General features: G+C 72.8%; 42 protein-coding genes and 2 tRNA genes (1 of these 44 running past the window's edge). 20 read left to right on the top strand and 24 right to left on the bottom strand.

Features of this window, described 5'->3' with window-relative positions:
* Positions 1-554, bottom strand: a 554-nt coding sequence (locus HS99_RS44795; protein WP_063737837.1) for a hypothetical protein, incomplete at its 3' end; no start/stop codon positions are given.
* Positions 551-1,405 (bottom strand): ATP-binding cassette domain-containing protein, encoded by an 855-nt coding sequence (locus HS99_RS12800; protein ID WP_037830243.1) that lies wholly within the window; start codon positions 1,403-1,405, stop codon positions 551-553. The genes HS99_RS44795 and HS99_RS12800, both read right to left, overlap by 4 nt.
* Before the next feature lie 175 nt (positions 1,406-1,580).
* Here HS99_RS12800 and HS99_RS12795 point away from each other — a divergent pair, with 175 nt between their 5' ends.
* The 3 genes from HS99_RS12795 to HS99_RS12785 all read left to right on the top strand — a co-directional run bounded on the left by HS99_RS12795 (position 1,581) and on the right by HS99_RS12785 (position 4,309).
* Positions 1,581-2,909, top strand: coding sequence for a VWA domain-containing protein (locus HS99_RS12795; RefSeq protein WP_030286446.1), 1,329 nt, complete (start codon positions 1,581-1,583; stop codon positions 2,907-2,909).
* A 2-nt stretch (positions 2,910-2,911) separates the two neighbouring features.
* A complete protein-coding gene (locus HS99_RS12790; RefSeq protein ID WP_046386537.1) occupies positions 2,912-3,778 on the top strand; it encodes a hypothetical protein in 867 nt (288 codons plus the stop codon).
* Positions 3,779-3,865: 87 nt separating this feature from the next.
* Positions 3,866-4,309 (top strand): universal stress protein, encoded by a 444-nt coding sequence (locus HS99_RS12785; protein WP_030286450.1) that lies wholly within the window; start codon positions 3,866-3,868, stop codon positions 4,307-4,309.
* A 1-nt stretch (position 4,310) separates the two neighbouring features.
* Here HS99_RS12785 and HS99_RS12780 read toward each other — a convergent pair whose 3' ends face one another.
* From HS99_RS12780 to HS99_RS12735, 10 genes are all read right to left on the bottom strand, one after another.
* On the bottom strand, positions 4,311-5,930 hold the full coding sequence (locus HS99_RS12780; protein ID WP_223885991.1) for a DUF2079 domain-containing protein: 1,620 nt from the start codon (positions 5,928-5,930) through the stop codon (positions 4,311-4,313).
* A 26-nt stretch (positions 5,931-5,956) separates the two neighbouring features.
* On the bottom strand, positions 5,957-7,351 hold the full coding sequence (locus HS99_RS12775) for a glycosyltransferase 87 family protein (protein WP_050366613.1): 1,395 nt from the start codon (positions 7,349-7,351) through the stop codon (positions 5,957-5,959).
* 245 nt (positions 7,352-7,596) lie between these two features.
* A tRNA-Ala gene (locus HS99_RS12770) sits at positions 7,597-7,670 on the bottom strand.
* A 71-nt stretch (positions 7,671-7,741) separates the two neighbouring features.
* The gene (gene sepX, locus HS99_RS12765; protein ID WP_030286454.1) at positions 7,742-8,746 is read right to left on the bottom strand and encodes a divisome protein SepX/GlpR; all 1,005 of its coding nucleotides are present in this window, start codon (positions 8,744-8,746) and stop codon (positions 7,742-7,744) included.
* A gap of 150 nt (positions 8,747-8,896) precedes the next feature.
* The gene (locus HS99_RS12760) at positions 8,897-9,481 is read right to left on the bottom strand and encodes a GNAT family N-acetyltransferase (RefSeq protein ID WP_370863250.1); all 585 of its coding nucleotides are present in this window, start codon (positions 9,479-9,481) and stop codon (positions 8,897-8,899) included.
* A gap of 38 nt (positions 9,482-9,519) precedes the next feature.
* On the bottom strand, positions 9,520-10,035 hold the full coding sequence (locus HS99_RS12755) for a MogA/MoaB family molybdenum cofactor biosynthesis protein (protein WP_030286455.1): 516 nt from the start codon (positions 10,033-10,035) through the stop codon (positions 9,520-9,522).
* On the bottom strand, positions 10,032-10,532 hold the full coding sequence (gene moaC / locus HS99_RS12750; protein ID WP_030286457.1) for a cyclic pyranopterin monophosphate synthase MoaC: 501 nt from the start codon (positions 10,530-10,532) through the stop codon (positions 10,032-10,034). The genes HS99_RS12755 and moaC overlap by 4 nt, the downstream gene beginning before the upstream one ends.
* Positions 10,533-10,735: 203 nt before the next feature.
* A complete protein-coding gene (glp, locus tag HS99_RS12745) occupies positions 10,736-12,073 on the bottom strand; it encodes a molybdotransferase-like divisome protein Glp (RefSeq protein ID WP_030552341.1) in 1,338 nt (445 codons plus the stop codon).
* A 26-nt stretch (positions 12,074-12,099) separates the two neighbouring features.
* Positions 12,100-13,020: a UTP--glucose-1-phosphate uridylyltransferase GalU gene (gene galU, locus HS99_RS12740; protein ID WP_030286461.1), complete on the bottom strand. Its 921-nt coding sequence runs from the start codon at positions 13,018-13,020 to the stop codon at positions 12,100-12,102.
* Between the two features lie 51 nt (positions 13,021-13,071).
* On the bottom strand, positions 13,072-13,977 hold the full coding sequence (locus tag HS99_RS12735) for a GGDEF domain-containing protein (RefSeq protein ID WP_050366614.1): 906 nt from the start codon (positions 13,975-13,977) through the stop codon (positions 13,072-13,074).
* Between the two features lie 61 nt (positions 13,978-14,038).
* On the opposite strand from HS99_RS12735, the gene HS99_RS12730 reads away from it, so the two are divergent.
* Positions 14,039-14,614, top strand: a complete 576-nt coding sequence (locus HS99_RS12730; protein WP_030552343.1) for a 5-formyltetrahydrofolate cyclo-ligase — start codon at positions 14,039-14,041, stop codon at positions 14,612-14,614.
* 63 nt (positions 14,615-14,677) lie between these two features.
* Here HS99_RS12730 and HS99_RS12725 read toward each other — a convergent pair whose 3' ends face one another.
* The gene (locus HS99_RS12725; protein ID WP_030552345.1) at positions 14,678-17,401 is read right to left on the bottom strand and encodes a penicillin acylase family protein; all 2,724 of its coding nucleotides are present in this window, start codon (positions 17,399-17,401) and stop codon (positions 14,678-14,680) included.
* Between the two features lie 308 nt (positions 17,402-17,709).
* Here HS99_RS12725 and HS99_RS12720 point away from each other — a divergent pair, with 308 nt between their 5' ends.
* The 5 genes from HS99_RS12720 (at position 17,710) to mscL (ending at position 22,427) form a co-directional block, all read left to right on the top strand.
* A complete protein-coding gene (locus HS99_RS12720) occupies positions 17,710-19,194 on the top strand; it encodes a potassium/proton antiporter (RefSeq protein ID WP_030286474.1) in 1,485 nt (494 codons plus the stop codon).
* Positions 19,195-19,534: 340 nt separating this feature from the next.
* Positions 19,535-20,911, top strand: a complete 1,377-nt coding sequence (locus HS99_RS12715; protein WP_232543142.1) for an MFS transporter — start codon at positions 19,535-19,537, stop codon at positions 20,909-20,911.
* A 125-nt stretch (positions 20,912-21,036) separates the two neighbouring features.
* Positions 21,037-21,360 (top strand): FmdB family zinc ribbon protein, encoded by a 324-nt coding sequence (locus HS99_RS41025; RefSeq protein ID WP_078938982.1) that lies wholly within the window; start codon positions 21,037-21,039, stop codon positions 21,358-21,360.
* A 347-nt stretch (positions 21,361-21,707) separates the two neighbouring features.
* A complete protein-coding gene (locus HS99_RS44000) occupies positions 21,708-21,980 on the top strand; it encodes a hypothetical protein (protein WP_141763705.1) in 273 nt (90 codons plus the stop codon).
* Between the two features lie 30 nt (positions 21,981-22,010).
* Positions 22,011-22,427 carry a large conductance mechanosensitive channel protein MscL gene (mscL, locus tag HS99_RS12710; protein WP_030286478.1) on the top strand — a complete coding sequence of 139 codons (417 nt, stop codon included), beginning with the start codon at positions 22,011-22,013 and terminating at the stop codon, positions 22,425-22,427.
* Between the two features lie 26 nt (positions 22,428-22,453).
* On the opposite strand, the gene HS99_RS12705 is transcribed toward mscL, so the two are convergent.
* Complete coding sequence (locus tag HS99_RS12705; RefSeq protein ID WP_141763704.1) at positions 22,454-22,753, bottom strand: hypothetical protein; 300 nt, start codon at positions 22,751-22,753, stop codon at positions 22,454-22,456.
* 145 nt (positions 22,754-22,898) lie between these two features.
* Positions 22,899-23,870, bottom strand: coding sequence for a sigma-70 family RNA polymerase sigma factor (locus tag HS99_RS12700; RefSeq protein ID WP_030286482.1), 972 nt, complete (start codon positions 23,868-23,870; stop codon positions 22,899-22,901).
* A gap of 423 nt (positions 23,871-24,293) precedes the next feature.
* On the opposite strand from HS99_RS12700, the gene HS99_RS12695 reads away from it, so the two are divergent.
* Positions 24,294-25,268, top strand: coding sequence for a phosphatase PAP2 family protein (locus HS99_RS12695; protein ID WP_050366615.1), 975 nt, complete (start codon positions 24,294-24,296; stop codon positions 25,266-25,268).
* Positions 25,269-25,357: 89 nt separating this feature from the next.
* On the opposite strand, the gene HS99_RS12690 is transcribed toward HS99_RS12695, so the two are convergent.
* Together HS99_RS12690 and HS99_RS12685 are read right to left on the bottom strand one after the other, a co-directional pair.
* A tRNA-Arg gene (locus tag HS99_RS12690) sits at positions 25,358-25,430 on the bottom strand.
* 120 nt (positions 25,431-25,550) lie between these two features.
* On the bottom strand, positions 25,551-27,950 hold the full coding sequence (locus HS99_RS12685; protein ID WP_051835517.1) for a hypothetical protein: 2,400 nt from the start codon (positions 27,948-27,950) through the stop codon (positions 25,551-25,553).
* A 299-nt stretch (positions 27,951-28,249) separates the two neighbouring features.
* Between HS99_RS12685 and HS99_RS12680 the strand changes: the two genes are divergently transcribed.
* From HS99_RS12680 to HS99_RS12670, 3 genes are all read left to right on the top strand, one after another.
* Positions 28,250-28,990: a GOLPH3/VPS74 family protein gene (locus HS99_RS12680; protein WP_030286487.1), complete on the top strand. Its 741-nt coding sequence runs from the start codon at positions 28,250-28,252 to the stop codon at positions 28,988-28,990.
* A 454-nt stretch (positions 28,991-29,444) separates the two neighbouring features.
* A complete protein-coding gene (locus HS99_RS12675; RefSeq protein ID WP_050366617.1) occupies positions 29,445-30,308 on the top strand; it encodes a helix-turn-helix domain-containing protein in 864 nt (287 codons plus the stop codon).
* Positions 30,305-30,514 carry a DUF397 domain-containing protein gene (locus HS99_RS12670; protein WP_030286489.1) on the top strand — a complete coding sequence of 70 codons (210 nt, stop codon included), beginning with the start codon at positions 30,305-30,307 and terminating at the stop codon, positions 30,512-30,514. The genes HS99_RS12675 and HS99_RS12670 overlap by 4 nt, the downstream gene beginning before the upstream one ends.
* Positions 30,515-30,720: 206 nt before the next feature.
* Here the strand turns inward: HS99_RS12670 and HS99_RS12665 are convergent, their stop codons facing one another.
* A complete protein-coding gene (locus HS99_RS12665; RefSeq protein ID WP_030286490.1) occupies positions 30,721-31,836 on the bottom strand; it encodes an ADP-ribosylglycohydrolase family protein in 1,116 nt (371 codons plus the stop codon).
* A gap of 173 nt (positions 31,837-32,009) precedes the next feature.
* Complete coding sequence (locus HS99_RS12660) at positions 32,010-34,598, bottom strand: bifunctional FO biosynthesis protein CofGH (RefSeq protein WP_030286492.1); 2,589 nt, start codon at positions 34,596-34,598, stop codon at positions 32,010-32,012.
* A gap of 181 nt (positions 34,599-34,779) precedes the next feature.
* Here HS99_RS12660 and HS99_RS12655 point away from each other — a divergent pair, with 181 nt between their 5' ends.
* Genes HS99_RS12655 through HS99_RS12645 form a run of 3 tightly spaced genes read left to right on the top strand, consistent with a single transcriptional unit; the run spans position 34,780 to position 37,996 of the window.
* Positions 34,780-36,045: a LolA family protein gene (locus tag HS99_RS12655; protein ID WP_046386814.1), complete on the top strand. Its 1,266-nt coding sequence runs from the start codon at positions 34,780-34,782 to the stop codon at positions 36,043-36,045.
* Between the two features lie 3 nt (positions 36,046-36,048).
* On the top strand, positions 36,049-37,134 hold the full coding sequence (locus tag HS99_RS12650) for an ABC transporter ATP-binding protein (protein WP_030286496.1): 1,086 nt from the start codon (positions 36,049-36,051) through the stop codon (positions 37,132-37,134).
* On the top strand, positions 37,121-37,996 hold the full coding sequence (locus HS99_RS12645) for an ABC transporter permease (protein WP_030286498.1): 876 nt from the start codon (positions 37,121-37,123) through the stop codon (positions 37,994-37,996). The genes HS99_RS12650 and HS99_RS12645 overlap by 14 nt, the downstream gene beginning before the upstream one ends.
* A gap of 40 nt (positions 37,997-38,036) precedes the next feature.
* Here the strand turns inward: HS99_RS12645 and rarD are convergent, their stop codons facing one another.
* Both rarD and HS99_RS12635 read right to left on the bottom strand, forming a co-directional pair.
* Positions 38,037-39,041, bottom strand: a complete 1,005-nt coding sequence (gene rarD / locus HS99_RS12640) for an EamA family transporter RarD (RefSeq protein WP_030552355.1) — start codon at positions 39,039-39,041, stop codon at positions 38,037-38,039.
* Between the two features lie 144 nt (positions 39,042-39,185).
* Positions 39,186-40,034 (bottom strand): SDR family oxidoreductase, encoded by an 849-nt coding sequence (locus tag HS99_RS12635; protein ID WP_030552357.1) that lies wholly within the window; start codon positions 40,032-40,034, stop codon positions 39,186-39,188.
* A 98-nt stretch (positions 40,035-40,132) separates the two neighbouring features.
* Between HS99_RS12635 and HS99_RS12630 the strand changes: the two genes are divergently transcribed.
* Positions 40,133-40,534, top strand: a complete 402-nt coding sequence (locus HS99_RS12630) for a winged helix-turn-helix transcriptional regulator (protein ID WP_030552358.1) — start codon at positions 40,133-40,135, stop codon at positions 40,532-40,534.
* On the opposite strand, the gene HS99_RS12625 is transcribed toward HS99_RS12630, so the two are convergent.
* On the bottom strand, positions 40,521-41,288 hold the full coding sequence (locus HS99_RS12625) for a TetR/AcrR family transcriptional regulator (RefSeq protein ID WP_030286506.1): 768 nt from the start codon (positions 41,286-41,288) through the stop codon (positions 40,521-40,523). The genes HS99_RS12630 and HS99_RS12625 overlap by 14 nt on opposite strands.
* Before the next feature lie 56 nt (positions 41,289-41,344).
* Here HS99_RS12625 and HS99_RS12620 point away from each other — a divergent pair, with 56 nt between their 5' ends.
* Entirely contained in the window at positions 41,345-41,542 is a 198-nt protein-coding gene (locus tag HS99_RS12620) for a DUF6011 domain-containing protein (RefSeq protein WP_030286508.1), read from the top strand.
* A gap of 35 nt (positions 41,543-41,577) precedes the next feature.
* Here HS99_RS12620 and HS99_RS12615 read toward each other — a convergent pair whose 3' ends face one another.
* Positions 41,578-43,494, bottom strand: coding sequence for a tetratricopeptide repeat protein (locus tag HS99_RS12615; RefSeq protein ID WP_050366619.1), 1,917 nt, complete (start codon positions 43,492-43,494; stop codon positions 41,578-41,580).
* A 231-nt stretch (positions 43,495-43,725) separates the two neighbouring features.
* On the opposite strand from HS99_RS12615, the gene HS99_RS12610 reads away from it, so the two are divergent.
* Entirely contained in the window at positions 43,726-44,445 is a 720-nt protein-coding gene (locus tag HS99_RS12610) for a chitinase (RefSeq protein ID WP_094742912.1), read from the top strand.
* Between the two features lie 57 nt (positions 44,446-44,502).
* Entirely contained in the window at positions 44,503-44,667 is a 165-nt protein-coding gene (locus tag HS99_RS44790) for a hypothetical protein (protein ID WP_157846533.1), read from the top strand.
* Positions 44,668-44,680: 13 nt separating this feature from the next.
* Here HS99_RS44790 and HS99_RS12605 read toward each other — a convergent pair whose 3' ends face one another.
* Positions 44,681-45,718 carry the 3' portion of an alpha/beta hydrolase gene (locus tag HS99_RS12605; RefSeq protein ID WP_030552363.1) on the bottom strand. Its footprint extends 78 nt past the window's final position, so 1,038 of the gene's 1,116 nt are visible here — the last part of the coding sequence; the start codon falls outside the window, past its right edge; its stop codon occupies positions 44,681-44,683.

The following is a 45,718-nucleotide window of genomic DNA, read 5'->3' as shown; positions in this document are numbered from 1 at the left end:
GTCCGTGGCGACACCCTCCGCCGTGACGAGATCCGCCGCCCGGCCGAACCGGCCGGTGCCGCCAGGACGCCGTACGGCGCGCGGACCAGCACCGGGCGGTTGCCCAGTGCCCCGGCCAGCACCCCCAGCAGCACGCAGACCACCGAGGTGACCAGCCCGGCCAGCAGCGCCGGGCCGACCCCCGGCTCCCGCTGCGCCCCCGGACCGGCCACCGGCCCGCTGACCCACCACAGCGCCGCCACCTCGCCCACCGCCAGCAGCAGGCCCGCCGACAGCGCCGCCAGCAGCGCGCCCAGGTGCACCCGTGCCGGGCCCGCCACCGCGACCAGGCAGGCCCGCGAGGCCGGCGGCTCGGCGGTCAGCGCGCCGCGCACATACCAGGCGCTCACCGGCACCAGGAGCCCCGCGCCGTAGCCGAGTCCGCCCAGCAGCGGGTCCCCGGCCGTCACCCCGACCACCAGCAGCAGCGCGAACGCCAGGAACGGCGGCAGCCAGGCGTGCGAGCGCACCAGCAGCTCCAGGTGGTACCGGGTCAGTGCCCCGACCTGCCTCACCCCTGCCCCTCCCGTCGACGCACCGCCAGCACCCGTACGGCCGGGCGGCCGAGCAGCAGGCTGCGCAGCAGCGCGTCCGAGTGCGCGGCCGCCACCGTCAACCGCACCGCCGTCCCACCCAGCGCGGTCGGCTCCGGCCCCCCGGGCAGGCGCTCCGGCAGCGGGGCGCCGTCCGGGACGTCCACCTCGATCTCCATCACCGGGCCGCCCCCGCCCACCGCCCGCGGTGGCGGCTCCTCCTCCGCCGGGCACAGTCCACCGTCCGCACCGACCCGGTAGGCGGCGCTGGTCCGCCCGGCCAGCCGGGCCGGGTCGTGGTCCACGAACAGCACCGCGGCGCCCGCCGCCGCCCGTTCGGCGGCCGCCTCGTCCAGCACCGCCCTGGCGCCGGGGTCCAGCCCGGTCCAGGCCTCGTCCAGCAGCAGCACCCGGGCCTCGGCGATCAGCGCCTGCGCCACCGCGACCTTCTGGCAGGTGCCCTTGGACAGCCGGCTCAGCGGGGTACCCGCCCGGTCCGCGATGCCGAACCGGTCCAGCCACTCCCCGGACCGCCGCCGTGCCACCGCCTCCGACAGCCCGTGCACCCGGCCGACCCGCAGCAGGTACGAGGCGGCGTCGAACGGCAGCGCCGGCGGGAAGCGCTCCGGCACGTACGCCGCCGCCCCGGGCCGAACCACCCGGCCGGTGCTCGGCCGCTCGATCCCGGCCACCAGCCGCAGCAGGGTCGACTTGCCGCTGCCGTTCGCCCCGGTGATCCGCACCAGCTCCCCCGACCCGACGGCCAGCCGGACACCGCGCAGGATCCACCGGCCGCCCCGTCCGTACCGCTTGCCGACCGCGGTCAGCTCCATCCGCACGCCCGCCTCCCTCCGAACCGTACGAAGGCTATCCGCCGCGGATAAGCCCGGCGTGAGCACGACGGCCCGCAAACGCCCCTCGGCGCGCCGGAGTTCACACCGGGGCAGGTGGGTGCACCGTCCGGTCCCGTTTGGCCCTGACGAACTGATGATCCCTAGGATCTGCCGGGTGAATACCGGACGACGACCGAAGACCAGGCTCGGCAGCCTGCTGGCCGCCCTGGCGATAACGGGCGCCTCGCTGCTCCTCGGCCTGCCCGCCCACGCCGACGAACCCTCAGCCGGCGCCTCCGCCGCACCCAAGGAGAACCCCAGGGTCGACCTGATCCTGGACGTCAGCGGCTCCATGAACATCGCCGACATCCAGGGCAAGAGCCGCATCTCGGTGGCCCAGAACTCGCTGAACGAGGTGATCGACGCCCTGCCCGGGGAGACCGATTTCGGCATCCGTACCCTCGGCGCCACCTACCCCGGCAACGACAAGACCGCCGGCTGCCAGGACACCAAGCAGCTCTTCCCGGTCGGCAAGACCAACAAGGTCGAGGCCAAGACCGCGGTCGCCACCCTGCGCCCCACCGGCTGGACCCCGATCGGCCTGGCCCTGCGCGGCGCGGCCCAGGACCTCGGCAAGGGCGACGCCACCCGCCGGATCGTGCTGATCACCGACGGCGAGGACGACTGCGCCCCGCCCGACCCGTGCGACGTGGCCCGCGAACTCGCCGCCCAGGGCATCCACCTGGTGGTCGACACCCTCGGCCTGGCCCACGACGACAAGACCACCCAGCAGCTGATCTGCATCGCCAACGCGACCGGCGGGAGCTTCACCGACGTCCGCACCCCGCAGCAGCTCACCGACAAGGTGAAGCAGCTGGTCGACCAGAGCAACGACACCTACACCATCAACCCGGTCAGGACCACCGGCACCGACAAGTGCGAGAGCGCCCCGGTGCTCACCCCCGGCGTCTACAGCGACCGGGAGAAGTTCTCCGAGCACCGCGTCTACAAGGTCCCGGTCAAGTCCGGCCAGGAGCTGCGCGCCTCGGTCAGCGTGGGCCTCGACCGCGCGATGGCGCGGGACTACGGCGTCCTGCTCCAGGCCACCAGCGCCACCGGCCAGGAACTGGTCCGCGGCACCGACGCCGGCAGCACCCGCACCGACGTGATCTCCACCGGCCTGCGCTGGTCCACCGACGACTCCAAGGGCTACGTCACCGCGAGCCCGACCACCTCGGCCAAGGACAAGGACAAGCCGGACACCACCGTCTGCCTGGTCGTCAGCAACTCGCTGGCCCCGCAGGCCGGTGTCCACACCGATCCCGGCATGCCGCTGGAGCTGACCGTGGACCTCGCCTCCGCCTCGCCCGCCCCCGAGGGCGCCGCGATGGGCCTCGGCCGCGGCTGGATCCTGCTCCTCACCCTCACCCTGGCCGGCCTGTTCTCCGGCCTGGTCGCCGGCTGGATCGCGCGCTGGCGGATCGCCGTCTGGCGGGAGAACTGATCATGCGTACGACGATCCGCGGCGTCCTCGCCGCCCTCGCCCTGCTGCCCGCCCTCGCGCTGGGTGCCCCGGCCGCCTCCGCCGCCCCGCCGTCCCCGACGGCGACCGCGAGCGGCACCGCGGCCCCGGCCACCAAGGCCGGCACCTCCTTCCTGACCGCCGTCAACCTCTCTCCCGGCCAGGACGCCGACGTCGCCGTCTCCACCGGCGACTACCTGTACTGGGCGTTCGGCGCCTCCGAGGGCCAGACCCCGACGGTCAACCTGTCCGTCAACCTGGCCCCGGCGGGCGACCGGCACGGCCCGCAGACCTGGACCGTCGAGGTCTTCGACGGGCTGCGCCGCCGCCAGTCCTGCACCGCCGGCACCCAGAACGCCACCGGCGACCAGAGCGCCACCAGCCTGACGCTGAGCTGCACCCTGCGCGAGGTCCGCACCTGGGCCGAGCCGTGGTCCGGCGACCCGCTGCCCGGCACGTACTACGTCCGGCTCTCGGTCACCGACGCCCCGCAGCCCGACCTCGGCCTGGCCGCCACGGCCCACCTGCACGTCGCCGCCAAGGGCAACGCCGACAACGCCCAGCCCGAGGGCGGCACGCTCAAGGCCCCGCTGGTCCCGCCGGTCGGCGGCGGTGCGAGCACCGCCAAGGCCGCGGCCCCGGTCGCGGAGAAGGAGCACTGGTACACCGGCTGGTTCTCCGGCTGGAACAGCCGCTGGTACTGGACCATCGGCGGCGGCTTCCTGGCCGCCCTGGCCGGCGTCCTCGGCTACCACCTGACCCGGCACCCGCGCGGCCGCCGGCCCGGCCACTACGGCGCCGTCCCGCCCCAGGGCTCGCACCAGCACGGCTCCTACGCCGAGCGCCCCTGACGAACCCACTCCCACGGGGGCCGGCCGGACACCTTCCGGCCGGCCCTCCGGCGTGTCCGCCCCGACGGCGGTGTCTACGCTCGAACCATGCAGCCGCACGGCCTGATCGTGGTCGGTGTGGACGGCTCCGCGCCCGCCCGCGCCGCCGTCCGCTGGGCGGCCCGCCTGGCCGGCCTCACCGGCGGCCCGCTGGAGGCGGTGGCCGTCTGGGACTTCCCCTGCCTGCTCGGCGAGCACGGCCTCGTGCCGCCCGCCCTGGACGGCTTCGAGAGCGAGCGCCGCGCCGCGGAGATCCTCGCCGAGACGGCCGGCGCCTGCACCGTCCCGGTCCGCCGCAGGCTCAGGACCGGTCCACCCGGCCCCGCCCTGGTCGCCGCCGCGACCGGCGCCGCCCTGCTCGTGCTCGGCAACCGCGGCCACGGCACCCCGCCGGACGCCCCACTGGGCACCGTCGCCCAGTACTGCCTGCACCACGCGCCCTGCCCGGTGGTGATCGTCCGGCGGGACCAGAGCCGTGAAGACAGGCCCTGACTCACCCCTTGAACAGGTTGTGCCCCACGTCGGACGGCACCTCGTCCTGCACCGGCTTGCTGCCCGGCCCCGGCACGTGCTCACCGGGCACCGGCTCGGTGCTCTCCCGGTGCAGCAGCACCACGCCGTCCTCGGCCCAGAGCTGCCGGTAGCCGTGCGCCAGCAGCAGTTCGATCCGGTCGGCCTGCTCCTTGTCCGTCTTGAACGGGAAGGACCGCTTGTCGGACCGGGTCAGCACGTACTCGCGTCCGCGCGGCGTCCCGTCCACCAGCACCACGTCGGTCCGGGCGGTCAGCCGCGGGGCGATCTGGTTGTCCGCCTCCACCGGGGCGCCGTCCGGGATCAGCCGGGCCGCCCGGACCAGCGCGGCCTCGCTCGCCCTGGGCTCCCAGGAGGACGGCACCGCCAGCTGCAGCAGTCCGATCGGCACCGCCGCGACCAGCGCGACCCCGACCGTGCCCAGGCCCAGCAGCCGGGCCCGCCGACGGGTCCGCTCGGGCCGTTCGACGCTGCTCATCCGCCCCAGCACCTCGACGGTGGCGGTCAGCAGGACCGGCCAGAGCATCGAGTCGTAGTGCCGGGCGATCGACCAGTGATTGGGGTTGCTGGACAGGATGCGCTCGGCCAGCAGCGGCAGCATGCACAGCACGGTGGCCGAGCGCAGCGGCAGCAGGAACAGGGTGCCGAACAGCCAGAGCAGCAGCAGCGGCTTCAGCGGCTGGTCGAAGGCCGCCTGCACCAGCAGGAACGGGTCGTGCAGCAGGTTCCGCAGCGCGTCGCCGCCGTCGTCGCCGAGCGCCTTGTAGTTCCAGTAGTAGCCCGGCTCGCCGCCCATCGCGGGGATCAGCCACTTGATCGCCACCGCCGAGGCGATCGGGCCGCCCAGCAGCAGTCCGATCCCGGTGAACCGCCCGGCCCGGTCCGCGGTGCGGCGGGTGCGCAGCAGCAGCACCAGCCCGTACGCGCCGACCAGCAGGCCCAGGTCCTCCTTGGTGCAGCAGAGCAGCACCGCGGCGAGCACCACCGTGCCGTAGCGGCGGGCCTGGCCGCGCTCCAGCATCAGCAGGGTCAGCGGGACGGCGAAGGCGACCTCGTGGAAGCCGACCCGGGAGGCGACCAGCAGCGGCCAGCCGAGCGCGTAGGCCAGCCCGGCGAGGTCGGCGGCCCGGCGGGCGGTGCGCTGCTCGGCGGCGGCGAAGGCGTGCGCGGCGATCCGCCGGATCAGCGGCACCCCGAGCGCGAACAGCAGCGCCTGCCCGATGATCAGCGAGCGCGGGTCGTCCCAGATCCAGTACAGCGGGGCGAGCAGCGCCAGCACCGGGGAGAAGTGGTCGCCCAGCAGCGAGAACCCGGGCGGGAACTCGTGGTGGTAGTACTTCAGCGTGGAGACCGGCAGGTGGAAGTGGGCGTAGCCGCGCACGCCCTGGTCGAAGATGCCCAGGTCGAATCCGCCGAGCGAGACGGAGGACCAGCCCTGCATGCCGATGGCGCACATCACCGCGAAGCACAGCACGCTGAGCAGCACGGTGCGCCGGACGGGCGGGGCCAGGACGGCCGCGGCCCTGCGGGCGGCGGGCGCGGCGGCCAGGGGCGGCGACGGGGTCGCGGTCTGGGTGGTCACGTCGGCTCCGGTCCGTCTCTGGTCCGTCAGGTCCGATTGGTCAGGGCGCGGTCACGGGCGGGGTCGTGCTCGGTGTCGTGCTCGGGACCGCGGTCGCGGTCGCGGTCGAGGGCGAGGTCGAGGTCACGGTCGGCGTCGGGGTCGAGCCTGGCGCCGAGCAGCGCCCAGGCCCCGGCCGAGGCGTCGGCCTCCTGCCGCCGGGCGCGGTACAGCCGCAGGCCGATGACGACCAGGACGGCGATGCCCAGCGGCGGGTAGATCGCGCCGGGCAGCTGCCAGTACCAGGCGACCCCTCGGCCCCAGCGGTGCGGCACGGCCCACATCACGTGGGAGAGGAACACCAGCAGCGTCGCACCGAGCAGCACCCTGCGCCCGGTGCTCCTGGCCTCCGCGGCCAGCAGGGCGATCAGCGGGATGCACCAGACCCAGTGGTGGGTCCAGCTGATCGGGGAGACCAGCAGCGCGGTGAGCGCGGTGCAGACGCCGCCCCAGGCGTCGGCCCGGCGCAGCACCCGGACGGAGCGCCCGGCGAGCACGGCCACCCCGAGCCCGAGCGCGGCGACCAGCCCGGTGGCGATCAGCCCTACCGTGCCGGGGTCGTTGGCGTCGAGCAGCCGGCAGACGGCCCCGCGCAGCGACTGGTTGTCCACCAGCACGGTGACGCCGACCCGGCTCGGGTCCCACAGGTACTTGGTCCAGAAGCCGTACGAGCCGTCCGGCAGGGCGACCCAGCCGATCAGGCCGGCCGCCAGGAAGGTGCCGATGGAGACCAGCGCGGCCCGGATCCGGCCGGTGAGGATCAGGTAGACGGTGAACAGGCCGGGGGTGATCTTGATCGCGGTGGCCAGGCCGATGCCCACGCCCTTGAACCGGCTGCGGTCCGGCCGGGTCAGGTCCCACAGGACCAGGCAGAGGATGGCGAGGTTGACCTGGCCGTACTGGAAGGTGGTGTACACCGGCTCCAGCCAGACCCCGAGGCCGGTCGCGAGGACGGTGGCGGCCGGGCGGTACCGGCGGGCGGGCCAGCCGGCCAGCTTGAGCGACAGGTGCACGGCCAGGCCGAGCAGCGCGTAGTTGCCGAGCATCACCAGGATGCGCAGCGGGCTCACGTCGAACCAGGTGCTCGGCACGAACAGCATCGCGGCGAACGGCGGGTAGGTGGCCGGCAGGTCCCAGCCGGGCAGCCGCATCGCGTACAGGTCGTCGCCGTTGACGACGGCTTGGCCCTCGGCCCGGTAGACGAGCATGTCGACCATGTTCGCCCCGTGCAGGTGCCGCTGGACGACGAAGGCCGTCAACGACAGCACCGCGACGCAGACCGCCGCGACGGTCCAGGAATTCGGTCTTCCGTTCGCCGGGCCGCTCTCGGGCCCCGCCGGGTTCGCCTGCCGCGTCCACCGTTTCAGACCGAACTCGCGCACCGCGATGGCACCCCGTTGAGATAGACCAGATCGTTCCCTCGTCAGCGTCTGGGCCCACCCACCATAACCGACCCCTCTGAGACTCCCCTGAGTCCCAAAGTGCGTCAGATTCCGCCTGCTGAAGGCGGTGTGAGCTCCGTCACGAGGCGAGTGCCCACCCCCGATGAGGGCCGCAAAGCACGAAATCCCGCCGGGAGTTGACTCCCGGCGGGATTTGCTGGGCCGGTCGGAACCGGTCCGTTGGGTGGAGCTGAGGGGATTCGAACCCCTGACCCCCTCGATGCGAACGAGGTGCGCTACCGGACTGCGCCACAGCCCCAACGAGAAGAAACTCTAGCACCTTTCGGAGGGGGGTCGTGACCACCCCCTGGTCGGGGGCGGTCACGGCGGTCACTCGTTGGCCGCGCGGGGGCGGGGCTCCGGAGCCGGGGCCTCGGCGTACTGGTCGAAGAGCGGGGTGCTGCGGGTCTCGGCCGGGCGCCCGGCGGTCCAGGTGCCGGGGGCCGACAGGTCGAGGCCGCGGGACACCCGGGGGGCGACCGGTGCGGTGACGTAGGTCGGCAGCGGGACGGGCACCGGCTCCCAGGAGTCCGGGCCGGCCGCACCGCGCTCGCGCATGCCGTCGACCCACTCCTCGTGCTCGGTCGCCTCGGCCACCGCGGAGGCGGAGGCCATCTGGACGGTGGCCTCTCCGGCCTCGGCGGCCAGCCGCAGGTGCGGACGGCGGCCGGCCCCCTGCTCGGCGGGCGGGTCCCGGTCCGGCTCCACCGCGACGGGCGTCTCGACCGTCGGCCGGTCGTCCGTCGGGGCCTCGGCGCGCTGCCGCTCGCGCTGGCGCAGCCGCTCGGCCGCCTGGGCGGCCCGGGTGCGGTCGAGCTTCACCTCGTACCGCTGGCGCTCCAGCTTGCGCAGGTGCCCGATGTAGAGGGTGAGGAGGAGCGCCGGGACGGCCGGGACCCAGAGGAAGGCGAGGCCGGCCACCGCGGCGACCACCGCGCCGAGGGCGAAGGCGAGGAAGAGGACGGTGACCATCCGGCGCCGGCGGGCCAGCAGCCGAGCCCGGCGCTCGCCGCCGACCGCCCGCAGCGGGGCCGGCCGTTCGGCCGGGCGCTCCGGGGCGGGTTCGGGCTCCCGGGTGGCGGGGTCGCCGGAGGCGGCCTCGTCCCCTTCGGGAGGGCCGTCGTTGCTCTGCTCGCCGTCACGCGGTTCGTCGCCCAGGGCCCGGGCTGCCCGCCGCTCCAGCGCCGAACGCCCGGCCAGCAGGCGGATGGCGGTGCTGAAGCGTTCCGTCGGGCGCGCCTCGTTGAGTTCGTCCTGCCTGCGGAGCCACATCGGCACCAGATAGGCGGCCCAGGCCCCTACGATGACGGCGTAGATAAGGCCGCTACTGCTCACGATTCACACCGTACGGGCGCCGGGGAAGGCCTGGCAGCAATTTGGCGCGGCGTGTCGTGTGTTCAAGCTGATTCTCCGACTATTTTGCCGGCATTTGTGACGGTCCGCCACCGCGTCGATGCCATATCGATATTTTTTTCGAACAAATATTCAATTGCCTGGCCCGCGGCCGGAACTGAGCGCCCGCCAGCGCTCCAGCATCCCCTCCGGGACCTCCTCGGCGGTCAGGGCGTAGACCAAGTGGTCCCGCCAGTCCCCGTCGATGTGGAGATAGCGCGGGCGGATTCCCTCCGAACGGAAGCCGAGCTTTTCCACCACCCGGCGGCTGGGGCCGTTCTCCGGGCGGATGCAAACCTCGATCCGGTGCAGCCCGAGGGTGTGGAAGCAGTAGTTCACCGAAAGCGCCACTGCCGTCGGCATGATGCCCCGCCCGGCCACCGCCTCGTCGATCCAGTAACCAATGTTGGCCGAGCACATCGAGCCCCAGGTGATCCCGCCGACGGTCAGCTGACCGACCAGCTGGCCCTTGTGGATCACCACGAAGGGCAGCATCCGGCCGGCCGAGGCCTCGCCGCGCAGGAAGCGGACCATCTGCCGGTACGTCGGGCGGGGGCCGACGGCCTGACCCGCCGGGCCGGGCGGCACGGTGGCCTCCCAACGGCGCAGCCAGTCCCGGTTGCGGCGGCTCACCTCCTGCCACTCGCGCTGGTCGCGGGCCCGGATCGGGCGCAGCACGACCTCCCCCTCCTGGAGCTCTACCGGCCAGCCGGCGTTCAGTGCGCTCTCCCGGAAGCTGGTGCGTCGGGCCGGGGGTGGTCCCCGCCGCCGAGCTGGTCGACGGCGTGGGCGAGCAGCGGCTCCAGGACGGCCAGGCCGTCCTTGACGCCGCCGGTCGAACCCGGCAGGTTGACGATCAGGGTACGTCCGGCGAGCCCGGCGAGCCCGCGGGAGAGCGCCGCGGTCGGCACCTTGTCGCGGCCGTGGGCGCGGATCGCCTCGGCGATGCCGGGGATCTGCCGGTCGATGACCCGGGCGGTCATCTCGGGGGTGAGGTCCATCGGCGAGATGCCGGTGCCGCCGGTGGTCAGCACCACGTCGTACCCGGCGGCGACGGCCTCGCGCAGCGCGATCTCGACCGGCTCGCCGTCCGGAACGATCCGGGGGCCGTCCACGGTGAAGCCCATCGCGGTCAGCCCGGCGACCAGCAGCGGGCCGCCCCTGTCCTCGTACACCCCGGCCGAGGCCCGGTTGGAGACGGTCACGGCGAGTGCCCTCGTGCGCCCGCTCACTCCGCCACCTCCGGCGCGAACCAGTCGCCGCTCTTGCCACCGGTCTTGCTGAGCACCCGGACGGACTCGATGGCGGCACCCTTGTCCACCGCCTTGACCATGTCGATCACGGTCAGCGCGGCGACCGTCACCGAGGTCAGCGCCTCCATCTCGACGCCGGTGCGGTCGGCGGTCTTCACGGTGGCGGTGATCTCGACCGCGTCGTCCGCGACGGCGAGGTCGACCTTGACGCCGGAGACCGCGATCGGGTGGCAGAGCGGGATCAGGTCCGGGGTCCGCTTGGCGCCCATGATCCCGGCGATCCGGGCCACCGCGAGGGCGTCCCCCTTGGGCACGCCCTCGCCGCGCAGCAGCTCCACCACCTTCGGGGAGACCCGGACCCGCCCGGCGGCGACGGCGGTGCGCGCGGTGGTGGCCTTCCCGGACACGTCGACCATCCGGGCGGCGCCCTGCTCGTCGACGTGGGTGAGTCGGTCGCCGGGGTTCGGTGTCGTCACGGGTACTCCAGGGGCGCGCAGGTCGAATACCGCGCTACCGTACCGCTCCCCGACTCGCCCGCTCGCCTCCGGGCGCTCTTGACCCGGCGCCGACGGTCGGCGCTCCGTCGCTCCCTCGCGCTCTCACTTTCGACGCCGGCGCACCCTGCGGCTCGGGGCGGAACCCGCACGCCGAGCGCGGCAACCACTCCCCTCCGGGGTCCTCAGGAGTCCAGCAGCACCACGTCGACCTCGCTGCCGGCCGGCAGCTCGGTGGTGTCCTCGGGGACGGTGATCAGGCAGTTCGCCCGGGCCAGTGCGCCGACCAGGTGCGAGTCGGCGCCGCCCACCGGTTCGACGGTGCCGTCGGCCGCCGAGTACCGGCCGCGCAGGAACTGCCGACGGCCGGCCGGGGAGCGCAGCGCGGACGGGCAGAGCGCGCGCACCACCGGGCGGTGGACGTCGGCCGCGCCCAGCATGGTGCGGATGGCCGGGCGGACGAAGAGCTCGAAGGAGATGTAGGCGCTCACCGGGTTGCCCGGCAGGGCGAGCAGCGGCACCCCGGCCGCGCCGCCGATCCGGCCGAAGCCCTGCGGTTTGCCGGGCTGCATCCGGAGCCTGCGGAAGTCGATGCCCCCGTAGGACTCGAAGACCTCCTTGACCACGTCGTACGCACCGACGCTGACCCCGCCGCTGGTGACGATCAGGTCGGCCCGGCCGAGCTGGTCCTCCAGGACGGCGCGCAGCAGGTCCGCGTCGTCGGGGACGCCGCCGACCCGGTAGGCGATGGCGCCGGCCTCCTGAGCGGCCGCGGTGAGGGTGAAGCTGTTGGAGTCGGCGATCTGCCCGGGCCCGACCGGCTCGCCGGGCTGGACCAGCTCGCTGCCGGTGGAGAGCACCACCACCCGGGGCCGCGGCCGGACCTTCACGGTGGCCCGGCCGACCGCCGCGAGCAGGCCGAGCTGAGTGGGGCCGAGCCGGGTGCCGGCCTCCAGCACGGTGGTGCCAGCCGCGACGTCGCTGCCGCGGCGGCGGATGTGGGCGCCCTCGGCGACCGGGCGCAGCACCCGGACCTCCTCGTCGGCGACCGGCGCGGTCATCGCGGCGGCGGCCGTCCCGGTGCCGGTGCCGCCGTCGGTCCACTCGACCGGGGCGACGGCCTGGGCGCCGGGCGGCAGGGGCGCGCCGGTCATGATCCGGGCGGCCTGGCCGGGGCCGACCTTGGGGAGTTCGCCCGCGCCGGCGGCGATGTCGCCGACCACGGTGAGCACCGAGGGGTAGATGTCGGTGGCGCCGTCGGTGTCGGCGGTGCGCAGCGCGTAGCCGTCCATCGAGCTGTTGTCGAAGGGCGGCAGGTCGCCGTCGGCGACCACGTCCTCCTCCAGTCGGCAGCCCTGGGCGTCGAGCAGCTGGAGCTCGATCGCGGGCAGCGGGCCGATCGCGGCCAGGATGTCGGCGCGGTGCTCGTCCACCGTCCAGAAGCGAGGAGCCGCCGGTGCCCGGTCCGCGGACCCGTCGCAGCAGGCTGCGGGGGTGGTGCTGTGTTCCGTGGACCCGGTCATCGGCGGCTCGCTCTCTGTGTGGGGGATCAGTCCTGCAGCTCGGAGCCGACGAACTCCCGGAGCCAGGAGCGGAACTCCGGGCCCAGGTCCTCGCGCTCGGCGGCCAGTCGGACGATAGCGCGCAGGTAGTCGGCGCGGTCGCCGGTGTCGTAGCGGCGGCCCTTGAAGAGCACGCCGTGCACCTGGCCGCCGGCCTCGGGGTCACGGGTGGTCAGCTCGCGCAGCGCGTCGGTGAGCTGGATCTCGCCGCCTCGGCCGGGCGGGGTCTCGCGCAGCACGTCGAAGACCAGCGGGTCGAGGACGTAGCGGCCGATGACGGCGTAGTTGGACGGGGCCTCGCCGGGCTCGGGCTTCTCGACCAGGTCGGTCACCTGGAAGACGTCCTCGCCGAAGCCGTTGGCCTTGACGGCGGCGCAGCCGTAGAGGTGGATCTGGGAGGGGTCGACCTCCATGAGGGCAACGACCGAGCCGCCGAGCTCCTGCTGCACCTCGATCATGCGGGCGAGCAGCGGGTCGCGCGGGTCGATCAGGTCATCACCGAGCAGGACGGCGAAGGGCTGGCCGGCTACGTGCTGCTCCGCGACGGAGACGGCGTGGCCGAGGCCCTTCGGGTCGCCCTGGCGGACGTAGTGCATGTTGGCCAGCTCGACGGACTCGCGGACCCGGCGCAGGCGGTCCTCGTCGCCCTTGCGGACGAGCAGCTCCTCCAGCTCGTAGGCCCGGTCGAAGTGGTCCTCCAGCGCGCGCTTGTTGCGGCCGGTGACCATCAGTATGTCGGACAGGCCCGCCGCGGAGGCCTCCTCGACGACGTACTGGATGGCCGGCTTGTCGACGACGGGCAGCATCTCCTTCGGGGTGGCCTTGGTCGCCGGAAGGAAGCGGGTGCCCAGTCCGGCCGCGGGTACCACGGCCTTGGTTACCGGAATACGGGAGGTGGTCGTCGTCATGCGTTTACCTTACTCAGGCACGTTTTCGCCCGGCCGAGCACGGTCGGACGGCTAGGACAGCACGTTCCGGGGCACGGCCACAGTGGCAGGCGTATGGGAAGCGACCGGCTGGGCCAGGGGGTCCCCTCCGGTACAGGCCGACAGACTACCCGGCTTTCCCGAACGGTCACGTTCGGCAGTCGACGGCCGCTCCGGGGCCGAAGCCGGCCGCTCACGGGGGCCGCCGGAGGGCTGTCCGGGGCGCGGTGCGATCCGCCAGCAGTCGCCGCCGGCGGCCCGTGCCGCGGCCAGCGCGGTGTCCGCGGCGCGCACCAGGACGGCCGCGTGGGTGCCGTCCTCCGGCAGCACGGCGATGCCGGCGGCGGCGGTCAGGCCGTTGCCCGCCGGGCGGGGCGCCCGGGTGCCGGAGGACCAGTCGAGCAGCAGGTGCCGACGGACCGACCAGACCAGCCGCTCGGCGACCTGCACCGCGCCCTCGGCGCCGGTGTCCGGGAGCACCACCAGGAACTCCTCGCCGCTGTACCGGCCCAGGGTGTCGGCCCGGCGGATCTCCATCGCGAGCCGCTGGGCGAGGTCGCGCAGTACGGCGTTGGCGCGGGCGCGGCCGTGCTTGGCGATGACCGCGTCGAAGCCGGCGATCTCCAGCAGCAGCACGGCCAGCGGGCGGGGGCCGTCGGCCTGGTCGGTGTGCTCGGCGCGGCGGGCCCGTTCGATCTCCCGGTCCAGGGTGAGCTGCAGGTGGCGGTAGTTCCAGACGCCGGTGAGCGAGTCGCAGGAGGCGGTGCGCTCCAGCTCGGCGCAGCGCTCCTCCAGTTCGGCGATCCGGCCGTTCAGCCGCTCCCGGTCCTCGGCGGCCTCGGTCCGCTCCCGGCGCACGCGCAGTCCCAGCACGGTGGCGCCGGCCAGCGCGGGGGCGCTCAGCGCGGCCAGGGCGTGGACCAGCAACGGGGTGGACAATCGGGGCACCCTTTCGCGTGTCAGGCTCTGCGCGTCACGGTTTTCGGACGTGGAGGATCCGGTGCACAACGAGAAGAGCGACCTGAGGACACGGCTGTTGACGCGGCGCCGCGCCCTCACCGCCGAGGGGCGCGCCGAGGCGGCCGACGCGCTGGCCGGACACGCCTGGGAGCTGGCCGCCCCGGGCTCCACGGTGGCCGCCTACGTCTCGGTGGGCGCGGAACCCGGGACCAGGCCGCTGCTGGACGCGCTGCGGGAGAGCGGGGTGCGGGTGCTGCTGCCGGTGCTGCTGCCCGACAACGACCTGGACTGGGCCGAGTACGCGGGGCCGCAGACGCTGGTCCCGGCCGGGCGCGGGCTGCTGGAGCCGGTCGGGCCGCGGCTCGGGCCGGAGGCCGTCACCGGTGCCTCGGTGGTGCTGCTGCCGGGCCTGGCCGTGGACCGGGGCGGGCTGCGGCTGGGCCGGGGCGGTGGCAGCTACGACCGGGTGCTGGCCCGGCTGGGGCGGGCGGGGGTGCGGCCGGTGCTGGCCGTGCTGCTGTACGAGCACGAGCTGCTGGAGCGGGTCCCGGCCGAGCCGCACGACCTGCCGGTGGACCTGGCGATCACCCCCTCCGGGGTGCGGACGCTCGGCTGAGACGGCGGCGGCCCCGCTCCCCCGGGTGGGGAGCGGGGCCGCCGTGCGCGTGCCGTACGGGCGTCAACCGGTGGTGAGCACCAGCTTGTGCTTGGTGGCCTTCTCCACCGCGTCGGGGGTGAAGGCCCAGGTCAGCAGCTTGCCCTTGAGCCAGAGGTCGGTCTGGTCGTTGTAGTTCGCGTGGAAGGCGTGGCCGGACTCGCCGCCGACGTTGATCCAGCGCGAGGAGTCCAGGTCGTTCAGGTCGACCACCATCCGCATCGACGGGATCCAGTCCACCTGGTAGCCGGCCGCCGCGTTCCAGCCCGCCGCGTCGACCGCCGCCGAGCCGCCGGAGAGGCGGTACGGGCCGCGGTTGAGCAGCTTGTGGACGGCGCCGGAGGCGATCGAGGAGTTGTCGGTGCCGAGGGTCTGCTCGCGCAGCTCCAGCTTGTGCAGGCGGCCCCAGCTCCAGGTGGAGATGTCCTTGCCGAGCAGCGAGGTCAGGTCCTGCCGGGCGTTCTTCATCGCCTCCTTGAGCAGGTTGTCCAGGCCCTTCTGCTCCTTGTGCTGGGAGTCGATGTACGTCCACCACGAGCTGTCGGGCTTGTCCAGCTGGGCCCGGACGACCTCGGTCCAGCGGTCGCCGCCGTCCGGCTGGGCCTTGCCCGGGTCGCGGGTGCCGCACTGGGTGACGATCTTGCTGGAGCTGTCCGGCTTGGTCGGGTCGTCCTGCTGGCGAACCAGCAGGCAGTTGTCCTTGGCCCGGATGTCGGCCGGGAACTTCTGGCCGAAGGCGAGGCTGAGCAGGTTGCGCCAGACGCCGTTGTAGTAGGCGGCGGCGGCCGAGTCGGCGTCCTGGTGGTAGTTCCAGTCCTTCAGCAGGTCCTGGGCCCGGCGCACGTACGGGTCGTCGATCTGCTGCTTGAGCAGCAGCGGGACGAGCGTCTTGGCCATGATGCTGGTGTTGTCCAGCTGGAGGGTCTGCATGTCGTCCGGCGAGATCTTGCCGTTGTTCTTGAGCAGGCCCTCGATCTGGTCGGTGATCTCCTTGGCCCGGGTGCCGTACTCCCAGTCCTTGGTCAGGTTGTACTTGTAGTTGGGGTCGACCACGGCCTGGTTGGCGGTGACGATGTAGCCGACGGCCGGGTTGAAGCTGTACGGCAGGGCGGTGAAGGGGACCGGGTCCGGCTTCCACTGGTAGGAGGAGTCCCAGCCCGGGGCGGGCATCGAGCCGTCGCCCTTGCCGCCGCGCACCGGGATGACGCCCGGGGCCTGGTAGCCGATGTTCTTGGCGTCGGCGTAGATCAGGTTCTGCGCGGGGACGGCGAAGTCCTTGGCGGCGTTGCGGAAGTCGTCCCAGTTCTTCGCCTTGTCCAGCTCGAACACGGCTTCCATGGTCTTGCCGGGGCTGAGTGCCGTCCACTGCAGGGCGACACCGTAGCCGCCGGTGCCGCGGTCGGGGGCGGAGCTGCCGTTGGGGGCGTACTTGCCGACGTTCTGCTGCTCGGTGCTCGTGTCGGAGATGAGCGGCGCGCCGGTCCTGGTGGTGCGGACGGTGATGGTGTGGTCCTCGCCGCCGGCGACCTTGATGGTCTCCTTGCGGAGGTCGAACTTCTCGTCCTTGCCGTCCACCTGGTAGGTGTCCGGGCCGGTGACCTTCTCCAGGTAGAGGTCGGTGACGTCGGCGCCCAGGTTGGTGAAGCCCCAGGCGATGTCCTTGTTGTGGCCGATCACCACGCCGGGCATGCCGGCGAAGGTGAACCCGGAGACGTCGAACTGGCAGGCCGGGGAGAGGGTCCGGCAGTGCAGGCCCATCTGGTACCAGACCGAGGGCAGGCCGGGGCCGAGGTGCGGGTCGTTGGCCAGCAGCGGCTTGCCGGTGGTGGTGTGGGAGCCGGCGACCACCCAGGAGTTGGAGCCGATGCCCTGGCCGGGGCGGCCGAGCAGCTGCGGCATCCCGTCGATCCGGTCGGTGAGGCCCTGCATCAGCGCCTTGGTGGTGGTGGCGCCCTGGGCGGTGCTGCCGCCGGGGGCCGCGCCGGGCTGGGTGGAGCCGTCGGCCGGGCGGTAGGTGTCGCCGCTGACGGTGCCGGTCTTCACGATCGTGCCGTTGCGGGAGTACGGGTACTCCGGGTACAGCTCGGCGATCTTGTCCGGGCCGAAGTCCTGGGCGAGCAGCGAGCGGTCGATCTCCTCCTGGAGGTTCCCGGAGAGGTTCCAGGCCATCGCCTTGAGCCAGGCCACCGAGTCCACCGGGGTCCACTGCTCGGGCTTGTAGCCGCTGTTGACGGCGCCGAGCATGGCGTACTCCAGCGAGGCCTTCTCCCCGCCGGGGTGCTCGGCGAGCCAGGCGTTCACGCCGTCCGCGTAGGCCTGGAGGTACTTCTTGGTCTCCGGCGAGAGCTTGGTGTCGTACTCCTTCTGCGCCACCTGGCGCCAGCCCATGGTGCGGATGAAGGAGTCGGTGTCGACCTGGCTGTCGCCGAACATCTCGGAGAGCCGGCCCGCGGTGATGTGCCGGCGGACGTCCATCTCCCAGAAGCGGTCCTGGGCCTGGACGTAGCCCTGGGCGCGGAACAGGTCCTCGGAGGTGTCCGCGTACAGCTGCGGGATGCCGTTGGCGTCGCGTTTGACGTCGACCGGCGCGCTCAGGCCCGCCACCTTGACCGTGCCGTCCACCTCCGGGAAGGACGCACGGACCGCGGTGACCCCGCGGTAGCCGCCGTAGCCGACGCCGGCCACCAGCAGCACGACCAGCACGATCACGATCAGACGGGCGCGCCGGAACTTCTTCGAGCGGGGCATCTGGGTCCTTGCGGTCCTGACTTCGGGGCGGGCGGGCGTGTCCAGGGCCTGGGGCCGTGACAGGGAACCACATTAGGCCGAGTCGGCGGAGGGCTGTGAACGGGGGACCAAACTAAAGATATGGCAAAATGTTAGACTGAGTAACGATCCGCAACAGGAGCATTGACGACTTCTTAGCGGGTCCGTGCTCGACAGCACTCCTCTCTGTACGCACGGAACACTCCCGCACTACAGACACTGCCGCACCACCTGCCACTTCTGCACCACCTGACACCCCGCCCGCCCATGCCTGCCCGAGGTGCCACTGCGTGAACGTCGCCCATCTGAACCAGCTCCTGCTCGAAGCCTCCGTGATCCTGCTCTTCGCGGTGGTCGCCGTCCGGTTCTCGACCCGATCAGGACTGCCCAGTCTGCTGATCTACCTCGGGATCGGCGTGGCACTGGGCCAGAACGGGATCGGCGTCACCTTCAACAACGCCGAACTGACCCAGGTGCTCGGCTACGCGGCACTCGTGGTGATCCTGGCCGAAGGCGGCCTCAAGACCAACTGGCGCGACGTCAGACCGTCGTTGCCGGCGGCCACCGTACTGGCCACCGTCGGCGTCGGGATCAGCGTCTTCGTCACCGCGGCCGGCGCCCACTGGCTGGTCGGCCTGGACTGGCGGACCTCGCTACTGCTCGGGGCGATCGTCTCCTCCACCGATGCCGCGGCCGTCTTCTCGGTGCTGCGGATGGTCCCGCTACCGCACCGGCTCACCGGCCTGCTGGAGGCCGAGTCCGGCTTCAACGACGCGCCCGTGGTCATCCTGGTCGTCGCCTTCGCCTCCACCGGCGAACCGGACACCTGGTACGTACTGCTCGGCACGATCGTCGCCGAACTGGCGATCGGCGCGGCGGTCGGCCTGGCCATCGGCAAGCTCGGCGCGTTCGCGGTGAAGCACGTCGCGCTGCCCTCCTCGGGCCTCTACCCGATCGCCGTGGTGGCGCTGACCGTGCTCGCCTACGCCGGCGGCTCGCTGCTGCACGGCTCCGGATTCCTCGCCGTCTACATCAGCGCGGTGATCCTCGGGAACTCCAAGCTCCCGCACGGACCGGCCGTGCGCGGTTTCGCCGACGGGCTGGCCTGGATAGGGCAGATCGGCATGTTCGTGCTGCTCGGGCTGCTCGCCGCGCCCGAGAGCATGGGCGACGCCGTGGTGCCCGCGCTGGTGATCGGCACGGTGCTGGTCTTCCTGGCCCGGCCGCTGTCCGTGGTGCTCACGCTGACCCCGTTCAGGGTGCCCGGCCGCGAGCAGGCCCTGCTGAGCTGGGCCGGGCTGCGCGGCGCGGTGCCCATCGTGCTGGCCACCATCCCGGTGGTCTCCGGCGCCCACAAGGCCGCGGACGTGTTCAACATCGTCTTCATCCTGGTCGTCGTCTTCACCCTGCTCCAGGGACCGACCCTGCCCTGGATGGCCAAGCGGCTGAAGATCGGCGAGGGCGCGATGGGCCAGGACCTCGACATCGAGTCGGCGCCGCTGGAGAAGCTGCACGGGCACCTGCTGGCGATCACGCTCTCGCCGGCCTCGCGGATGTCCGGGGTGGAGATCAGCGAGCTGCGGCTGCCCAAGGGGGCGGCGGTCACCCTGGTCGTGCGGGAGGGCAACTCGTTCGTGCCGGACAAGGCGACGATGCTGCGCGGCGGGGACGAGCTGCTGGTGGTCACCACGGACGAGGTGAGCGAGGCGGCGGAGCGGCGGCTGCGGGCCGTGGACAAGGGCGGCAAGCTGGCCGGGTGGCTGAACGGGCGCTGACGGCCTTCGGTCCGCTGCTTGCTGCCGGTGCCGGTGCCGGTGCTGGCGCCACTGCTGGTGCCGGTGCTGGCGCCACTGCTGGTGAAGTGGGTGGTCTGGCAGAATCTACGCGCGTAACTGTATGCTGGTTCGACTACGCCGTATAACTACCGCTAGACCACCCCCAGCATCTGCCTGACGCAGAGTTGGCGCGACCGCTCGGCGGCCGCGGTCCGGCCCCGGCCCACCAGGCCCGGCCGGCCCGGTATCTACCCCGGTCGACGCGCGAGAGGACGACTCTCGGCGCCGTCGGGGCCACCCCATGCCCTGCCGCGCTACCAGGCAGCAGGAAGGACCGACCGTGACGGCCCGCCGAACGGTCGAGATCGCCGCGGACTCCACCCCGGACACCGCTCCGGACACCGCGGCCGGCACCCCCCACAGCGCGATCGCACCGACCAAGGTCGGTTACGGCGCGCTGCTGCGCACGCCCGGCGCCTGGACGTTCCTGGCCCCCGCCTTCGTCGCGCGGCTGCCCTACGCGATGCTCAGCATGGGCATCCTGATGCTCGTCGAGAACACCTACGGCTCGTACGGCACCGCCGGCACCGTCACGGCGATCGCCGCCGTCGCGCAGGCGCTGATCGGCCCGCAGACCGGGCGGCTCGCCGACCGGTACGGGCAGGCCGCCGTCCTGCTCCCGACCGTCGCGGTGCACGCGGCCTCGGTCGGCCTGCTGATCGCGCTGGCCCTCGGCCACGCGCCGGTCTGGTGCCTGTTCCTGGCCGCCGTCCCGGCCGGCGCGAGCGTTCCGCAGATCGGCGCGATGGTCCGGGCCCGCTGGATCGCCACGATCGGCGCCGAGGGCGCGTCCGCCTCCTCGGCGGCCAAGGTGAGCACCGCGTTCGCCTTCGAGTCCGTGACGGACGAGTTCACCTTCGTGATCGGCCCGATCCTGGCCGCCAAGATCGCCACCTCGGTCAGTCCGTCCGCCGCGCTGATCACCGAGGCCGCGCTGACCTTCGTCGGCGGCCTGGTCTTCGCCACCCAGCGCCGTACCGCCCCCGCCCGGACCGCCCCGCAGCCCGGCGCGCGGCGCGCCTCAGCGCTGGCCTCGCCCGGCGTCCGCCTGCTGGCCGGGGTGATCCTCGGGGTGGGGGCCGTGTTCGGCGGCATGCAGGTCTCGGTGAACGCCTTCGCCGACTCGGTCGGACAGCACGCCGCCGCCGGCACCGTGTACGGGATCTTCGCCGGCGGCTCGATGGTGGCCGGCGTGCTCTACGGCGTCATCGCCTGGCGCCGGGCCGTCCAGCAGCGGATGGTCATCAGCTACGCACTGCTGGTGGTCGGCTGTTCGACGCTGTGGGCGATGCCCAACCTCGTCACGCTGTCGATCGCCGGGCTGTTCTGCGGCCTGGCCATCGCCCCGACCCTGATCAGCGGCTACACCCTGGTCGAGACGCTGGTCGAGGACGGGGCCAAGACCGAGGCCTTCACCTGGCTGACCGGCGCCATCGGCCTGGGCCTGGCGGTCGGCTCGATGGTGGCCGGGCGGCTGATCGACGGCCACGGGCCGTCCGCCGGGTTCCTGGTACCGCTGGCCGGCGCCGGTCTGGGGCTGGTCGCCCTGGTGTCGATGCGGCACCTGCTGGTCGCACCGAACAGGAGCGGTCACGTGGTGGCAGGGTCCGGCGAGCGCACCGCCCCGGCGCAGCTGGCCGGCGCGGCCAAGGGCTGAGCGAGCGGTCGAACGCGGCCCGTACCGGCGCATCTCACACCGGATTCGCTGGACTGATCCAACGGAATACCGCATCATTGACCATCGTTAGCACTCATCAGGCGAGAGTGCCAGGAGGAAGACAAGTGCCCACGTACCAGTACCAGTGCACCGAGTGCGGCAACGGCCTGGAGGCGGTGCAGAAGTTCACCGACGAGGCGCTGACCACGTGCCCCGACTGCCAGGGACGGCTCCGCAAGGTCTTCTCGGCCGTGGGCGTCGTGTTCAAGGGCTCGGGCTTCTACCGGACCGACAGCCGCTCGTCCTCCAGCAGCTCGGTGGGTTCGTCCGCCGGCTCCTCGACGTCGTCGACGACGTCGGGCTCGTCGAGCGCTTCCGGTCCTTCGAGCTCGTCGAGCGCTTCCAACTCGTCCAGCTCGTCCAGCAGCCCGGCTCCGGCCGCGAGCTGAGCTCGACTCCCGGGGGTTTCCGGGAGCTTCCGAGGCATCACGGGAAGGCCCGTCGGCCCCGCTTCGCGCGGGGGCGACGGGCCTTTCCACGTTCTTGCGGTGGTCCCGCGCCGCTCCGTGGTCCGGTGCCGTGGTCCGGTGCCGTGGTTCCGCGCGGGGTCCCCGCGCGACGTTCGTCAGTTCTCGGAGGTCGGTCTCACTCGTGTGAGTGTACGAAGTTGTCCACAGGGGCGGAGTTTTCCACAGGTTGTGGGAACCGGCTTTCCGGCGGCGGCGGATGCGCGCATCGTGTGGGTCACCCGGCGGTGCCGACCGCACGGTGACCGAGCGAATCCGGAGGTCCCCCGATGACGACCGTGAGCCTGTCCGTTCCGCTGCCCGCACCCACCGTGCCGCCCCGACAGGAGGTGCCGAGCTTCCCGCCGATCAGACGCGGGTGCGGCGGGTGGCACCGTTGGCGGCGAGCCGTCCGCCGACGGGCCGGGGTGCCCGCGCTGGTGCTGCTCGCGGTGGCCGCGGCGCTCGCGCTCGGGCCCGCGCGGGCCGGGCTGCCACCGCCCTCCGAGGGCGCGGTGGGCCGTACGGGTTGTCAATCCCGGATTCCGGAGGATCACCCGTAACCGAGGAACGACTTCGTCGTTCGAGGCGGCATGAAAGGCTTCAAGGAATTCCTGCTGCGGGGAAATGTCGTCGAACTCGCCGTCGCCGTGGTCATCGGCGCGGCCTTCACCAACATCGTCAACGCCTTCGTCAAGGGCGTCATCAATCCGATCGTCGGCGCGTTCGGGACGAAGGACCTGGCGTCCTACAGTTCCTGCCTCAAGGGGCCGTGCGAGGTGAGCGGCACCGGTGAGGTCACGTCCGGAGTCCTCATCCTGTGGGGGTCGGTGCTCAGCGCCGCCCTGCAGTTCCTGATCACCGCCGCCGTCGTCTACTTCGTCCTGATCGTGCCGATGAACCGGATGGCGGCCAGGCGGAAGACCGTCGTCGAGGAGGCGGCCGAGGCCGAGGCCAAGGAGGTCCAACTGCTGACCGAGATCCGCGACGCGCTGGTCACGGCGCGCTAGACCCTCCCGCTACCCGTTACTGCTCGCTAGTCACCGTGGTGCGGCGGGCGCTGGCTCAGGTACCAGTCCAGCCCCCGTCCACCGCTCTCCCCGGCACCGGGGCGGTCACCCCAACCGGCGTCGGTGTCGTCCCGGGACTGCTGGTCCAGGGGGTCGCGGAAGACCAGACGGGCCTTCGCTGTGCCCTCGGCCTGGGCCTTCGCCTCGGCCGGAGTGCCCTGGGCCTTCGGCTGCCGCCGGTCCTGCTCCTCCCGGCCCTGCCCTCCGTGCCCCTGCTCTCCCTGGCCCTGCTCTCCCGGCCCCTGTTCCTGTCGCCGCTCGCTCACCCTGTCCACTCCGTCCACTCCCCTGCCGGTCCCCTGTTCACAGCCCGACCCGTCCCTCCAGCCTAAGAGGCCCGCGACGCGCCACGGGCCCCGATGCGGAGCGCTCCGCACCAAGGCCCGGGTGGTCGACCTCGGCCGCCGACCGTCAGGCGGCTTCGAAGCCCGCGTGGTCGGCGATCTTCTTCAGTTCGGCCAGCGCGTGCTTCTCGATCTGACGGATCCGCTCGCGGGTGAGTCCGTGCTGCTTGCCCACCTCGGTGAGGGTGCGCTCCCGGCCGTCCTCCATGCCGTAGCGGGAGCGGATGATCGAGGCCGTGCGGTCGTCCAGCCGCCCGATCAGGTCGTCCAGTTCCTCGCGGCGGAGCATGACCATCACGGCGTCCTCCGGGGACGTCGCCCCGGTGTCCTCCACCAGGTCACCGAACTGGGTCTCGCCCTCGTCGTCGACCGACATGTTGAGGCTGACCGGGTCCCGCGCCCAGTCCAGCACGTCCTTGATCCGGGCCTCGGTGGTGTCCAGCTCGGCCGCGATCTCGGCCGGCTCCGCCTCGCGGCCCAGTTCCTTGGACTTCTCGCGCTGCACCCGGCGGATCCGGCCGAGCTCCTCGACCAGGTGCACGGGCAGCCGGATCGTGCGGGACTGGTCGGCGATCGAGCGGGTGATCGCCTGCCGGATCCACCACGTCGCGTAGGTGGAGAACTTGAAGCCCTTGGCGTAGTCGAACTTCTCGACGGCGCGCACCAGGCCGGCGTTGCCCTCCTGGATGAGGTCCAGCAGCGGCAGGCCACTGCGCGGGTAGCGGCGGGCGACCGCCACGACCAGACGGAGGTTCGAGCGGATGAAGACGTCCTTGGCGCGCTCGGCGTCGGCGGCTATCGCCTCCAGCTCCTCGCGCGTGACGCCGTCGGGGAGTTCGCCCTCGTCCAGCATGTGCTGGGCGTACACGCCGGCCTCGATCCGCAGCGAGAGCTCGACCTCCTCGGCAGCATCGAGCAGGGGCGTCCTGGCGATCTCGTCGAGGTACATACCGACCAGATCGCGATCGGCCTCAAGGTTGGTCGGGCGGGCCGCGCGAGTCCGGTCGGCCCTGTCGCGAACGACGGCACGGGTGGCCATGCTTGCTCCCTTTGCTGGAATTTGCCGAGGTCTGCCTGCCTGCCCCGAGGGCAAGAAGTGCGGGCCCCGAGGGGCTCACACGTAACGATCCAACGAACAGATTCCGGACAACATTCCCAAGTCGCTCAGATTCTTCCCGCCGATGCAGTATCCTGCCGGTTTTCACTCCGAGTTTGGACACCGCGTGACCGGACGAACACGTGAAGTGCCCGTTCGCGACTGCCTGTCGAGCGCTTCTTCACCGGCCGCACACGCAACCGCCGCCCCTTCGTTGAACAGTTTGGCGATCGCCCGCGTTCCCGTGCGCCGCCCGGCTTCCGCCCGCACCCACACCCCGGCGTACGCAGGTCCTCCGCACAAAAGATGCCAAATCGCTATCACCCCGGCTCCCGATCGGCGCAGGACGCTGGGAAGGTACCAGGCATGCACCTGACCAACAGCACGACCTCCGTCACTGTGCGTCAGCGTCGCCTCCTTCGGGACGCGTCGCTCGCGCTGGGCTGCGCCGCGCTGTTCTGCCTCCTGGCGACGCTGGTGACGGGCCGCTGGCACCCCCTGTACCAGTTCGACCAGGACTGGACCAGCGAACTCCACGACTACGCACGGGATCACCGGATCTGGACCGCCGCGGTGCAGACCCTCTCCGACATCGGCGGACCGGTCACGATGCGTGCACTGCTGGGCATCGCGGCCGCCTGGCTCTGGCTGATCGGCGCCCGGGTGCTGGCCGGCTGGGTGGCCGCCCAGGCACTGGTCGGCTGGGGCGCCCAGTGGGCGCTCAAGCTGGCCGTCGGCCGGCAGCGGCCCGCCTTTTCCGACCCGGTCGCGCACGCCGGCGGCCCGGCCTTCCCCTCCGGACACGCGATGGCCTCGGCGATCACCTGCGCCGTCCTGGTCGGCCTGCTCTGGTACCGGGTCCAACGCCGCGGCCGTACCGCCGCCTGCGCGGTGGCCGCGGCGACGGTGCTGACCATCGGGTGGACCCGCACCGCCCTCGGGGTGCACTGGCCCAGCGACGTGCTGGCGGGCTGGCTGGCCGCCGGCGTCGTGCTGGGAGTCGTCACGGCCGCGATCGAGCTCTGGCGCCCGGGCGCACTGGCCCGTGACGTACGACGGGTCAACTGGCGCACCAGGCCCCGGGTCCAGCGGGTCATCGTGCCCTACGACCGCACTCCCCGCCCCGACGGCCCGTTGGACGACGGACCCTCGAGCGACGGCCCGTCGGATCGTGGCGCGCCGGCCGGCGACCCACGGAACGCCGACCCACGGAACGCCGACCCACGGAACGCCGACCCACGGAACCACGACCCGCTGGACGACGGCCCGCCGGCCGGTGCCGAGTCGGACGTGCCCGGCAGGGACGACCCGGCCGACCGTCCGGACGCGCCGGTCCGCTGAGACCGCGAACCGCGGCGAACCACTCCCCGAAATGCCGCAGGCCCTCCGTCCCGGGGTGGGAGGAGGGCCTGCGAGCTGCGGTTCTGCTGTGCCCCAGACAGGAATCGAACCTGCGACACCGGCTTTAGGAGAGCCGTGCTCTATCCCCTGAGCTACTGAGGCGCGGCCGGTCGGTGACCAGGCCGTTCACAGCGTACCGGATCGGGGATGGGCCGGGGGCGGTGAAGGGGGAGCCGGGTGGGCCGGCTCCCCCTTCGGGGTCGGGGAGGGGGAGGTCAGGGCTCAGAGGAGGCGCAGCAGGCGGGACTGGATGGACGGCGGGTTGAGGTCGGACTGGAGGGCCACCGGAACCTCCGACTTGCTGTCGCCGGAACCCACGCGCAGGGAGCCGATCTCCTTGCCCGCCTTCTCGTTGTGGTGGAGCGGGGTCGGGTCCAGGGTGATCGTGCCGGTGACGCCCGGGAAGCCGGCCACCACGAGGTCCTTGGTCGCGACGACCGGGACCTTGCCGCCGAGGCCGTCGTCCACCGTGCCGACGACGTCGCCCTTCTTCACCACGGTCTGGCCGGTCAGCCCGTTCTGCGCGGCCTGGATCTGCTTGCCGCTGACCTTGAGCACAGTGGGCAGGATGCCGTCGCCCGGGTTGGGCGAGGTGGCCTGCTGGCCCAGGGTGACGCCGAGGATCATCCGCTTCACGCCGCCGATCTCCTTGTAGGCGGCCCACATCAGGCAGCCGCCGGCCGGGGTGCTGGAGCCGGTCTTGACGCCGATCACGCCGGTCTTCGGGTTGATCAGGTTGTTGGTGTTGGAGATCTTCACGTTGTTGAACGTGGTGTCCGGGGTGGAGACGATCTGCCGGAAGATGTCGTCCTTCATGACCTGCTCGGCCAGCTTCAGCTGGTCCTTCGCGGTGGACTTGGTGTCCGCGTTGAAGCCCGCCGGGTCGGCGTAGATGGTGTTGGTCATGCCGAACTTGGCCGCGGTGTCGTTCATCTGCTTGACGAACGCCTCCTCGCTGCCGGAGTGGAAGCGGGCGAGCAGCCGGGCCACGTTGTTGGCGGACGGCAGCATCAGCAGTTCCAGGGCCTGGTACTCGGTGAGCTCCTGACCGGCGGTGAGCGTGACCCGGGACTCGTCGCTGTTGCCGGACTCCTGCGCGGCCTGCGGGTCGACCATGATCTTGGGCCCGCTCTCCCCCTTCTTCAGCGGGAACTTCTGCAGGATCAGGTAGGCGTTCATCACCTTGGTGACGCTGGCGATCGGGGCCGGCGTCTCCTGGCCCGAGCTGCCCAGGCTGCCGACGCCGACCACCTCGGCGGCGGACTGGCCCTTGGCCGGCCAGGCGAGGTCGAGCGGGTCACCGGAGAAGCTGAAGCTGCCCGCGGTCGTCATCCGCACCTTCGCGTCCGGCAGCGGGCGCAGCAGCTGGGCCACCCCGACCGCGCCGAGCACCACGGCCAGGAAGACCGTCCAGATGGTGATCCGCTTGAGCGCACGCCGTAGCGGCGTGACCGGGCGGGCGTTGAGGGTGGCCAGGACCTCCATCGCCTCAGCCGTGTTCTCGGGCGAGGGCTCGGGAGCGGGCTGGGGCTGCGGCTGCGGCGCCGGCTGGGGAGCGGGCTGCGGGGAGGGCAGCGGCTCCGGCCGGGGCAGCGGCGGGACGGGCGGCAGTGGAGGGGCCGGAGTCGGGGCCGGCTCGGGCTCGGGGAGGGGCCTGGGCGCCGGAGTCGGCTCGGGCACCGGCTCCGGGACGGGGGTCGGCTCGGGCACCGGAGCCGGCTCCGGGGGCTCGGGGACGGTCCCGGCGGCGGGGGCCGCGGGGGCGCGACGCGGCTCCGGCTTCTCCAGCTTCTCGGTCCGGCCCGACTCGGCAGACCCAGCAGACCCATTCGACTCGCCCGGCTCGTCCGCCTTCTGACCGGGCTGCCCGTTCCTGGTCAGTACGACGGTTGCGGTGGCACCGCCGGCGCGGGGGTCGGCCGCGGTGTCGGCGTCCCTGTCCGCCTCGGTGTCAGTGTCCGAGGAGGCGTCGGTGGAGGAGTCGGCGTCGGTGGAGGAGTCGGCGTCGGGCGTGTCGGCCGCGCCGCCGGTCTTCTCCGCAGCCTTCTCGTCGGCCTTCTCGGTCTTCTCCGCAGCCTTCTCGTCGGCCTTCCCGTCGGCCTTCTCCGCCGCCACCGCCGCTGTCCGCATGGCGAGACGCGGGTCGGCGACGGGCGGCCGCTCGGCGGCCTCCTTCGCTCCGTCAGCCTTCGGCGAGTCCTTCGTCTCCCTTGCCGCACCGTCGGAACTGTCATCGCCCGTAGGCTTCCGCAGTTCCTCGGGCAGCCGGAGCGCGGTGGTCTTGTTGTCCACCGGCAGCCGCAGCATCGTCGTCCGGCTGTCCACATCCCGGACACGGAGCTGTACGGTCGAACCGCCCTTGGCATCGGCCTTCGGCGTGTCGGCGGATGCCTCGGCGGGTGCGTCAGCGGGCGCCTCGGCGGGTGCCTCGACCTCGGCCTCCGCCGCGGCCTTGGCCCCGGTCTCCGCCGCACTCTCCGCCGCGGCGTCGGCCGACCCCTCCGCGGACGCGTCGGCGGAGGCCCCGGCTGACGCACCGACAGCCCGCGCACCGGTCCCTTCGCGCTCGCGGTCCTGCTTCCGCTCGCCGTCCCTCAGCACCCTGTCGGGGGACTCGCCCACGTATCCCAGCCTCCTCAACGCCCCGGCGGGGCACCGGCAGACCCGATTTCGGGAAGCCGACGCCCCGCCCCGTGTACCTGTACAGTCTCCGCCACCGACGGTCGATCCAGCCGCGCACACCCCGCCCGACCGGCGCTTATTGCCGCCGCACGGCCGCACCGCTGTCTGTTCGAGAGTCAGACGCCGGGCCGGAGGCCGCCGGTTCCGCGCCTTCACCGCAAGGTCACGATTCGGAGGCGTACTCGACAAGCCCGTGTGAGAGGCGTCACCCTGTCTCTCATCCACGCGGGGAGGCTTGGATGGGCAAGAGCCGCAGAACTGTTCCCGAGGAACTCTTGCTGCTCGCTTTGGACCCGACCACGGGTACCACGGCGCAGCCGCAGACCCTCGACCTCGGACTCGCCGGGGCGCAGCTCGTCGAGCTGTCCCTGGCCGGACGGATCGTACCGGAGGGCGACCGGATCGCCGTCGTGCTCGCACGGCCGACCGGCGACCCGACCCTTGACCACGCACTGGAGCTGCTGCGACGACGCGGCAGTCCGGTCCGCGCCGCGCACTGGATCGGCGGGCCCCGGCTGGGGCTGCGGCAGACGTACCTGGCGCACCTGGAACGCTGCGGCATGGTCACGGCCGTGCCGGGGCAGGTGTGCGGGGTGCTGCCGACGACCCGGTACCAGGCGTCGGACGACTGCACCAACGCCGCGATCAAGCAGCGGCTGGACACCGCGATCCGCACCGGCGTGCCGCCGGACCCGCGGACGGCCGCGCTCGCGGCCCTCGCCCACTCGGTGGGGCTGGGCAAGCACCTGTACCCGGGCAACGAGGGCCGGTCCTCACGATCGCGGCTGCGCGACCTGATCCGGTACGACCCGCTGGGCGGGATGGTCGCGCACGCCGTGATGGACGTGCAGAACGGCCTGCCGACACAGCAGAACCGTTCTTCCCAGAGTTCCGGGGCCGCCACCGGCCGCCCCGGTGCCCGTGCCGCGGGCCGGACCTCGGGCGGGCGGGTCGCCGCCCCACGGGTCGCGGTCCGCTGATCCGAAACCGCCGACGGCGTGCCCGGCGGCGCGTCCGGCAGCGTGCAGCACACCGTTCACGCCCGCCGAAGGCGCTGAACCACCGTCCGCGCAACTCCGTACCGCCGGCACGACCGGCACGACCGGCACGACCGGCACCACCAGTAGCACCAGGGGCGGTCGCCCCGCGACGCAAGTCGCCCGGCGACCGCCCCTCTGCCGTTCCCGGAGGCCCGCCGGGGCCCACCGGCTCACTACCGGTTCGAGTCGCCGAGCCGCATTACCACCTGGGAGCTCCCGGTGTCTCACGGACGCGCTTTTCCGATGATCTGTTCTACTGCGCTGCTGTGATTCCCCGGCGCCGAGCTGGCCCAAGGTGTCATGCTGCTCCAAGTCAGGGGGGTTGGTCCCAATGTCCGAAGTGTTCCGAGGGCTGCCGTTCCAACGATCACCAGAGGTTCGGCCGGAGGTCGACGTGTCCGCGAACATCAATCCCACCGTGCGCCGCCGGCGGCTCGGCTCGGAGCTGCGCAAGCTCCGCGAGGGCCTCGGGATGACGGCGGAGGAGGTGGCCGGCCGACTGATGGTCTCCCAGTCGAAGATCAGCCGACTGGAGAACGGCCGCCGCAGCATCAGCCAGCGCGACGTGCGCGACCTCTGCGACGTGTACAACGTCTCCGACGAGCAGATGCGCAGCAGCCTGATGGAGATGGCCAAGGAGTCCCGCCAGCGCGGCTGGTGGCACGACTTCAACAACATGCCGACGCCGTACAGCGTCTACATCGGCCTGGAGGCGGAGGCCTCCTCGATCCGCGCCTACGAGTCCTCGTTCATCCCCGGTCTGCTGCAGACCGAGCAGTACGCCCAGGCGGTGGTCGAGGGCACCCAGCCGGACACCGACGCCAACGCGGTGCAGCGCCGGGTGCAGGTGCGGATGAAGCGCCAGGAGCGCGTCCACGGCGACAACCAGCTCGGCAGCCTGTGGACCGTCATAGACGAGGCGGCGCTGCGCCGCGAGGTGGGCAGTCGCGAGGTCATGGCCCGGCAGCTGCGGCAGATGCTGGAGCTGAGCCTGCGCCCGAACATCACCATCCAGGTGATCCCGTTCTCGCACGGCGCCCATCCCGGCATGACCGGGACATTCTCCCTGCTCGAGTTCCCGGAGTCAGCCGATTCCACGGTTGTCTACTTCGAAGGTGTGACGAGCGATCTCTACCTGGAGAAGGAGGCCGATGTGCGCCGCTATACCGGTCTCTACGACTACCTGAGAGCGGCCGCACTCGGTGTCGCGGAGAGCCGGTCGCTGATAGCCGACATCGAAAAGGGATACCACGAATGAGCACCCCCGCCGAGCACGGAACCCGTTGGCGCAAGAGCAGTCACAGTGGAGGCCAGGGCGCCTGCGTGGAGATCGCCGGACCGGCCGCGGGAGCGGTGGCGGTCCGGGATTCCAAGGACCCGGACGGCCCGCAACTGCGCTTCTCCTCCGAGGCCTGGAACGCGTTCGCGTCGGCCGTGGCGGCGGGGGCATTCGGCGAGGTCTGAACCGGATCCGTGCTCGGCCCAGTTGCCCGTAGCGGTGTCGGTCGCCCCGAGCGGCGGTCGCGCTACGGGCAACTGCCGTGTCGTGGGCTCCCCTTCGCAGAACGGTCGTTCCCACGGCACGACCGCCGCACCACCCGGCCACCGCACCACCCGACCGCCGCACCACCCGGCCACCGCACCACCCGGCCGCCGCACCGCCCGGCCGCTCAGTGCGCCACCGGGTAGCGGGCGGCCCAGTCGACCCCCTCCGGGCTCTGCCGGTCGTGCAGTTCGGTGCCGTGCATCAGCTCCAGCGCGAAGTCGTCGGCGAGTTCGAGGATCGCCCCGCGCCCCTCCAGTCCCGCCACCAGGCCCGGGGGCAGCGCGGTGTCGCCGTGCAGCACCCCGAGCAGGTTGCCGCAGATCGCGCCGGTGGAGTCGCTGTCCCCGGAGTGGTTGACGGCCAGCAGCAGCCCCGAGCGCACGTCGTGGGCGACCAGCGCGCAGTAGACCGCGATGGCCAGCGCCTCCTCCGCGACCCAGCCCTCCCCCAGCGCCTCGACCCGCTCGGCGGACGGTTCGCCGGCCCGCACCGCGTCCAGCGCGGCCCGCAGGGCGGCGGTGGTCTCCTCGTGCGCCTGCCGCTCGGAGAGCAGCGCCAGCGCCAGGTGGACGCCCTCCTCCAGGGTGCCGCCGCGGGCCACGGACTGGACGATCACCGCGAGCGCGCCCGCCGCGAGGTAGCCGGTGGGGTGGCCGTGGGTGAGCACCGAGCACTCCACCGCGAGCTGGAACACCAGGCCCGGCTCCCAGGTGGTGAGCAGCCCGAACGGCGCCGCCCGGACCACCGTGCCGCAGGCCTTGGAGTGCGGGTTCTTGGGCCGTTCCAGGGTGCCGAGCCGCTCGCCGTCCGGTCCGCTGAGGCCGGTCAGGCAGCCCTGGCCCGGGGCGCGCTGGGCGTACAGCCACTCCTCGCGGCCGAGCCAGCCGAGGTCCGGGCGGCGCTCGTCGGGGCCCCAGTCGCGCTGGGTGGCGGCCCAGCGCAGGTAGGCCAGGTGGAGGTCGGTGGGCGGGTGCCAGCTGCCGGTGTCGCGCCGGATGTGGGCGCGGATCAGGCCGTCCACCGTGAACAGGCTGAGCTGGGTGTCGTCGGTGACGGCGCCGGTGCGCCCGTACGCGGGGACGTAGCCGGTGACGCCCTGCGGGCCGTGCTGGGCCCGGATCTTCTCCAGCGGTTCGAACTCGACGCCGGCGCCGAGCGCGTCACCGATGGCACCGCCGAGCAGGCAGCCGCGCACCCGGCTGCGGAAGTCCTGCTGCTGGGCTCGTGACCACAGTGGCATCACGACGGGGCGCCTTTCGTCGGGGTGGGGGCCGGTCCGCGCGACGCACGGCCGTGGCGCGCGCCCTGGCACTGTATTCGAAGGCGCGAGCGGAACGACGGCGTCCCTCGTACTTCGGTTCCCCGCCCCGGCCGCCGGCCCGACGACGACCCGGGGCCCCTGATCGACAGGTCCTAGTCCAGGACGGGCAGCAGCTCCGGCAGGTGCCCGTCCGAGGCCAGTGCCGCCTCCCGGCGCTCGGCCGGGACCTCGCCGTACAGAGTGGTGCGCTGGCGGTGCGGCCGGCCCGCGGCCTCGGCGATCGCCTGGAGGTCGCGCACCGACTTGTAGCTGCCGTACGCCGAACCGGCCATCCGCGAGATGGTCTCCTCCATCAGCGTGCCGCCGAGGTCGTTGGCGCCCGAGCGGAGCATCTCGGCCGCGCCCTCCGCGCCGAGCTTGACCCAGCTGGTCTGGATGTTGGGGATGTGCGGGTGCAGCAGCAGCCGGGCCATCGCGACCACCGCGCGGTTGTCCCGGGCGGTCGGTCCGGGGCGGGCGATGCCGGCCAGGTAGACCGGGGCGTTGGTGTGGATGAACGGGAGGGTGACGAACTCGCTGAACCCGCCCGTGCGTTGCTGGATCTCTGCGAGCAGCCGCAGGTGGCCGAGCCAGTGCGCGGGGGTGTCCACGTGCCCGTACATCATGGTGGAGGAGGAGCGGATGCCCAGCTCGTGCGCGGTGGTGACCACCTCGACCCAGGTCGCGGCCGGCAGCTTGCCCTTGGTGAGCACCCAGCGGACCTCGTCGTCGAGGATCTCGGCGGCGGTGCCCGGGATGGTGTCCAGGCCGGACTCCTGGGCCTTCTGCAGCCAGTCGCGGATCGAGAGCCCGGTCCTGGTCGCGCCGTTGACCACCTCCATCGGGGAGAAGGCGTGCACGTGGATGCCGGGGACGCGTTCCTTCACCGCGCGGGCGATGTCGAAGTAGGCGGTGCCGGGCAGGTCCGGGTGGATGCCGCCCTGCATGCACACCTCGGTGGCGCCCACCTCCCAGGCCTGGGCGGCCCGCTCGGCGACCTGCTCCAGGGACAGGGTGTAGGCGTCGGCGTCGGTGCGGCGCTGGGCGAAGGCGCAGAAGCGGCAGCCGGTGTAGCAGACGTTGGTGAAGTTGATGTTCCGGGTGACGCAGTAGGTGACGTCGTCGCCGACCGCGTCGCGGCGGACGTCGTCGGCGATCCGGCACAGGGCGTCCAGGGCCGGGCCGTCCGCGTGGAACAGCGCCAGCGCGTGGTCGTCGGTGAGCTTCACCGGGTCGTCGGCGGCCACCGCCAGCGCCTCGCGCAGGTCCCCGGCGAGGCGTTCGGGCGCGCCCTTCGCCAGCACCTGTTCGCGCAGCACCTCCCAGTCGCCGTACACGTCCTCGAAGTCGGCCCGGCGGTCGCCGGTGCGACCCTCGGTGTCGACGGCGGTGTGCAGGTCGGTCCGGCCGTACGCCTCCGGCAGGTCCTCGGGCTCCTGCCAGGGGTGGCCCTGGACGGTGGCGTCCGGGTTCGCCAGGCCGGTGGCCGGGTCGGCCAGGGCACGGACGTGCGGCAGGACCCGCGGGTCCAGCCACGGTTCACCGCGCAGCACGTACTCGGGGTAGACGGCCAGGCGCTCGCGCAGCTCGAAGCCGGCCGCGGCGGAACGTTCGGCCAGGCGGTCGATCTGCGGCCAGGGGCGCTCGGGGTTGACGTGGTCCGGGGTGAGCGGGGAGACGCCGCCCCAGTCGTCGATGCCGGCCGCGATCAGCCGCTCGTACTCGCCGTCCACCAGGTTCGGCGGCGCCTGGAGGCAGGCGGTGGGGCCCAGCAGGTGCCGGGCGACCGCCACCGTGGCCACCAGCTCGTCGAGTTCGGCGTCGGGCATGCCGCGCATCGCCGTGTCCGGCTTGGCGCGGAAGTTCTGCAGGATCAGCTCCTGGATGCCGTGGTAGGCCCGGGACACCCTGCGCAGCGCGAACAGCGACTCGGCGCGCTCCTGGTGGGTCTCGCCGATGCCGATCAGCAGCCCGCTGGTGAACGGCACGGAGCTGCGGCCCGCGTCCTCCAGCACCCGCAGCCGGACGGCCGGTTCCTTGTCCGGGGAGCCGTGGTGGGGGCCGCCGGGCTCGCTCCACAGCCGGGTGGCGGTGGTCTCCAGCATCATGCCCATCGAGGCGGAGACCGGCTTGAGCCGCTGGAAGTCCGTCCAGCTCAGCACCCCGGGGTTGAGGTGCGGGAGCAGCCCGGTCTCCTCCAGGATGCGGACGGACATCGCCCGGACGTAGGCGATGGTGTCGTCGTAGCCGTGCGCGTCCAGCCACTCGCGGGCCTCGGGCCAGCGGTCCTCGGGCTTGTCGCCGAGCGTGATCAGGGCTTCCTTGCAGCCGAGTTCGGCCCCGCGCCGGGCCACCTCCAGCACCTCGTCCGGGGACATGAACATCCCGTGCCCGGCCCGGCGCAGCTTGCCAGGGACGGTGGCGAAGGTGCAGTAGTGGCACTTGTCGCGGCAGAGCCGGGTGAGCGGGACGAAGACGCTCTTGGAGTAGGTGATGACGCCGGGACGGCCGGCCGCCTCCAGGCCGGCGTCACGCACCCGGGCGGCACTGGCGCACAGGTCGCGCAGGTCCTCGCCTCTGGCCTGGAGCAGCACGGCGGCCTCGGTCAGGTCGAGGGCGACGCCGGCCCGGGCGCGGCGCAGGGCGCGCCGCATCGCGTTAGCGGTCGGGGGGTTGCTTGCGTCCGTGGCGGTTCCGTCCATGGCGCGACCCTACGCCAGGGCGGTACGTGGGTAGTACACAACCCTGAGGCCGTCTCAGGGTCGATGTACCCATCAGGTTCACCTCGAAGTGACCCTGCAGGGCGATGACGCGGCGGCGGCACCGGCCTCTAATGGAGGAGCAGTGCCAAACGCACTCGTTCCCAGAGGAGTTGAATACGCCATGACCAATGAGACGGCGGTGGAGGACCAGTTGGACGGCGGGGTGCCGTACCGCTCACGGCGGCGCACCCTGGTGCGGGCCGGGGTGCCGGTGGCGGTGGGCGCGGTGATCGCCGCCGGGGTGGGGCTGGTGCCGGCGCTGGCCGCCGACTCGCCGCCGGACCTGCCGCAGCTGTCGGCCGAGCAGGTGGTGACCAAGGTGCTCGGGTCCGACACCCAGGCCCTGTCCGGGACGGTCTCCGTCTCCACCGACCTCGGGGTGCCCAGCCAGCTGCTGGGCGCCGCGGCCGGCGGGCTCGGTGCGGCCGCCGGGCACGGCAGCGACCAGGGCGGGGCCTCGGCGGACCCGCAGTCCAAGCTGCTCGGCCTGCTCGGCGGCGACCAGACCCTGCGGGTCGCGGTGGACGGTCCGGACCGCCAGCGGGTGGACCTGATGGAGAACATGGCGGGCTACACCCTGGTCCGCAACGGCGACCAGAGCTGGGCCTGGGACAGCTCGACCAACACCGCCCTGCACATGACGGGGCGTCCGGCCGGGCACACCGGGGCCAAGGCACCGAAGGCGCCGCTGACCGGGGTGCCGGCCACCCCCCAGGAGGCCGCCAGGCAGTTCCTCACCGGCAGCGCCGGCACCACCTCCGTCACCGTGGCCGGGACGGCCAACGTGGCCGGACAGAAGGCGTACCAGCTGAGCGTCAAGCCGACCCAGTCCGGCTCGACCGTCTCCGAGGTGCGGATCTCGGTCGCCGCCGACAACGGGGTGCCGCTCGCGGTGGTGGTGAAGTCCACCGACGGCTCCACCGTGCTGGACGTCCACTTCACCGACGTGTCCTTCGCCGAGCCCACGGCCAAGACCTTCGACTTCACCGCGCCCAAGGGGGCCAAGGTGACGGAGAAGAAGGCGGACGAGGCGGCGGCCGGTCACGACGCCCAGGACAAGAAGGGCGACCAGGGCGGGAAGGGCGACCGGGGCAAGGGCCACGACGGGGTGAACGTGATCGGCGAGGGCTGGACGGCGGTGGTCTCCACCCAGCTGCCCACCGGCGTCGAGGCGCCCGCGCAGGGCTCGCAGGGCAACGGCAAGCAGGGCAAGCAGCACGGCCGGCCGATGAACCCGCAGGCCCTGGTGAAGTCGCTCGGCAAGCCGGTCGGCGGCGGCACCCTGATCAGCACCAAGGTCGTCAACGTCCTGCTCACCGACGACGGCCGGGTCTTCGCCGGCGCGGTGACCCTGCCGGTCCTCCAGCACGCCGCCGGGGTGAACTGACGGATGACCGAGACTCCCGTAACGGGGGACGTTACGGAGTCGGCCGGGGGCCCGGGCGCCGCGTCGCGCCCGGCCCCCGTTCCTTCCGCCACCCCCGCTCCCCTTGCCTCCCGCACCTCCGGTGCCTCCCGGACCTCCGGTGCCCCGGCCGACGACGTGATCAGGACCCGCGGCCTGACCAAGCGCTTCCGCGGCGGCCAGCTCGCCGTCGACGGCCTGGACCTGACCGTCCCGCGCGGCTCCGTCTTCGGCTTCCTCGGGCCCAACGGCTCCGGCAAGACCACCACCATCCGGATGCTGATGGGCCTGATCGCCCCCACTTCCGGCACGGCCACCGTGCTCGGCGAGTCGATGCCGCAGTCCGTCGCCACCGTGCTGCCCCGGGTGGGCGCGCTGATCGAGGGCCCGGCCCTGTACGGCTTCCTGTCCGGCCGGGACAACCTGGTCCGTTTCGACGCCGCCGACCCGACCGCCGACCCGCGCACCCGACGCGAACGGGTCGAGGCCGCCTTGGAGCGGGTCGGGCTGAGCGCCGCCGCAGGCAAGAAGGCCCGCGCCTACTCGCTGGGCATGAAGCAGCGTCTGGGCCTGGCCGCCGCACTGCTGCAGCCGCGCGAACTGCTGGTACTGGACGAGCCGACCAACGGCCTGGACCCGCAGGGCATGCGGGAGATCCGGGCGCTGGTCCGGGAGGTCGCGGCGGAGGGCACCACGGTGTTCCTCTCCTCCCACCTGCTGGACGAGATCGAGCAGGTCTGCACCCACGCCGCGGTGATGTCCCGCGGCCGGCTGGTGGTGCAGGGCACCGTCACCGAGCTGGCCGCCCGCGCGCAGGGCCGGCTGGTGGTCCGCACCCCCGACGTGGCGCAGGCCGCCGAGGTGCTGGCGGCCCACCAGGTGGGCGCGCTGGTGCCGGGCGAGGGCCGGGTGGACGGCGAGCTGGGCGCGAGCGTCGACGAGGCGCTGCCCAAGCTGTGCGCGGCGCTGGTCGAGGCCGGGGTCCGGGTACACGGGTTCGGGCTGGAGCGGGGCACGTTGGAGGACGCCTTCGTGGCGCTGACCGGGGAGGGCTTCGATGTCGCAGGCTGAGACGGTGCTGGTGGCCGGCCGGCGGCCGCAGACCACGTCCGGGTTCCTGGCGCTGTTCCGCAACGAGCTGCACCTGACCTTCCGCCGGATGCGCACCAAGGTGCTGCTGGCCATCCTGGCGGCGCTGCCGATCCTGATCGGGGTGATCGTCAAGCTCAACACGGACAGTCCGCGCGGCGGTGGCGGCGGGGCGCCGAGCTTCATCGCGCAGACCACCCAGAACGGCCTGTTCCTGGTGTTCACCGCGCTGGCGGTGGCCCTGCCGGTCTTCCTGCCGATGACGGTCGGCGTGGTCGCCGGGGACTCGGTGGCGGGCGAGGCGGCCACCGGCACGCTGCGCTACCTGCTGGTCGCCCCGGCCGGGCGGACCAGGCTGCTGGCCGCGAAGTTCACCGCCGGGCTGGTGTTCTGTCTGGCCGCCACCGCGGCGGTCGCGGTGACGGCGCTGGCCACCGGCGCCACCCTGTTCCCGCTCGGCGAGGTCACGCTGATCTCCGGGGACACCATCGGCTTCACCGACGCCCTGCTGCGGGCGGTGCTGGTGGCCGGGGTGGTCGCGGTCTCGCTGGCCGGGCTGGTGGCGATCGGGCTGTTCGTCTCCACCCTCACCGGCAGCGGCATCGCGGCGATGGCCGCGACCGTCGGGCTGGTGATCACGGTGCAGATCCTGGACGCCTTCCCGCAGCTGGACGCCGTCCGGCCGTTCCTGTTCACCCACTACTGGATGAGCTTCTCGGACCTGCTGCGCGAGCCGATGTACTGGGACGGGGTGTGGAAGGACCTCGGGTTGCAGGCCGCCTACGTCGCGGTGTTCGGCTCGGCGGCCTGGGCCCGGTTCAGCAGCCGGGACATCAGCGCCTGAGCGGCGTCAGCCGGTGGGCGGTCCCAGCCGGTGAGGGGCGTCAGCTGGTGACGGCTTCCTTGGCGGCCGCGGCCGAAGCCGCCGCCGGGGCCGTCGTCGTCGGGGCGGGCTGCGGCACGGCCGCGGCCCGCCCGGCGCGGTCGGCCCGCACCTGGCGCAGCGCGTCCCAGGTGAGCACCGCGAGGGCGGCCCACACCAGGGCGAAGCCGGCCCAGCGCGCCGGTGGCATCGACTCGTGGAACACCGCGACGCCGATCAGGAACTGGAACACCGGCGCCAGGTACTGCAGCAGGCCCATCACGGTCAGCGGCACCCGGACGGCGGCCGCGCCGAAGAACAGCAGCGGGATCGCGGTGATCACCCCGCTGAGCATCAGCAGCCCGGAGTGCCCCCAGCCGTACGAGCCGGCCACCGTGTGCCCGAAGGTGCCGCGCCCGCTGACCTCCAGGTAGACCAGGTAGCCGAGGGCGAAGGGGAACATGAAGGCGCTCTCGGCGGCCAGGCTCTCCAGGCCGCTCAGCCCGACCTGCTTCTTCAGCAGGCCGTAGGTGGCGAAGGAGAGCGCCAGGGTGAGCGCGATCCACGGCAGCTGCCCGTACGCGACGCTCAGCACCGCGACGGCGGCGGCGCCGATGCCGACGGCCGTCCACTGCGCGCCGCGCAGCCGTTCCTTGAGCACCAGGACCCCGAAGCCGATGGTGACCAGCGGGTTGATGAAGTAGCCGAGGCTGGTCTCCACCACGTGGCCGCTGTTGACGGCCCAGATGTAGACGCCCCAGTTGACGGAGATCACCGTGGCCGCGCCGGCCAGCATGGCGAGCCGGCGGGGCTGGCGCAGCAGCGGGCGTATCCAGCCCCAGTGCCGCTGGGCGACCAGCATCAGCGCCACCGCGACCAGGGACCAGACCATCCGGTTGGCCAGGATGTCGTCGGCGGCGCCGGGCTCCAGCAGCGGCCAGAAGAGGGGGAAGAGCCCCCAGATCCCGTAGGCCGCCATGCCGTACCAGAGGCCTCGGCCGCTGTCCTGCTGGGTTGTCTGTGGCATGGCCGAGTGCCCTCCCGCGCGCGTGTCGTCCTGGCGACGGTAGCGGGCGGGAGGGCAGGCTGTCATCTCCGTTTCCGGATTTTGGTCATGACATTGCTTGAATGCTGGACGGGACCGGCGTTCTCGCAGGTCGGGTGAGCTGTCTCAGGCACCCAGCGCCGCACGGACGGACTCCGCCAGCGGGACGGTCGGGCGGCCGATCAGCCGGGCGAGGTCGCCCGGGGTGCCGGCCAGCTCGCCGCGCGCGATGCCCGCGTCCACGTCGACCAGCGCCTCGGCGAAACCCTGCGGCAGGCCGGCGCCGACCAGGACGTCCAGGTGCTCGGCCGGGGTGACGTCGCGGTGCCCGACGGGCTCGCCGGAGGCCTTCGCCAGCTCGGCGGCGAGCTCGGGCAGGCTCCAGGCGGCGTCGCCGCTCAGCTCGTAGGCCCGGTTCTGCTCGCTCCCGTCCAGCAGGACGGCGACCGCCGCGTCGGCGTAGTCCCGGCGCGGGGCGGTGGCCACCCGGCCGTCCCCGGCGCTGCCCGGCACCACGCCGCGCGCCACCGTGCCGGCCGCGTCGGCCAGGTAGTTCTCGGTGTACCAGCCGTTGCGCAGGAAGGCGTACGGCAGTCCGGAGGCCAGGATCAGCTCCTCGGTCGCCTTGTGCTCCTCGGCCAGCCGGAAGGTCGCCGTGCCGAGGATGCTCGTGTAGGCGAGCAGGGCGACCCCGGCCGTCCGGGCGGCCTCGACCACGGCCCGGTGCTGCGGGACGCGGCGGCCGACCTCGCTGCCCGAGATCAGCAGCACCCGGTCGCCGGCGGCGAAGGCGCCGGCGAGGGTCCGCGGCTCGTCGTAGTCGACCACGCGGACGTCGACCCCGCGCGCGGCCAGGTCGGTCGCCTTCCCGGCGGAACGGACGGCGACCGCCACCTCGCTCGCGGGGACCCTGGCCAGCAGGCCTTCGACGACGAGGCGGCCGAGCTGGCCGGTGGCTCCGGTGACGACGTACATGGGGTGCTCCTTCTCCTGGGTGACCCTCTGGCCTCGCAACTCACCCTAGGGATGGCACTAACCTTTCGAAAGTACGCACTTCAAAGTACGGTACTGGCATGGAGGTAAGTCAGATGCGGGTGAGCCTGAGCGGACCGCCGGCGAACGTCTTCGACCGGATGTGCCCGTCCCGGGGTGTGCTGGAGCACGTCACCAGCCGCTGGGGCGTGCTCGTCCTCGGTGCGCTGCGCGAGCGCGGTTACCGGTTCAGCGAACTGCGCCGACGGGTGTCGGGGGTCAGCGAGAAGATGCTCGCGCAGACCCTGCAGACGCTGGAGCGGGACGGCTTCGTGCTGCGCGAGGCGCACCCGGTGATTCCCCCCAGGGTCGACTACAGCCTCACGCCGCTCGGACGGGAGGCGGCCGAGCTGGTCGCGGCGCTCGCGCACTGGTCCGAGCAGCGGGTGGGTTCGGTGGTCGCGGCCCGCGAGGAGTACGACGGGCGGCCTACCGCTCCCTGATCAGCGCGGCCAGCCCGTCCAGGACGCGGGCCAGGCCGAAGGCGTAGGCGTGGTCCGGGCTGTACGCGCCGCCGTGGGCCTCGCCGGCGGCGGCGCCGACCCGGGCGGCGACCGGGTAGCGCTCGGGGTCGAAGACCCGGGCCAGCAGGTCGGCGTTGGCCTGCCACCACTGGGCGTCGGTCAGGGCGCTGTCCTGCTGGGCGGCCCGCTCGTCGGCGGCCATCCGGGCGCAGGTCTGGACGAAGCCCAGCAGGTGGGTCAGCGCGGCGTCCAGCTCGACGTCGGGCAGGCCGGTGCCCTCCAGGGCGCTCAGCTCGTACTCGTACTTGGCCATCAGGCCCGGGCCGAGCGGCGGGCGGCTGGTGGACACGGCGGCGACCCACGGGTGGGCGCGGAACAGCGCCCGGTTGTCGTCGGCGACGGCGGTGGCCCGGGCCCGCCAGCCGTCGTCGGCCGGGGCGGTGCGGGGCATGGTCGCGTAGACGGTGTCCAGCATCAGGTCCAGCAGCTCGGCCTTGCCCGGCACGTAGGTGTAGAGCGCCATCGGGGACAGCCCGAGTTCCTGGGCGACCCGGCGCATGGTGACGGCGTCCACGCCCTCGGCGTCGGCCAGGGCGATGGCGGTGGCGGCGATCTCACCGGTCGAACGGGCCTGCTTCGGGCCGCGCCGTCCGGGCTTCTCCTCGGCGGTCAGCCCCCAGAGCAGGGCGAGGGTGCGCGCCGGGTCTCCTGCGCTGCTGCGGTCCGTGGCCATGCGCAGGATCCTTTCACGGGATCCCTTCACCGGTGCGTGGCCGCTACCGTCTCCCCATGACCAGCCCTGAGCCGGAGCCGCTGCCCGGTACGGACACCACCCGGGCGCTCCGCCCCCGGGTGACCTGTCGGCGCTGCCACCGGCCGCTGCACGACCCGGAGTCGCGGATGCTGCGGCTGGGGCCGGAGTGCCGCGATCCGGCGGAGCGGGTCGCGCGGTTCGAGGTGGAGCAGGAGACGCTGCCGGGGGTGTAGGCCGGGACGCGCGGGCGGAAGGCGGCTGCGCGGACTCAGCCTCGGCCGAGAAGCCGCCCGAGGAATCCCGGGCGCCGCGGCTCGAGCGACGGTTCGGGCTCCGGCTGGGGTTCGGGTTCGGACCGGGGTTCGGACTTCGGGCCGTCAGCGGCCTCCTCCGCGCGGATGGCCGCCCGAGCGAGGTCGCGGTCGGCAGGTGTGACCCAGGGCGCGGCGAGCACCAGGTGGCAGACCGAGCGCAGGATCGTCACCACGCGCACCCGCCGGGCGTCGACGCTGTAGTGCAGCCGCCGCCGGAGCTGCGTGGCGATGTCGGCGCGGGCCTGCGGGTGCGTCCAGCCGATCGCGACGAGCGCGAATCCGGCCGCCTCGGCGACCCAGTCCTCCGGTCCCAGTAGCAGGTCGAGCAACACCCGGCGGCGGTCCGACTCCGGCCACGGCTGATCGGTGCGGTGGTGGGCGATGCCGAGGCAGGCGAAGGCCTGGACGGCGCGCACCCACAGTTCGGGCTGGTGGGCGAGCAGGGCCCGGCCGAGGTCGTCCTCGCGGGGCAGCGGAGGATGGACCAGGGCGCCGAGCAGGTCGTCGAGCGACAGGCCGGCGAGGCGCACGGCGTGGTCGTAGGCGGCCGGGATGGTCGGCCACACGATCTCGGCGGTGGCGCGGACGAGTTCGGCGCTTTCCGGGGCGGGCGGCGCGACGGCGGCCTTCGGGTCGGTGCCGTCCCATGCCCAGACCGCGGCGGAGGTCTTGATCAGCGGGAGCCGTGGGTCGGGTTTGTCGATGGACTGATAGACGACGGTGCAGCGCGGCAACGCGAGGTGGAGGGCCAGCTGTGAGCTGGGCGGTTCGACGGTGGAGACATCGCACTCGATCTCGGTGTCTCGGTCCGTGTCGGGCGCCGCCAGGACCTGGTGCAGCAGGTTGACGGTTGCCTCGGACGTCCCGGGGACCATGCCGAGCCAGGGCTCGCGGTGGCTGAGCCGCTCCAGCAGGTCCCGGGCGTACTCGTGGTCGGGGTGGTCGCGGTGGTGGTCGGCGAGGGCGAGCAGGTGGACGGCTTCGCCGTCGACGGCGTGGCGCAGCCCGTGCAGGGCGGGGGCGGCCTTCGGGTGGTCGGGCTCGGTGGCGAGGACGCGCTCCAGCCAGGGCAGGCCCTCGGCGGGGCGGCCGAGGGTGCCGTACAGCTCGGCGACGTCCACGGCGAGGTAGCTGCTGGAGTTGCCCTCGTCCGGCACGACCCGGGCGAGTTCGGCCTCCCAGACGGTGAGCGCCTCCTCGGGGCGGCCGTCGGCACGCAGGGCGTTGCCGAGCATCACGGAGGGCAGGTGGCCGGGAGCCAGCCGGTGGGCCCGCTCGGCGAGTTCGACGGCGCGGGCGGTGGCACCGAAGCGGCGGGTCAGGCCGGAGGCCATCGCCAGCAGCAGCGGGTGCTCGGGGTGGCGGTCCGTCACAGCCCGCACGAAACGTTCGAAGGGCCTTACGGTGTCCACCAGTTCGGCGGGCAGCGGGTCGGGCAGCGCACCGGCGGCGCGGGCCACCGCCTGGGCGACGGCGTCCGGGTCCACCAGGGCGGGCAGGTCCTCGCGGGCCAGCCAGGCGGTGTGCGCCCACGGGCGGGCCGGCTCGTACTGGATCGCCGAGGCGAGCAGGCCGACGGCGGTGTCCCAGTCCCCGGCTGCGGCCTCCACGTGGGCGCGGCAGACGACGGTGCCGAGGTAGACCTCGCCGTCCAGCGGGAACAGGTCGCGGGCCGCGGCGGGGCCGCCGACGGCGGCGCACAACTCCGCCAGTGCCTCGTGCAGTTCGGGCAGCTGGGGGGCGGCGATGATCGCGTCGGAGAGGTGGTCGGCGGCGTGGCCGAGGTCCCCGGAGTCGATCGCCAGCCGGGCCACGGCCACCTCGCCCTCGGCGGCCAGCCGCTCGTCGCCCTCGTCGTCGGTGTGCGCCATGCCCTGTCCCCCGGTCCGCTCTCGGCTCGTGCGCGGACGAGGCTATCCGGTGCGTAGGACTGGCGGATGATCACCCTGCGGTCCGAGCTGTCCCGGTTCTTCGATCGGATACAACCCGTACGAGTGGTTTAGACCTCGGAAAGGTTCAGATCCCGGGCGCCGCCCAGCACGATGAACCCCGGTGCTTCGAGAGCGAAGCACCGCTCAAGCTAAGACTCCTGACGAGGAATGATGACGTTCTCCCGCGCCCTCTCCGCAGTCGCCTCGGCCGCCGTCCTGAGTACCATCGCCCTCACCGGACCGACGGCCACCTTGGCGTCCGCCGCAGGCTCCTTCGTGGTCAGCGAAGCCCAGTTCAACCAGATGTTCCCGAACCGGAACCCCTTCTACACGTACAAGGGCCTCACCGACGCCCTGAGTGCCTACCCCAAGTTCGCCGCCACCGGCGACAGCGCCACCCGCAAGCGCGAGGCGGCCGCCTTCCTCGCCAACGTCAGCCACGAGACCGGCGGCCTCAGGTACGTCGTCGAGCAGAACACCGCCAACTACGGCCACTACTGCGACACCACCCAGCCGTACGGCTGCCCGGCGGGCAGGAGCGCGTACTACGGGCGCGGGCCGCTCCAGATCAGCTGGAACTTCAACTACAAGGCCGCGGGCGACGCCCTGCACATCGACCTGCTGCACGACCCGGCCAAGGTGGAGAAGGATCCGGCCGTCGCCTGGAAGACCGCCCTCTGGTTCTGGGACAGCCAGAAGGGCGCCGGGACGATGACCCCGCACGACGCCGTCGTCAACAACAAGGGCTTCGGCGAGACCATCCGCAGCATCAACGGCGACCTCGAGTGCAACGGCAAGAACCCGGACGAGCGCAACGACCGGATCAACCTGTTCAAGAGGTTCGTCGGCGTGCTGGGCACGAACGTGGGCGGCGGCAACATCTCCTGCTGAGCCCGGCGGTGGGCGAGCGGCTGTACTGCCGGATCGGCCGGTGGCGACCCTCAACCGGTGAGCGGCTCGGAGTGGCCGGTGGCCGGCGCCCAGCCCGCCGAGACCTTCACCCGGGCACTGGAGCAGGCCCGGGAGAGCCGGGTGCCCTCGCCGCTGGTCCCGCTCGGTGCCGAGGGGGTGGAGGCCTGCGGGCCGGACGGCTGCGAACCGCCCCGGCGGTGACGGCCGGTGACGGTCAGCCCTTCCCGACGGTCTGGGTGAGCCAGGTGAACACCTGCGGGACGAGCGGCTCCCAGGTGGACGTCAGGTGCGGGCCGTTGACCTCCACCGGGGTGACGGCCGTCGGCGCCTTGGCATTCTTCTGGAGCGCCAGGGCGTCCTCGTAGCCGTCGCCCTTCCTCCCGGTCATGTACAGGGCGACGTCGGGCGGCGTCTGCGCGTGCTGGAGCAGGTAGACCGGGTTGGAGACCTCGCGCAGGTGCGGGTCCTTGGCGGTGAGCGAGTCCGACTCGCCCATCGGGTCGTTGTACCCGGACAGGCTCACCCCGGCGTGGTACCGGTTCGGGTGCGCCAGGGCGAGCCGGGCGGCGCAGTGCCCGCCCGCCGAGTAGCCGGCCACCGCCCAGCGCTCGGGGCCCGGCTCGGCGCGGAAGTTGTCCAGCACCATCTGCGGCACGTCCCGTGCCAGCCAGGTCTCGGCGTTGACCTTGCCCGGCACGTCCGCGCAGCCGGTGTCGACGTGCCCTTCGAGCAGCACGACGCGCGGCGAGACCAGGATGAACGGCGCGACCTGCCCGGACTTCATCAGCGGCGCCAGCTGCCTGGAGACGTTCATGCTGCCGAACCAGGCGCTGGACGACCCGGGGAAGCCGACGAGCAGCTCGACCACCGGGAACTTCCTGTCCTTGTACGCCGGGTCGTCGTACTGCGGCGGCGTCCAGACCAGCACCTCGCCGTCCACCCCGGAGACCCGGCCCTTCAGCTCGGTCGTCCTCACGTCCTTCGGCACGGCCTTGTCGTCCACCGAGGTGAACTGCTGGGTCACCTTGGGCTGGCCGGGCGCGTTCGCGGCCGCCGTCGCGTCCGCCGGCGGAGGGACGGGCACGGTGCGGACGTGGCTTCCGGTGCCGAGCAGGTCGTCCCAACTGCCGTACAGCTGGTTGTCGTTGTTGACGACCACGAACACCAGAGTGACGGCGGTGAGTTGGGCGAAGGCCACCATGAGCAGCCGACTGCCGAAACGCACCGGCTGCGGGCCGCGCACCCGGTTCCA

The organism is Kitasatospora aureofaciens (assembly GCF_001188955.3).
Taxonomy (GTDB): Bacteria; Actinomycetota; Actinomycetes; order Streptomycetales; family Streptomycetaceae; genus Kitasatospora; species Kitasatospora aureofaciens.
The sequence above is the reverse complement of the archived record's forward strand: the minus strand, read 5'-3'. Positions and strand labels throughout refer to the sequence as shown.

Excerpts from the sequence above, each read along its gene's own strand:
- glp (WP_030552341.1), bottom strand. The coding sequence starts at position 12,073 with ATGACCGGGTCCACGGAACACAGCACCACCCCCGCAGCCTGCTGCGAC.
- HS99_RS12725 (WP_030552345.1), bottom strand. The coding sequence starts at position 17,401 with ATGCCCCGCTCGAAGAAGTTCCGGCGCGCCCGTCTGATCGTGATCGTG.
- HS99_RS12785 (WP_030286450.1), top strand. The coding sequence starts at position 3,866 with ATGCAGCCGCACGGCCTGATCGTGGTCGGTGTGGACGGCTCCGCGCCC.
- HS99_RS12615 (WP_050366619.1), bottom strand. The coding sequence starts at position 43,494 with ATGGCGCACACCGACGACGAGGGCGACGAGCGGCTGGCCGCCGAGGGC.
- mscL (WP_030286478.1), top strand. The coding sequence starts at position 22,011 with ATGAAAGGCTTCAAGGAATTCCTGCTGCGGGGAAATGTCGTCGAACTC.
- galU (WP_030286461.1), bottom strand. The coding sequence starts at position 13,020 with ATGACGACGACCACCTCCCGTATTCCGGTAACCAAGGCCGTGGTACCC.
- HS99_RS12620 (WP_030286508.1), top strand. The coding sequence starts at position 41,345 with ATGACCAGCCCTGAGCCGGAGCCGCTGCCCGGTACGGACACCACCCGG.
- HS99_RS44000 (WP_141763705.1), top strand. The coding sequence starts at position 21,708 with ATGACGACCGTGAGCCTGTCCGTTCCGCTGCCCGCACCCACCGTGCCG.
- HS99_RS12665 (WP_030286490.1), bottom strand. The coding sequence starts at position 31,836 with ATGCCACTGTGGTCACGAGCCCAGCAGCAGGACTTCCGCAGCCGGGTG.
- HS99_RS12625 (WP_030286506.1), bottom strand. The coding sequence starts at position 41,288 with ATGGCCACGGACCGCAGCAGCGCAGGAGACCCGGCGCGCACCCTCGCC.
- HS99_RS12695 (WP_050366615.1), top strand. The coding sequence starts at position 24,294 with ATGCACCTGACCAACAGCACGACCTCCGTCACTGTGCGTCAGCGTCGC.
- HS99_RS12635 (WP_030552357.1), bottom strand. The coding sequence starts at position 40,034 with ATGTACGTCGTCACCGGAGCCACCGGCCAGCTCGGCCGCCTCGTCGTC.
- HS99_RS12790 (WP_046386537.1), top strand. The coding sequence starts at position 2,912 with ATGCGTACGACGATCCGCGGCGTCCTCGCCGCCCTCGCCCTGCTGCCC.
- HS99_RS12655 (WP_046386814.1), top strand. The coding sequence starts at position 34,780 with ATGACCAATGAGACGGCGGTGGAGGACCAGTTGGACGGCGGGGTGCCG.
- HS99_RS12800 (WP_037830243.1), bottom strand. The coding sequence starts at position 1,405 with ATGGAGCTGACCGCGGTCGGCAAGCGGTACGGACGGGGCGGCCGGTGG.
- HS99_RS12700 (WP_030286482.1), bottom strand. The coding sequence starts at position 23,870 with ATGGCCACCCGTGCCGTCGTTCGCGACAGGGCCGACCGGACTCGCGCG.
- HS99_RS12630 (WP_030552358.1), top strand. The coding sequence starts at position 40,133 with ATGGAGGTAAGTCAGATGCGGGTGAGCCTGAGCGGACCGCCGGCGAAC.
- HS99_RS12680 (WP_030286487.1), top strand. The coding sequence starts at position 28,250 with ATGGGCAAGAGCCGCAGAACTGTTCCCGAGGAACTCTTGCTGCTCGCT.
- HS99_RS12660 (WP_030286492.1), bottom strand. The coding sequence starts at position 34,598 with ATGGACGGAACCGCCACGGACGCAAGCAACCCCCCGACCGCTAACGCG.
- HS99_RS12670 (WP_030286489.1), top strand. The coding sequence starts at position 30,305 with ATGAGCACCCCCGCCGAGCACGGAACCCGTTGGCGCAAGAGCAGTCAC.
- HS99_RS12610 (WP_094742912.1), top strand. The coding sequence starts at position 43,726 with ATGACGTTCTCCCGCGCCCTCTCCGCAGTCGCCTCGGCCGCCGTCCTG.
- HS99_RS12645 (WP_030286498.1), top strand. The coding sequence starts at position 37,121 with ATGTCGCAGGCTGAGACGGTGCTGGTGGCCGGCCGGCGGCCGCAGACC.
- HS99_RS12650 (WP_030286496.1), top strand. The coding sequence starts at position 36,049 with ATGACCGAGACTCCCGTAACGGGGGACGTTACGGAGTCGGCCGGGGGC.
- rarD (WP_030552355.1), bottom strand. The coding sequence starts at position 39,041 with ATGCCACAGACAACCCAGCAGGACAGCGGCCGAGGCCTCTGGTACGGC.